This window comes from Curtobacterium sp. Arg-1 (assembly GCF_025643395.1).
Taxonomy (GTDB): Bacteria; Actinomycetota; Actinomycetes; order Actinomycetales; family Microbacteriaceae; genus Curtobacterium; species Curtobacterium poinsettiae.
Genome location: NZ_CP095731.1, coordinates 2,624,804 through 2,680,535 on the forward strand (window position 1 = coordinate 2,624,804; position 55,732 = coordinate 2,680,535).

At 71.5% G+C, this 55,732-nt stretch carries 56 protein-coding genes, 3 tRNA genes, 4 pseudogenes and 1 riboswitch (2 of these 64 cut by a window edge); of the genes and pseudogenes, 20 read left to right on the forward strand and 43 right to left on the reverse strand.

Going from position 1 to position 55,732, the window contains the following annotated elements; all coding sequences use genetic code 11:
* Positions 1-1,066, forward strand: the 3' portion of a protein-coding gene (locus MXD64_RS12350) for an ABC transporter ATP-binding protein (RefSeq protein WP_214518821.1). The gene continues 833 nt to the left of window position 1, outside the view; only the last 1,066 of its 1,899 coding nucleotides appear in the window; the start codon falls outside the window, past its left edge; the stop codon is at positions 1,064-1,066.
* Between the two features lie 101 nt (positions 1,067-1,167).
* Here MXD64_RS12350 and MXD64_RS12355 read toward each other — a convergent pair.
* From MXD64_RS12355 to MXD64_RS12375, 5 genes are all read right to left on the reverse strand, one after another.
* Positions 1,168-1,241, reverse strand: a tRNA-Met gene (locus MXD64_RS12355).
* A 32-nt stretch (positions 1,242-1,273) separates the two neighbouring features.
* Positions 1,274-1,345 (reverse strand) — tRNA-Thr (locus MXD64_RS12360).
* A 93-nt stretch (positions 1,346-1,438) separates the two neighbouring features.
* Positions 1,439-2,599, reverse strand: coding sequence for a M23 family metallopeptidase (locus MXD64_RS12365; RefSeq protein WP_052481950.1), 1,161 nt, complete (start codon positions 2,597-2,599; stop codon positions 1,439-1,441).
* 148 nt (positions 2,600-2,747) lie between these two features.
* Complete coding sequence (locus MXD64_RS12370; protein ID WP_194589778.1) at positions 2,748-3,578, reverse strand: inositol monophosphatase family protein; 831 nt, start codon at positions 3,576-3,578, stop codon at positions 2,748-2,750.
* A 58-nt stretch (positions 3,579-3,636) separates the two neighbouring features.
* Positions 3,637-3,721: transfer RNA gene (locus MXD64_RS12375), tRNA-Tyr, on the reverse strand.
* 137 nt (positions 3,722-3,858) lie between these two features.
* Here MXD64_RS12375 and MXD64_RS12380 point away from each other — a divergent pair.
* Positions 3,859-4,347: a YajQ family cyclic di-GMP-binding protein gene (locus MXD64_RS12380; protein ID WP_017888627.1), complete on the forward strand. Its 489-nt coding sequence runs from the start codon at positions 3,859-3,861 to the stop codon at positions 4,345-4,347.
* Positions 4,348-4,386: 39 nt separating this feature from the next.
* Entirely contained in the window at positions 4,387-5,847 is a 1,461-nt protein-coding gene (gene cls / locus MXD64_RS12385) for a cardiolipin synthase (RefSeq protein ID WP_017888626.1), read from the forward strand.
* 205 nt (positions 5,848-6,052) lie between these two features.
* Here cls and MXD64_RS12390 read toward each other — a convergent pair whose 3' ends face one another.
* The 4 genes from MXD64_RS12390 to MXD64_RS12405 all read right to left on the reverse strand — a co-directional run bounded on the left by MXD64_RS12390 (position 6,053) and on the right by MXD64_RS12405 (position 10,533).
* The gene (locus MXD64_RS12390; protein ID WP_140448996.1) at positions 6,053-7,168 is read right to left on the reverse strand and encodes a heparan-alpha-glucosaminide N-acetyltransferase domain-containing protein; all 1,116 of its coding nucleotides are present in this window, start codon (positions 7,166-7,168) and stop codon (positions 6,053-6,055) included.
* A gap of 5 nt (positions 7,169-7,173) precedes the next feature.
* On the reverse strand, positions 7,174-8,547 hold the full coding sequence (locus tag MXD64_RS12395) for an FAD-dependent oxidoreductase (protein ID WP_159556751.1): 1,374 nt from the start codon (positions 8,545-8,547) through the stop codon (positions 7,174-7,176).
* A gap of 86 nt (positions 8,548-8,633) precedes the next feature.
* Positions 8,634-9,710 carry a polyprenyl synthetase family protein gene (locus tag MXD64_RS12400; protein ID WP_017888623.1) on the reverse strand — a complete coding sequence of 359 codons (1,077 nt, stop codon included), beginning with the start codon at positions 9,708-9,710 and terminating at the stop codon, positions 8,634-8,636.
* Between the two features lie 31 nt (positions 9,711-9,741).
* A complete protein-coding gene (locus MXD64_RS12405; RefSeq protein ID WP_017888622.1) occupies positions 9,742-10,533 on the reverse strand; it encodes a demethylmenaquinone methyltransferase in 792 nt (263 codons plus the stop codon).
* Between the two features lie 86 nt (positions 10,534-10,619).
* On the opposite strand from MXD64_RS12405, the gene MXD64_RS12410 reads away from it, so the two are divergent.
* Complete coding sequence (locus MXD64_RS12410; protein ID WP_071251887.1) at positions 10,620-11,879, forward strand: isochorismate synthase; 1,260 nt, start codon at positions 10,620-10,622, stop codon at positions 11,877-11,879.
* A gap of 58 nt (positions 11,880-11,937) precedes the next feature.
* Here the strand turns inward: MXD64_RS12410 and menD are convergent, their stop codons facing one another.
* The gene (gene menD, locus MXD64_RS12415) at positions 11,938-13,686 is read right to left on the reverse strand and encodes a 2-succinyl-5-enolpyruvyl-6-hydroxy-3-cyclohexene-1-carboxylic-acid synthase (protein ID WP_263137451.1); all 1,749 of its coding nucleotides are present in this window, start codon (positions 13,684-13,686) and stop codon (positions 11,938-11,940) included.
* On the reverse strand, positions 13,679-14,038 hold the full coding sequence (locus MXD64_RS12420; protein ID WP_017888619.1) for a PLDc N-terminal domain-containing protein: 360 nt from the start codon (positions 14,036-14,038) through the stop codon (positions 13,679-13,681). Before MXD64_RS12420 ends, menD begins: the two co-directional genes overlap by 8 nt.
* A 65-nt stretch (positions 14,039-14,103) precedes the next feature.
* On the opposite strand from MXD64_RS12420, the gene MXD64_RS12425 reads away from it, so the two are divergent.
* Positions 14,104-14,439 carry a DUF4229 domain-containing protein gene (locus MXD64_RS12425; protein WP_017888618.1) on the forward strand — a complete coding sequence of 112 codons (336 nt, stop codon included), beginning with the start codon at positions 14,104-14,106 and terminating at the stop codon, positions 14,437-14,439.
* Between the two features lie 37 nt (positions 14,440-14,476).
* Here the strand turns inward: MXD64_RS12425 and MXD64_RS12430 are convergent, their stop codons facing one another.
* From MXD64_RS12430 to MXD64_RS12445, 4 genes are read right to left on the reverse strand one after another with little or no spacing between them, the layout of a single operon-like run.
* Positions 14,477-15,478 (reverse strand): 1,4-dihydroxy-2-naphthoate polyprenyltransferase, encoded by a 1,002-nt coding sequence (locus MXD64_RS12430; protein ID WP_042541197.1) that lies wholly within the window; start codon positions 15,476-15,478, stop codon positions 14,477-14,479.
* A 37-nt stretch (positions 15,479-15,515) separates the two neighbouring features.
* Positions 15,516-16,655, reverse strand: a complete 1,140-nt coding sequence (locus MXD64_RS12435; protein ID WP_194589782.1) for an AMP-binding protein — start codon at positions 16,653-16,655, stop codon at positions 15,516-15,518.
* Positions 16,655-17,584: a 1,4-dihydroxy-2-naphthoyl-CoA synthase gene (locus MXD64_RS12440; protein WP_017888615.1), complete on the reverse strand. Its 930-nt coding sequence runs from the start codon at positions 17,582-17,584 to the stop codon at positions 16,655-16,657. The genes MXD64_RS12435 and MXD64_RS12440 overlap by 1 nt, the downstream gene beginning before the upstream one ends.
* Positions 17,585-17,615: 31 nt before the next feature.
* Positions 17,616-18,155, reverse strand: coding sequence for a hypothetical protein (locus MXD64_RS12445; protein ID WP_263136525.1), 540 nt, complete (start codon positions 18,153-18,155; stop codon positions 17,616-17,618).
* Between the two features lie 119 nt (positions 18,156-18,274).
* Here MXD64_RS12445 and MXD64_RS12450 point away from each other — a divergent pair, with 119 nt between their 5' ends.
* A complete protein-coding gene (locus MXD64_RS12450; protein ID WP_263136526.1) occupies positions 18,275-19,273 on the forward strand; it encodes an o-succinylbenzoate synthase in 999 nt (332 codons plus the stop codon).
* 338 nt (positions 19,274-19,611) lie between these two features.
* Here MXD64_RS12450 and ccsB read toward each other — a convergent pair whose 3' ends face one another.
* The 6 genes and pseudogenes from ccsB to MXD64_RS12480 all read right to left on the reverse strand — a co-directional run bounded on the left by ccsB (position 19,612) and on the right by MXD64_RS12480 (position 25,928).
* A complete protein-coding gene (ccsB, locus tag MXD64_RS12455; protein WP_214584991.1) occupies positions 19,612-20,631 on the reverse strand; it encodes a c-type cytochrome biogenesis protein CcsB in 1,020 nt (339 codons plus the stop codon).
* A gap of 5 nt (positions 20,632-20,636) precedes the next feature.
* On the reverse strand, positions 20,637-22,361 hold the full coding sequence (gene resB, locus MXD64_RS12460) for a cytochrome c biogenesis protein ResB (protein ID WP_231564049.1): 1,725 nt from the start codon (positions 22,359-22,361) through the stop codon (positions 20,637-20,639).
* A complete protein-coding gene (locus MXD64_RS12465) occupies positions 22,345-23,043 on the reverse strand; it encodes a cytochrome c biogenesis CcdA family protein (protein ID WP_042538234.1) in 699 nt (232 codons plus the stop codon). Before MXD64_RS12465 ends, resB begins: the two co-directional genes overlap by 17 nt.
* A 45-nt stretch (positions 23,044-23,088) precedes the next feature.
* Positions 23,089-23,715: a TlpA family protein disulfide reductase gene (locus MXD64_RS12470; protein ID WP_017888588.1), complete on the reverse strand. Its 627-nt coding sequence runs from the start codon at positions 23,713-23,715 to the stop codon at positions 23,089-23,091.
* A pseudogene (locus tag MXD64_RS12475) lies at positions 23,712-24,367 on the reverse strand (histidine phosphatase family protein). Before MXD64_RS12475 ends, MXD64_RS12470 begins: the two are co-directional and overlap by 4 nt.
* A gap of 67 nt (positions 24,368-24,434) precedes the next feature.
* On the reverse strand, positions 24,435-25,928 hold the full coding sequence (locus MXD64_RS12480; protein ID WP_017888586.1) for a SulP family inorganic anion transporter: 1,494 nt from the start codon (positions 25,926-25,928) through the stop codon (positions 24,435-24,437).
* A 42-nt stretch (positions 25,929-25,970) separates the two neighbouring features.
* Here MXD64_RS12480 and MXD64_RS12485 point away from each other — a divergent pair, with 42 nt between their 5' ends.
* A complete protein-coding gene (locus MXD64_RS12485; protein WP_371830321.1) occupies positions 25,971-26,372 on the forward strand; it encodes a MerR family transcriptional regulator in 402 nt (133 codons plus the stop codon).
* On the opposite strand, the gene MXD64_RS12490 is transcribed toward MXD64_RS12485, so the two are convergent.
* Positions 26,349-26,594: a hypothetical protein gene (locus tag MXD64_RS12490; protein ID WP_139179824.1), complete on the reverse strand. Its 246-nt coding sequence runs from the start codon at positions 26,592-26,594 to the stop codon at positions 26,349-26,351. The two genes, MXD64_RS12485 and MXD64_RS12490, sit on opposite strands and share 24 nt — an antisense overlap.
* Positions 26,594-26,932, reverse strand: a complete 339-nt coding sequence (locus MXD64_RS12495) for a hypothetical protein (RefSeq protein ID WP_214562000.1) — start codon at positions 26,930-26,932, stop codon at positions 26,594-26,596. Before MXD64_RS12495 ends, MXD64_RS12490 begins: the two co-directional genes overlap by 1 nt.
* A 171-nt stretch (positions 26,933-27,103) precedes the next feature.
* On the opposite strand from MXD64_RS12495, the gene aspS reads away from it, so the two are divergent.
* Positions 27,104-28,444 (forward strand): aspartate--tRNA(Asn) ligase, encoded by a 1,341-nt coding sequence (gene aspS / locus MXD64_RS12500; protein WP_214584953.1) that lies wholly within the window; start codon positions 27,104-27,106, stop codon positions 28,442-28,444.
* Between the two features lie 109 nt (positions 28,445-28,553).
* Here aspS and MXD64_RS12505 read toward each other — a convergent pair whose 3' ends face one another.
* The 5 genes from MXD64_RS12505 to MXD64_RS12525 all read right to left on the reverse strand — a co-directional run bounded on the left by MXD64_RS12505 (position 28,554) and on the right by MXD64_RS12525 (position 30,261).
* Positions 28,554-28,847 (reverse strand): Dabb family protein, encoded by a 294-nt coding sequence (locus tag MXD64_RS12505; protein WP_017888581.1) that lies wholly within the window; start codon positions 28,845-28,847, stop codon positions 28,554-28,556.
* The gene (locus MXD64_RS12510; RefSeq protein WP_042538082.1) at positions 28,844-29,098 is read right to left on the reverse strand and encodes a glutaredoxin family protein; all 255 of its coding nucleotides are present in this window, start codon (positions 29,096-29,098) and stop codon (positions 28,844-28,846) included. Before MXD64_RS12510 ends, MXD64_RS12505 begins: the two co-directional genes overlap by 4 nt.
* Positions 29,099-29,186: 88 nt before the next feature.
* Positions 29,187-29,285, reverse strand: a complete 99-nt coding sequence (locus MXD64_RS12515; protein ID WP_003792170.1) for a 30S ribosomal protein bS22 — start codon at positions 29,283-29,285, stop codon at positions 29,187-29,189.
* Positions 29,286-29,394: 109 nt separating this feature from the next.
* Positions 29,395-29,589: a helix-turn-helix domain-containing protein gene (locus tag MXD64_RS12520; RefSeq protein ID WP_017888579.1), complete on the reverse strand. Its 195-nt coding sequence runs from the start codon at positions 29,587-29,589 to the stop codon at positions 29,395-29,397.
* A 156-nt stretch (positions 29,590-29,745) separates the two neighbouring features.
* Positions 29,746-30,261: an ArsR/SmtB family transcription factor gene (locus MXD64_RS12525; RefSeq protein ID WP_017888578.1), complete on the reverse strand. Its 516-nt coding sequence runs from the start codon at positions 30,259-30,261 to the stop codon at positions 29,746-29,748.
* 75 nt (positions 30,262-30,336) lie between these two features.
* Here MXD64_RS12525 and MXD64_RS12530 point away from each other — a divergent pair, with 75 nt between their 5' ends.
* Complete coding sequence (locus tag MXD64_RS12530; protein WP_017888577.1) at positions 30,337-31,770, forward strand: TrkH family potassium uptake protein; 1,434 nt, start codon at positions 30,337-30,339, stop codon at positions 31,768-31,770.
* A complete protein-coding gene (locus MXD64_RS12535) occupies positions 31,763-32,458 on the forward strand; it encodes a potassium channel family protein (RefSeq protein WP_017888576.1) in 696 nt (231 codons plus the stop codon). Before MXD64_RS12530 ends, MXD64_RS12535 begins: the two co-directional genes overlap by 8 nt.
* A gap of 102 nt (positions 32,459-32,560) precedes the next feature.
* Here MXD64_RS12535 and proC read toward each other — a convergent pair whose 3' ends face one another.
* Complete coding sequence (gene proC / locus MXD64_RS12540) at positions 32,561-33,391, reverse strand: pyrroline-5-carboxylate reductase (RefSeq protein ID WP_263136527.1); 831 nt, start codon at positions 33,389-33,391, stop codon at positions 32,561-32,563.
* 64 nt (positions 33,392-33,455) lie between these two features.
* Between proC and MXD64_RS12545 the strand changes: the two genes are divergently transcribed.
* Positions 33,456-34,412, forward strand: coding sequence for a cation diffusion facilitator family transporter (locus tag MXD64_RS12545; RefSeq protein ID WP_017888574.1), 957 nt, complete (start codon positions 33,456-33,458; stop codon positions 34,410-34,412).
* Here MXD64_RS12545 and MXD64_RS12550 read toward each other — a convergent pair.
* Positions 34,393-34,827: a nucleoside deaminase gene (locus MXD64_RS12550; RefSeq protein WP_031260478.1), complete on the reverse strand. Its 435-nt coding sequence runs from the start codon at positions 34,825-34,827 to the stop codon at positions 34,393-34,395. The two genes, MXD64_RS12545 and MXD64_RS12550, sit on opposite strands and share 20 nt — an antisense overlap.
* 76 nt (positions 34,828-34,903) lie before the next feature.
* Between MXD64_RS12550 and upp the strand changes: the two genes are divergently transcribed.
* The 5 genes and pseudogenes from upp (at position 34,904) to MXD64_RS12575 (ending at position 40,381) form a co-directional block, all read left to right on the forward strand.
* Positions 34,904-35,539, forward strand: coding sequence for a uracil phosphoribosyltransferase (gene upp, locus MXD64_RS12555; protein ID WP_017888572.1), 636 nt, complete (start codon positions 34,904-34,906; stop codon positions 35,537-35,539).
* Positions 35,540-36,030: 491 nt separating this feature from the next.
* A complete protein-coding gene (locus MXD64_RS12560) occupies positions 36,031-36,798 on the forward strand; it encodes a winged helix-turn-helix domain-containing protein (protein WP_263136528.1) in 768 nt (255 codons plus the stop codon).
* 257 nt (positions 36,799-37,055) lie between these two features.
* Positions 37,056-37,568: a MarR family winged helix-turn-helix transcriptional regulator gene (locus MXD64_RS12565; protein WP_235045702.1), complete on the forward strand. Its 513-nt coding sequence runs from the start codon at positions 37,056-37,058 to the stop codon at positions 37,566-37,568.
* Positions 37,565-38,915: pseudogene (locus MXD64_RS12570) on the forward strand (cryptochrome/photolyase family protein). Before MXD64_RS12565 ends, MXD64_RS12570 begins: the two are co-directional and overlap by 4 nt.
* Entirely contained in the window at positions 38,912-40,381 is a 1,470-nt protein-coding gene (locus tag MXD64_RS12575; RefSeq protein WP_263136529.1) for a serine hydrolase domain-containing protein, read from the forward strand. The pseudogene MXD64_RS12570 and the gene MXD64_RS12575 overlap by 4 nt, the downstream one beginning before the upstream one ends.
* Before the next feature lie 68 nt (positions 40,382-40,449).
* On the opposite strand, the gene MXD64_RS12580 is transcribed toward MXD64_RS12575, so the two are convergent.
* A complete protein-coding gene (locus tag MXD64_RS12580) occupies positions 40,450-41,421 on the reverse strand; it encodes a carbohydrate kinase family protein (protein WP_159556777.1) in 972 nt (323 codons plus the stop codon).
* A gap of 160 nt (positions 41,422-41,581) precedes the next feature.
* Here MXD64_RS12580 and MXD64_RS12585 point away from each other — a divergent pair, with 160 nt between their 5' ends.
* Complete coding sequence (locus MXD64_RS12585; RefSeq protein WP_017888566.1) at positions 41,582-42,163, forward strand: TetR/AcrR family transcriptional regulator; 582 nt, start codon at positions 41,582-41,584, stop codon at positions 42,161-42,163.
* Between the two features lie 155 nt (positions 42,164-42,318).
* Here MXD64_RS12585 and MXD64_RS12590 read toward each other — a convergent pair whose 3' ends face one another.
* The 6 genes and pseudogenes from MXD64_RS12590 to MXD64_RS12610 all read right to left on the reverse strand — a co-directional run bounded on the left by MXD64_RS12590 (position 42,319) and on the right by MXD64_RS12610 (position 48,387).
* Positions 42,319-42,933, reverse strand: a complete 615-nt coding sequence (locus MXD64_RS12590) for a superoxide dismutase (protein WP_017888565.1) — start codon at positions 42,931-42,933, stop codon at positions 42,319-42,321.
* Between the two features lie 44 nt (positions 42,934-42,977).
* Positions 42,978-43,487 carry a flavin reductase family protein gene (locus MXD64_RS12595; RefSeq protein ID WP_042538085.1) on the reverse strand — a complete coding sequence of 170 codons (510 nt, stop codon included), beginning with the start codon at positions 43,485-43,487 and terminating at the stop codon, positions 42,978-42,980.
* 141 nt (positions 43,488-43,628) lie between these two features.
* Positions 43,629-45,152, reverse strand: coding sequence for an MFS transporter (locus MXD64_RS12600; RefSeq protein WP_017888563.1), 1,524 nt, complete (start codon positions 45,150-45,152; stop codon positions 43,629-43,631).
* A gap of 213 nt (positions 45,153-45,365) precedes the next feature.
* A complete protein-coding gene (locus MXD64_RS12605) occupies positions 45,366-45,767 on the reverse strand; it encodes a substrate-binding domain-containing protein (protein ID WP_263136530.1) in 402 nt (133 codons plus the stop codon).
* Positions 45,768-46,255: 488 nt separating this feature from the next.
* Positions 46,256-46,372, reverse strand: a pseudogene (locus MXD64_RS17770) (LacI family DNA-binding transcriptional regulator); the annotation flags it as partial.
* On the reverse strand, positions 46,351-48,387 hold the full coding sequence (locus tag MXD64_RS12610; RefSeq protein WP_263136531.1) for an aldo/keto reductase: 2,037 nt from the start codon (positions 48,385-48,387) through the stop codon (positions 46,351-46,353). The gene MXD64_RS12610 and the pseudogene MXD64_RS17770, both read right to left, overlap by 22 nt.
* 155 nt (positions 48,388-48,542) lie before the next feature.
* Between MXD64_RS12610 and MXD64_RS12615 the strand changes: the two genes are divergently transcribed.
* Entirely contained in the window at positions 48,543-49,091 is a 549-nt protein-coding gene (locus MXD64_RS12615; RefSeq protein WP_017888560.1) for a TetR/AcrR family transcriptional regulator, read from the forward strand.
* 66 nt (positions 49,092-49,157) lie between these two features.
* Complete coding sequence (locus tag MXD64_RS12620; RefSeq protein WP_017888559.1) at positions 49,158-49,328, forward strand: hypothetical protein; 171 nt, start codon at positions 49,158-49,160, stop codon at positions 49,326-49,328.
* 91 nt (positions 49,329-49,419) lie between these two features.
* Here the strand turns inward: MXD64_RS12620 and ribH are convergent, their stop codons facing one another.
* From ribH to MXD64_RS12645, 5 genes and pseudogenes are all read right to left on the reverse strand, one after another.
* A complete protein-coding gene (gene ribH, locus MXD64_RS12625; protein ID WP_017888558.1) occupies positions 49,420-49,899 on the reverse strand; it encodes a 6,7-dimethyl-8-ribityllumazine synthase in 480 nt (159 codons plus the stop codon).
* A gap of 23 nt (positions 49,900-49,922) precedes the next feature.
* Positions 49,923-50,585 (reverse strand): annotated as a pseudogene (gene ribB / locus MXD64_RS12630) (3,4-dihydroxy-2-butanone-4-phosphate synthase); the annotation flags it as partial.
* The gene (locus tag MXD64_RS12635; RefSeq protein WP_042538091.1) at positions 50,585-51,259 is read right to left on the reverse strand and encodes a riboflavin synthase; all 675 of its coding nucleotides are present in this window, start codon (positions 51,257-51,259) and stop codon (positions 50,585-50,587) included. The gene MXD64_RS12635 and the pseudogene ribB, both read right to left, overlap by 1 nt.
* Before the next feature lie 94 nt (positions 51,260-51,353).
* Positions 51,354-51,488, reverse strand: a riboswitch (FMN riboswitch).
* A gap of 251 nt (positions 51,489-51,739) precedes the next feature.
* A complete protein-coding gene (locus MXD64_RS12640; RefSeq protein ID WP_263136532.1) occupies positions 51,740-53,476 on the reverse strand; it encodes a hypothetical protein in 1,737 nt (578 codons plus the stop codon).
* 87 nt (positions 53,477-53,563) lie between these two features.
* Positions 53,564-54,916 (reverse strand): hypothetical protein, encoded by a 1,353-nt coding sequence (locus MXD64_RS12645; RefSeq protein ID WP_263136533.1) that lies wholly within the window; start codon positions 54,914-54,916, stop codon positions 53,564-53,566.
* A gap of 111 nt (positions 54,917-55,027) precedes the next feature.
* Between MXD64_RS12645 and MXD64_RS12650 the strand changes: the two genes are divergently transcribed.
* Entirely contained in the window at positions 55,028-55,459 is a 432-nt protein-coding gene (locus MXD64_RS12650) for a GNAT family N-acetyltransferase (protein ID WP_017888555.1), read from the forward strand.
* Positions 55,460-55,502: 43 nt separating this feature from the next.
* Here MXD64_RS12650 and MXD64_RS12655 read toward each other — a convergent pair whose 3' ends face one another.
* Positions 55,503-55,732, reverse strand: the 3' end of a protein-coding gene (locus MXD64_RS12655; protein WP_263136534.1) for an Lrp/AsnC family transcriptional regulator. 298 nt of this gene lie beyond the right edge of the window; the window shows 230 of its 528 coding nt (coding positions 299-528); its start codon lies beyond the right edge, outside the window; its stop codon occupies positions 55,503-55,505.

Here is a 55,732-nt window from a genome sequence, read left to right on the forward strand (position 1 = left end):
ACTCGCCCTGGCGCTCGTGTACGGGCTCGGCGGCTTCCTCGCGCTCGCCGGGCGGCTGGACACCGGCGAGGTCGTCACCCTGGCGCTCCTGCTCACCCGCCTGTACGCGCCGCTGACCAGCCTGGCGAACGCCCGGGTGGAGATCATGAGCGCCGTGGTCAGCTTCGAGCGCGTCTTCGAGGTCCTGGACCTCGAACCGCTCATCCAGGAGCAGCCGGACGCGGTCACCATCCCCGACGGGCCGGTGTCCGTCGAGTTCGACGACGTCCGGTTCGCCTACCCGTCCGCCGACAAGGTGTCCCTCGCCTCGCTCGAGGAGGTCGCGACGCTCGACACCCGCGGCGGCGAGGAGGTCCTGCACGGGCTGTCCTTCCGGATCGAGCCGGGCCAGACCGTCGCCCTCGTCGGGACGTCGGGTGCGGGCAAGTCCACGGTCGCGCAGTTGCTCTCGCGCCTGTACGACGTCGACAGCGGCACCGTCCGCCTGGCGGGCACGGACGTCCGCGACGTCACCTTCGCCTCGATGCGGCACACCCTCGGCATGGTGACGCAGGACGGCCACCTGTTCCACGAGACCATCCGCTCCAACCTGCGGTTCGCGCGGCCCGAGGCGACCGAGGACGAGGTGTGGGACGCCGTCCGTCGCGCTCGTCTCGAACCGCTCATCCGGTCCCTGCCCGACCAGCTGGACACGATGGTGGGAGAACGCGGCTACCGGCTGTCCGGCGGTGAGCGGCAGCGCATGACCATCGCGCGGCTCCTGCTCGCCCAGCCGCGCGTCGTCATCCTCGACGAGGCGACGGCAGCGCTGGACTCGACGTCCGAGGCCGCCGTGCAGGCCGCACTCGGCGAGGCGCTCGAGGGACGGACCGCGATGGTGATCGCCCACCGACTCTCCACCATCCGCAGCGCGGACCTGATCCTGGTGGTCGAGGACGGCTCGATCGTGGAGCGCGGTACGCACGACGAGCTGCTGGCCACCGGTGGGCGGTACGAGGAGCTGCACCGGACCCAGTTCGCCGCGCAGGAGAACGTCGATACCGACGCGGAAGCAGCGGTGGACTGAGCGGGCAGTCGGGCAGTCGGGCGGCGCAGCAGGGGTCTGCGCCGCCACCAACAGAGAAGGCCCCCTGACCCAGGGGATCCTGGACGAGAGGGCCTTGCGCGTAGCGAGGGCGGGACTTGAACCCGCGACCCCACGATTATGAGTCGTGTGCTCTAACCAACTGAGCTACCCCGCCAGAGATCCGGAGCGGCGTGCGCACCGGGTCGGAGCCCCGAGTCAGGATTGAACTGACGACCCCCTCCTTACCATGGAGGTGCTCTACCACTGAGCTATCGGGGCGATGTGCCGCGAACGGCACCACACGAGGATAGCAGACCTCCGACGCTGCTCCGGAACCGGACGAGACGCCCGGGCGTGCCGCGTCGTGGGCCGCTAGTTCGCGTTGGCCTTGAGCCACGCCAGCGGGTCCACCGGGACTCCGTCGACGTGGACCTCGAGGTGCAGGTGCGGGCCCGTGGAGTTGCCCGTGCTGCCGACGAGACCGAGGATGTCGCCGACCTCGACGTGCTGGCCGGTGACCACCTTGAAGGAGTTGTCCTCCATGTGGCCGTAGACGCTGACGAACTGCTTGCCGTCGACGTCGTGCTCCACCCAGACGTCGTTGCCGAAGCCGCCGTCGTTCGCCTGCACCTTGATCACGGTGCCGGCGGCGATGACACCGATCGGGGTGCCCTCACCCGGTGCGAAGTCGACGCCCATGTGGTTCGTCGAGCAGAACGAGCACCCGGCGACCTGGCGGCCCCCGAAGCCCGAGGTGATCGGGACGCCGGTCAGGAACGGCCACTGGATCGTGCCCGTCGGGTCGTTCGTGAAGCTCGAGGAGTCGACGTTCGCGTACTGCGTGGCATCGGACACCGTGAACTGGTCTCGGGCGGTGGAACCGTCGGCGGCAGCCCCGACCTGCATCGACTGGGTGGCACCACCGGAGGTGGCACGAGCCGCGGTCGACCCGGACTCGGGCACCCAGAGGGCCTGCGCCGGCAGGGAGGTCGAGACGACCAGGCCGGCCGCGAAGAGCAGGGCGCCGACGGCGGTCACGCGCGAGGCCGACCGGCGGAACGACGCGCCCCGCTTCCGGGTCGGCGCTGCGACGGGCGTGCTGGTGGAGGGGATGTGGCGCGTTGCGCGGTCGACCGGGGCCGGGGCCGTCGTGGCTGTCCGGCCGTTGCGGCGGCGCGAGGCGGGGACCTGACCGGCCACGCGGCGGGGCGCAGATGTGGGAGCGACGGGGGCGACGGACTGCGCCTGCACGTCGGGCGAGGTGGGTGCCGGCGGCGTCTGGATGCGCGAGGCCGGGCGCGCGGGCGACGCCGGCGCGAAGTCGATCGGCGACACGGGGGCCGCAGGGGTCCCCGGCGTGGCCGCTCCGATGACGTCGTCGAAGCTCGGACCCGTCGAGTCCTGCGCCGTGGTCGAGCCCTTGGCCGCTGCTCGTTCTGCCTCGATCCGAGCGCGTCGGGTCTGGTGGACGACCGGGGTGGCGGCGTCGACGGAACCGTCGGTGGGAGCGGACGACAGAGGAGTACGGGGCATGCGTGCGGTGGCGATCCTGATCGGAGAAGGGCCCACTCGTTGGTAACGAGCAGATAACGGGACCTGAGCACGCTAGCAGGCGACGTCCCAGGTCGCCAGTCGTGGTCATGTCCACCCAGGACCCCCGGAGGTGGTGCCCGGCGGGTCGTCAGGCCGGCACGGATCCGAGCGCACCGGCCTCGAGCCGACGCACCAGCGCCTCGAGTTCGTCGGCGACGGCGGGGCTCGCGAACAGGAAGGAGCGGGTCCCCCCGGCCTCCCAGATGCGGATGGTCGCGCCGGCCTCCTGTGCCACGAGGGCCCCGCCCGCCATGTCCCACGGGTTGATCCCGCGTTCGTAGTAGGCGTCCACCGTCCCCGCCCCGACCGCGCAGCAGTCGAGCGACGCCGCTCCCCCACGGCGGATGTCCCGCACCTCGCCGATGAGACCGGCGAGCACCGCCACCTGCTCGCGACGACGGTCTGCCGTGTACCCGAACCCGGTGGCGACGAGCGTCTCCGCCAGCGACCCGGGCGCGGCGACGGACAACGGCTCCCCGTCACGCGTCGCGCCCTGTCCGGCGGCCGCGCGGAAGACGGTGCCCGTCGCCGGTGCCACGACGACGCCCGCGATCGGCTCCCAGGTCATCGGGTCGGCCCCGCCGCGGACGACACCGATGCTCACGCCGTACTCGTCGCTGCCGTACAGGTAGTTGACCGTGCCGTCGATCGGGTCCACCACCCACGTGATGCCCGAGGCCCCCGAGGCGGATCCGGACTCCTCGCCGTGGAAAGCGTCGTCGGGACGGGCCTCGGCGATGCGGGCACGGATCAGCGCCTCGACCTCGCGGTCAGCGGCCGTGACCACGTCGACGATGCTCGACTTCCGGTCCGCGACCTCGACCCCCTCGGCGCGGCGCCGTGCGGCCAGCGCCGCGGCGTCACGGGCGATCGACTCGGCGAGGTCGGCGAACTGGGCGGGGGTGAGGTCGGAGGCCATGCACCCATCCTCCCGGAAACACCATCGGCCCCGTCCGCAGTGGACGGGGCCGATCAGATGGTGGCAAGTGAGGGATTCGAACCCCCGAAGGCTACGCCGGCTGATTTACAGTCAGATCCCTTTGGCCGCTTGGGTAACTTGCCATGCGCACCCAGCCGGTGTGATCACCAACCGAAGGCGCGCACAAAAGCATAGCGGATCGCTGACGGTGGTCGTGACCACCGTCAGCCGATCCGCGCGACCGGAACCGGGCCTCCTGTCCGCCGTTAGGCTGTTCCGCATGGCAGACAGTTCCTTCGACGTGGTCAGCAAGGTCGACAAGATGGAGGCGGAGAACGCCCTCAACCAGGCGGCCAAGGAGATCGAGCAGCGGTACGACTTCAAGGGTGCCGACGCCTCGGTCGCGTTCAGCGGTGAGGACGTCCTGATCAAGGCGAACTCGGAAGAGCGCGCCAAGGCGGTCCTCGACGTGCTGCAGAGCAAGGCGATCAAGCGCAACATCAGCCTGAAGAGCCTGGACGCCGGCGACCCGTACCCCTCGGGCAAGGAGTACCGCATCGAGGTCAAGTTCAAGAACGGCATCGAGCAGGACGTGGCGAAGAAGATCGGTGCGTTCCTGCGTGCCAACGCCCCGAAAACCGTGAAGAGCCAGATCCAGGGTGACGAGCTCCGCGTCTCGTCGAAGAGCCGTGACGACCTGCAGAACACGATCCAGCTCCTCAAGGGTGAAGAGTTCGACGTCCCGTTGCAGTTCATCAACTTCCGCTGACCCGCGGCCCCTGCGAACGACACCCGACACCGGCACCCCGTGGAGCACTGGCTCACCGTCGTCATCACCGTCCTGCTCGTCCTGCTGGACCTGGCGATCCGCGTCTTCTCGATCATCTACGTCCCGATCAACCGGAAGCCGCAGACCGCGACGGCGTGGCTGCTCGCGATCTTCCTCATCCCCTACATCGGCTTCATCGTCTTCCTGGTCATCGGGTCGACGAAGCTCCCGCGCGCCCGACGCGAGAAGCAGACCGAGATCAACGCGTACATCCTCGAGCAGACCGAGGGCATCGAGCGGGTCCGCCGTGACCACCCGTGGCCCGCGTGGCTGGAGAGCGTCACACGGCTGAACCGCGAGCTCGGAGCGATGCCGTTGGTCGGGGGCAACTCGGCGGAGCTCTACCCCGACTCCGAGGAGTCCATCGCCGAGATGACCCGGGCGATCGACCAGTCCCGCCGCTTCGTGCACGTCGAGTTCTACATCGCGACGCTCGACGACACCACCCGGCCCTTCTTCGAGGCGCTCGCGCGGGCACAGTCCCGCGGTGTGACCGTGCGGTTCCTGCTCGACCACTGGGCCAGCCGCGGGTACCCGGGGTACAAGGACACCCTGGCGTTCATGGACCAGGCGGGCATCGAGTGGCACCTGATGCTCCCGCTCCTGCCGCTGCAGGGCAAGTTCCAGCGTCCCGACCTCCGCAACCACCGGAAGATCATGGTGCTCGACGGCTCGGTCGCGTTCACCGGCTCGCAGAACCTGATCGACGCCTCCTACGACATCAGGTCCCACGTCGAGAAGGGCATGGTCTACAAGGACCTGTTCGCCCGGTTCGAGGGGCCGGTCGTCGCCGGGCTCAACGCCCTGTTCGTCACCGACTGGTACAGCGAGACCGACGAGCTGCTGCTGCGTGAGAGCGACCCCGTCCAGCGGGCCGACCGCGGCGACGCGCTCGACTGCCAGGTGGTGCCGTCCGGACCGGGGTTCGACGGCGAGAACAACCTGCGCCTGTTCAACGCGCTGCTCTACTCCGCACAGCAGAAGGTGTCGATCACCTCGCCGTACTTCGTGCCCGACGACTCGATGCTCTACGCCATCACCACGACGGCGCAGCGTGGGGTCGAGGTCGAACTGTTCGTCGGCGAGATGGGCGACCACACGATGACCTGGCACGCGCAGCGCTCCTACTACGAGGGACTCCTGCGGGCCGGCGTGAAGATCTGGCTCTACCGCGCGCCGACGATCCTGCACGCCAAGCACTTCACGATCGACGACGAGGTGTCGGTGATCGGCTCGAGCAACATGGACATGCGCTCGTTCAGCCTGAACCTCGAGGTCTCCGTGATGGTGCGCGGTCACCGCTTCGTCGACGCCCTGCGCGAGGTGCAGGAAGCGTACAAGGAGCACAGCTTCGAACTCACGCTCGACGAGTGGGTCGACCGTCCGCGCCGTTCCAAGGTGCTCGACAACGTCGCGCGGCTCACGGCGGCGCTGCAGTAGCCGACGCTGTCGCAGCGTCGCAGCGCGCACCGTGGCGGCGCGCACCGTCGCACCGTCGCACCGTGCGTCGTCCTCCACCCGGTGCGACCTTGACCGCACCGTGCGTCGCGACAGCGGGGCACCCGGCGAGCAAGCCCGCGGTGAACGGACAACCCTGCACCGTGCGGTAAGTGTTCCGTGGCCGGTGCGGGTCCGCCAGGTGCGCTCAGCGCAGCGGGACGAGGGACGCCAGGGCTCCCACCACCCGCTCGAGCGGGCCGCGGCCGAGGAACCGCCGCCACAGCATCGCGAAGACCACCGAGCCGAGGGCGAACCAGCCCCAGGCCTCGGCCGACTCGGGGTACGTCGGCAGCGTCGCGAGGACCACGAGGTGCCCCGAGTACACCGTCAGGGGCATCGACCCGACAGCGGCGAGCGGGAACGCGATCCGCTCGGCGACCCTCCCGCGGCCGTCGAACACGAGCACGCAGAGCGCGATGAGCGCGACCGCGACGCCGGCCGTCCCGAGCACGTCGACGACCGACGACGAGTGGTCACGCGGGGACAGGAACAGCTGGGCGAGCGCCTGGCCGGGGGTCGAGCCCTCGCCCGCGTACGGCACGCCGGGGAACGCCAGGGCCGCGTCGTCCGGCAGCGGGGCGAGGAACGAGCCCGCGACGTACGCGGTGGCGGCGACCAGTGCGCCGGACACGAGGAGCGCGACCTGCCGGCCACGGTCCTCCAGGCCGACCCGGGCGACCGCGAGCCCCACCAGGACGTACGCCAAGAAGGTGACCACGGGGTAGACCAGGCCGAGCTGGACACCGACCATGCCCGCATCCGCGTAGGCGGGGGCGATCGCCAGCGCGGCGACGGGCGACAGCAGCGCGCAGACGGCGGCGATGCCGAGCAGCGCCGCCGGCCGGAGGCGGAGCACCGGGACCACGAGCAGGAACAGCACCCCGTACGTCGGCAGGATCACGTAGACCGGGGTGTCGAGCGCCATCAGCGCGAAGCCGATGACGACCACCACCACCGCACGGATCGCGAGCCGGGCGCGGATCCGTCCGATCGTCGGCGGGCCGGGCGGGTCCGTGCGGCCGCTCGTCAAGCCGATCGAGACACCGGCCAGGACTGCGAACAGGGTCGACGGGCGGCCGTGGGCGACGGCGGTCCAGGTCGCCGGGTCGGTCCACTCGAGCTGCTCCGCGATGCCGCCGACGTGGGCGGCCACCATGCCGAGCAGCGCGATCGCGCGCGCCACGTCGACGCCCTGCAACCGGACCCCCGACGCAGACGCGCCCCGCACCGCGGTGGGCGGGACGGGGCGCGTGTCGGTCACGGCAGTCAGCTCGTCGGTGCGTCGACGCGGCCGAGCGAGACGTCGATCATCTCGTCGCGCGGGACGACTTTGATGCGCTCACGGCCGTCGATCGACCCGAGGGCCTGCTCGTGGGTGTCGAGGTGGTGCCAGCCCTCGAGGTCGGTGTACTCGACACCGCGCTCGCGGAGCAGGGCCGGGATCGCCTCGTCCGAGGGGTCCTCCGGCGTCCACCAGCTCGCCTGGTCGTTGACGATGTGCTGCACGGTCTCCATGGCGTCGGACTTGGTGTGCCCGATGAGCCCGACCGGACCACGCTTGATCCAGCCGGTGGCGTACACACCGGGGATCTGCTGGTTGTCGTCGTCGAGGACCTGGCCCTCGTGGTTCGGGATGACGCCGTGCCGCTCGTCGAACGGGACACCGGGCAGCGGGGAACCGAAGTACCCGACGGCGCGGTAGGCGGCCTGGATCGGGATCTCGCGGATCTCGCCAGTGCCCTCGACGCCGCCCTCGCCGTTCGGACGGGTGCGCTCGTAACGGATGGCGGTCAGCTTGCCCTGCTCGTCGCCGACGAACTCGATCGGCTTCGCGTAGAAGTGCAGGTGGAGCCGACGGCTGGCCTGGCCGACCTCGCGCGTGCGCCACTGCTCGAGGACACGGTTGATGACCATGACCTGCTTGTTCGTCGCGATCGCGGTCTTCGATGCCTCGTCGTGGTCGAAGTCCTCGTCGTAGACGACCATGTCGACGTCGCGGACCTCGCCGAGCTCACGGAGCTCGAGGGGTGTGAACTTCACCTGCGCCGGGCCGCGGCGGCCGAAGACGTGCACGTCCGTGACCGGCGAGGCCTTGAGTCCCTGGTACACGTTCTCTGGGATCTCCGTCGGCAGCAGGTCGTCGGCGTGCTTCGCCAGGATGCGCGACACGTCGAGGGCCACGTTGCCGACGCCGATGACCGCGACGCTCTCGGCCTCGAGCGGCCAGGTGCGCGGGACGTCGGGGTGGCCGTCGAACCAGCTCACGAACTCGGCTGCACCGTACGAGCCGTCGAGGTCGACGCCGGGGATGTCGAGGTCGGCGTCCTTGATCGCACCCGTCGAGAAGACGACGGCGTTGTAGTGCTTCTTGAGGTCGTCGAGGGTGATGTCCTCGCCGTAGCGGACGTTGCCGAACAGCCGGACGACCCCGCGGTCGAGGACGTCGCGCAGGGCGTTGATGATGCCCTTGATCCGCGGGTGGTCGGGGGCGACGCCGTACCGGACCAGGCCGTAGGGCGCCGGGAGCTGCTCGAACAGGTCGATCGACACGTCGTAACCGCGGGCCTCGCGCAGCAGGATGTCCGCGGCGTAGATGCCGGCCGGGCCGGCGCCGACGATGGCGAGTCGGAGGGTGGGCACTGATCGTCTCCAGTTCGTTCGGGTGGGGGTTCCCGGGGGTGCCTCCCGACCGTGCCGCGGTGGGCGTGCCGTGTCGGGAGGGGTGTTCAGCGGCTTCGGTCGACGACGGAGTCCGCGAAGCGGGTGAGCGCCCGTTTCACGATGCCGTCGGGCAGCGGAGCGAGGGCGTCGACGGCTTCGCGGGCCCAGGCGACGGCGACCGCACGGGTCGCTGCGGTGGCCTCGTGCTCACGGAGGGCGGAGACGGCCGACTGGTACGGAGCGGAGTCGACCACGTCGTCGGGGGCGCCGTTGACGTCGCGCTCGATGCGCTCGACCAGGTGCTGTGCCGAGGGGTCCGTCACGGCCATCCGCCGCAGTTGCAGCATCGGCAGGGTGTCGACGCCTGCGCGCAGGTCGTTGCCGGCGATCTTGCCGGTCTTGTCCGTCGCGGGTGCGAGGTCGATGACGTCGTCGACGAGCTGGAAGGCCACACCGACCTTCTCGCCGAACGTGCCGACGGCGTCGAGGTAGGCACGGTCGGCACCGGAGAACATCACACCCGCGCGGGCGGCGGTGGCGATGAGTGAACCGGTCTTGTCGCTGAGCACCTGGATGTAGTGCTCCAGTGGGTCGTCGTGCGACTGCGGACCGGTGGTCTCGTGCAGCTGGCCCATGCAGAGGCGCTGGAACGTCTCGGCCTGCATCCGGATGCCCTCGGTGCCGAGGTCCGCGGTGATCAGGCTGGCGCGGGCGAAGAGCAGGTCGCCGGTCAGGATCGCCACGTTGTTGCCGTAGGTGATCTGCGCGGCGGGGACCCCGCGGCGCACCGGCGCCTCGTCCATGACGTCGTCGTGGTAGAGCGACGCCAAGTGGGTGGTCTCGATGCTCACCGCGGCCTTGACCACCGCGTCGGTCACGCCGTCGCCGAGCTGCGCGATGAGGAGCGTCAGCGTCGGACGGATGCGCTTGCCCCCGGCGGAGAGCAGGTACCGGCTGGTGGTGTCGGCGAGGGTGTCGGTGGAGCGCATGGCGTCCTCGAGCCCCTGCTCGACGAGCTCGAGCCCGTCGTCGACCGCGGAGATGAAGCGACGGTCGGCGGGCGTGGCGAACAACCGCTCGCCGATGCCCAGCGACGCGCGCAGGCTCGGCGCGCGACGTGCGACCGGGACGCTCGGATTCAAGTGCTGCTCCGTCTTCGGGGGTGGTGACCGGTCAGTCGGCGGCCGGGTCGACGCGCGGCTGCTCGCCGGTGTTCTGGTGGTCACGGCGGGCCTTCGCACGCCGTGCCGCGGACTCGCGCACCGTGTCGGCGACGGGCTTGCGGCCACGGTGCAGTGCGACGATACCGGCCGTCAGGTTGCGGTAGGCGACCACCGAGAAGCCGACACCGCGGAGCCACTGGGTCAGCACCTGCTGGTCGGGCCACGCGTCGATGGACTCGGCGAGGTACCGGTAGGCAGCCGGGTTGCTGCTCGAGAGCCGCGCGATGCCCGGGAGCACGCGCTTCAGGTAGGTGCCGTAGCCGAAGCGCAGCAGCGCACGCGGCGGCGTCGAGAACTCACAGATGACGACGCGGCCACCGGGCTTCAGGACGCGGAGCATCTCGGCGAGCGCCTGCTTCGGGTCGTTGACGTTGCGCAGTCCGAACGAGATCGTGACGGCGTCGAACGTGTCGTCGTCGAAGGGCAGCTGCTCGGCGTCGCCCTCGACGAAGGTGATCTCGGGGTGACGCTCACGGCCGACGGCGATCATGCCCGCGGACAGGTCGAGCGCGGTGACCTCGGCGCCCTTCTTGGCGAAGGCCGCCGCGCTGGTGCCCGTGCCCGCGGCGATGTCGAGGACCTTCTCGCCGGGCTGGGGGTCGACCGCGCGGACGGTGGCGACACGCCACAGCGGGGCGTTGCCCGCCGACAGGATGTCGTTCGTGAGGTCGTACTTGGCCGCGACGTCATCGAACATCGCCGCCACCTCGTCCGGGCGCTTGTTCAGGTCCGCTCTGCTCACGTGGTCAATCCTAGAGGTCCCGACCGAGCGTTCACCGGACTCGCAGCCACCCGGGCGGTGCGGGATCGGCGCGTAGCATCGGAGCCGTGACCCGAACCACCACGGCGGCGCCCCCGCTGACGGTCTCGACCCGGATCCTCGACGACCCGGGCACCGTCCTCCGCCACACGCTCCGCGACCGACCCCTCGCCTTCGTCCGGAACGGCGACGGCATCGTCGGCATCGGTGAGGCGCTTCGGTTCACCTTCACCGGCCCCGACCGGATGCGTGACGCGGCCGCGCTCTGGCGCAGTGTCGTCGCGACCGCCGTCGTCGACGACCCCGTCCAGCTGCGCGGCTCGGGGCTCGTCGCCTTCGGGTCGTTCGCGTTCGCCGACGACTCCGCCGACGAGAGCGTGCTCATCGTGCCCCGGGTGGTCCTCGGCCGCCGTCGGGGCAAGGCCTGGCTGACGGCCATCGACACCACGGCCGGCGCGGAGCCCCTGGCCTTCACCCGGACCTCGGTCCCGGTCCCCCGGGTCGGACCGCACGTCTCCGTCGAGCTGCGTCCCGGGCAGATCGACGAAGCCACCTACGCCGCCAACGTGTCCGAGGCCGTCCGCCGCATCGTGGCCGGGAGCGCCCAGAAGGTGGTGCTCGCCCGCGACCTGGTCGGCACGCTGCCGTCGGGGGCCGATCGACGAGCCGTCCTGCTCGACCTCGCCGCCGCCTACCCGCAGTGCGTGACCTTCGCAGTGGACGGGCTGGTCGGTGCCACGCCGGAGACCCTCGCCCGCACCGACGGCACGCGGCTGACCGCGCGGGTGCTCGCCGGCAGCGCCGCACGGGGCACCGACGAGGTCTCCGACCGTGCCGCCGCCGAGGCCCTGGCCAGCAGCGCCAAGGACGTCGAGGAGCACGCCTTCGCGATCGACAGCCTGCTCGCGGCCCTCGCACCGCTCGCCACGGACCTGCGCGCCGACGCCGAACCGTTCCGGCTGCAGCTGCCGAACCTGTGGCACCTGGCGACGGACGTGCAGGCGACGCTGCCGCCCGACACGACCTCGCTCGACGTCGCCGACGCGCTGCACCCGACGGCCGCGGTCGCGGGCACCCCGACCGACGTCGCGGTGCGGCTCGTCGCCGAGCTCGAGGGCGTCGACCGCGGTCGCTACGCCGGGCCGGTCGGCTGGATGAGCGCGACGGGCGACGGTGAGTGGATGCTCGCGCTGCGCAGCGCACGGATCGACGACGACGGCACCGTCCGCGCCTGGGCGGGCGCCGGGATCGTCGCCGGCTCGGAGCCCGAGCGCGAGGTCGCCGAGACGGCCCTGAAGTTCCGACCGATCACCGACGCCCTGGCCTGAAGCACCCCGGGGCCGCGCGGAGACCGGGTCGCAGCGTGGCCGGGGCACCCGTGGCCGGTCAGTCGGCCAGCGGTACTTCGATCACGACGCGCTCGGCGGGGTCCGTCAGCACGCGTTCGAGGTCGCCCCACGTGGCCGCCCGGCGGTACTCCCACCCGAGACCCGTGACGACCCGTTCGACGTCGACGTGCTGCGGGGTCGACATCATCCGGCGCATGTCGGCGTCCGGCGTGGTCTTCGCGACCTCGAGCCCGCGGAAGATGGCGCCACCGTGGTCGTTGCCGACGACGACCTGCACCCGGTGGGTGCGTTCCTCGGTGCCGGTGACGAACGCGCCGAGGTCGTGCAGCAGCGTCAGGTCGCCGAGGAGCACGCGCGTGGTGCCCACCGAGGCGGAGGACTGCTCGAGTGCCGCGGCGATGCCGAGCGCGGTCGAGACGGTGCCGTCGATGCCGGCCAGTCCGCGGTTCGCGTGCACCCGGATCTTCTTGCCGAGCACCCGGGCATCGGCTTCGCGGATGAGCTGCGAGGCGCCGAGGACCAGGCGGTCGTGCGGCCAGGTCACCCCCCAGACGGCGTCGGCGAGCATGGCCCGGTCGACGGGTCGGCGACGGAGCGCGACCTCGTCACGCAGGAACTTGTTCCGCTCGGCGCGGTCGGCGGAGCGCTTGGCGTCGAGGTCCGGGCCGGCGTCGCCGTCCCCCAGGATCCGTCGGCTGGCACCCACCCAGCGGCCGACCCACGCACGGTGCTCCGGGCGGGTGCGGCCCGTCACGCGGACGTCGGACACGAAGGTGGTCGCGGCGTCCGGTCGGGAGGCACGGGCCGGGTCGAAGGGGTCGGCCGCCGGTCCGCGGACGACGATCGTCTCGACCCCGTCGCGCTGCAGGAGCGCGGGGACCTCTCTGCTGAGGGTCGGGTGGCCGAGCACGACGGCGCGGCGGACGGCGCCACCGTGGTCCGCGTCGCGCAGGAGTTCACGGTAGGCCACGACCAGGTTGCGGCCGAAGCGCGCGCCGCTGGAGACCTCGGCGAGGAGCGGCGCCCCGAGTTCCCAGGCGATCCGCTCAGCTTCCTCGCCGGCGTCGTGCCCGGCGATGACGACGGTGGCCGGCTCGTCGTCCGGGGTGAGTTCGGCGACCGGCAGACCGGTGTGGGCGCGGCGGGTGGCGAAGGCGAGGTCGATCTCGTCGTCGGGGACGGCGGTGACGTGCTCCGGGGTGAGCCCGGCGGAGAGCGGCTCACGGAACGCGACGTTGAGCTGTGCGGGCCCCGGCTGCCCGGTGTGCCCGGCTGCGGCGGCGACCGTCTGTCGGGCGAGGGCGCGCAGGGTGTCGCGGACCGAGGCGTCGACGCCGTGCGCCGACGGGGCCTCGACGTCGCGGACGAAGGCGACGGCCTCGCCGAAGATCCCCGGTTGCACCGTGGTCTGGTTGCTCCCGATGCCGCGGAGCTCGTCGGGGCGGTCCGCACTCAGCACGATCATCGGCACGCCCGAGTGGTGCGCCTCGAGCACGGCGGGGTGCAGGTTCGCCACCGCGGTGCCCGACGTGGTCGCGACCGCGGCGGGTCGGTGCGTCTCGACCGCGAGCCCGAGCGCGAAGAACCCGGCGGTCCGTTCGTCCAACCGGACGTGCACGGTCAGTCCGCCGGCACGTTCGAGGGCGACCGCGGCGAGCGCGAGCGCCTGGGACCGGGAACCGGGGCTGACCACGACGTCGGTGACGCCGGCGCGGACGAGTTCCTGCAGGAGCGCGAGCGCGGTGTCGGTCGCCGGGCTGCCCGAGCCGGCGGGGCCGTCAGCGATCGGTGCGGCCGTCGTCGTCGCGCTCGTGGAACTGGTCTTCGAGGTCTCGGAGGGTCGCGTCGTCCTGGTCCTTGTCCGTGAGGGTGTCGCCCGGCTCCGGCGTGGTGCCGAGGAAGTCCGGGTCGTCTTCGGGTCCACGGTACCGGGCGGATGCACCGGGGTCCGTCGCGGGGGTGCGACCGAGCAGGAACCACAGGACGCCGCCCAGCACGGGCAGGATGATCACGAGCAGCAGCCACACACCGCGACGCAGGGAACGGATGCGCTGACGGGGCATCGTGCCGCAGTCGATGGCCGCGTACACCGTGAAGGCAACGGCGGCCACGACGACGATCAACCACAAGCGGACCATGCGGTGAAGTCTAGGTCGCGACCCTGTGATGCCCCTGCCGGTCGGCGCTTCCGTAGACTCACCGTGTGAAAGCGTGGCTCCTGTACACCCTGGCTCGGCTCGGCATCTTCGTGGTGGCGCTCGTGCTCCTCCTGCTCCTGACGCCGCTGAAGTGGTACTGGGCGACGATCATCGCCGCCCTGGTGGGTCTGCTCATCTCGTACATCGCACTGTCCGGACTCCGCACGCAGGTCGCCCTGAGCCTGGCGAACCGCCGCGGCGTCCCCGAGCGCGACGCCGACTCGGACTTCGAGGACGACTTCGTCGACGCCGCCGACTCGGATGCCGCAGCCGCTCCCGTCGTCCGTCCGGTGTCCGACGCGGACCGGCACGAAGCACGCCGGGACGCCGACGCCGACTGACCCCGGGCATGGGGTCGTCAGGTCGGAGCCGGAACGGTTACGGCTGCACGGCCAGGGTGATCCCGAGCACCACGCCGAAGGCGAGCGACGCGAACGACGACAGCTGCAGCGCCGTGATGAGCTCGCGGGGCTTCCGCGACGACACCCCGATCGCCAGGGCCGGCAGCGCCAGCAGCAGCGAGAAGTACGTGAAGCCCGTGCGGAAGTACAGCAGCACGAACCAGAGCAGCACGACGTACGGCAGCATCAGGAACAGGCCGAAGAGCACGCGGGCGACCGGACGGCCGACGACCACGGCGAGTGTCCGCTTGCCCGCCAGCTGGTCCTCGTCGATGTCGCGGATGTTGTTCACCATCAGGACCGCGCAGGCGAAGAACCCGGCGGCCACCGCGGCGGCCCAGCCACTCAGCGTGACCTCGCGGATCTGCACGAACTGCGTACCGAGCACGGCGACGAGTCCGAAGAACACGAACACGAACACCTCGCCGAGGGCGTTGTACCCGTACGGCTTCTTGCCGCCCGTGTAGAACCAGGCGGCGACGATGGCGGCGGCCCCGACGAGCAGCAGCCACCACAGCTGGGTGAGCAGCACGATGACCAGGCCGGCGACGGCTGCCAGGCCGAAGAACGTCAGGGCGACCGTGAGCACCGTCCGGGGCTTGGCCAGCCCGGCACCCGTGAGCCGTGCGGGTCCGACGCGGTACTCGTCGGTGCCGCGGACCCCGTCGGAGTAGTCGTTGCTGTAGTTCACGCCGATCTGCAGGAACAGCGCCACGGCCAGGGCGAGCAGCGCGACGGCGAGGTGGCTGCCCTTCGCCAGGTAGTCGCCGAAGTCCCCGGGCTCACCGCTGTCGACGAACGCGACGGCGGTGCCCAGCACGACCGGGACGACGCCGAGGGTCAGGGTGCGCAGACGCGCGCCGCCGATCCAGTCGCGTGCGGTCGCCTTCCGCTTGGTGCGGGCGGGGGCAGCGGCCTTCGCCGGGTTGCCGGACCGGCCCTGCTTCTGCGTCGAGTTCTTCGTTCGTGCCACGAGCACCGATCTTATTGCCGATGCGGCGCCCGCTGGCTCGCCCCTACGGCCCTGCCGGGTCGACGAGCGCCTGCACGGCCCGCCGGTCGGGTTTGCCGGACGCCAGCATCGGGATCCGGTCCACCAGGACCACGTCGGCCGGCCGGGCGGCACGGCCGAGGGCGGCTCCCACGTGGGCACGCACGGTATCCGGGTCGAGCGGTTGCTCGGTGACGACGACGGGGACCTCGCCCCACTCCCCCGCCGAGCGCCGCACGACGACGGCACTCTGCTGCCCGGGCAGCCCCCGGACGAGCCGTTCGACCGCCCCGAGCTGGACCTTCTCGCCACCGGAGATCACCACGTCGTCGAGGCGTCCGAGCACGCGGACGACCCCGCCGGACAGGGTCGCGGTGTCCCCGGTCCGGTACCACCGCAGCCCGTCCCGCTCGACGAAGGCCGATGCCGTGCGGTCGTCGTCGTCGAGGTACCCCTCGGCGAGCATCGGCCCGGCCAGGTGCAGCTCGTCGTCGACCAGTGCGGTGCGCACGGTGCCGAACGGGACGCCGTCGTACACGCACCCACCGCTCGTCTCGCTCGCGCCGTACGTCGTCACGATCCGGACCCCGGCGTCGTGCGCGCGCTGCCGGAGCGGCGCGGGGGTCGCCTGTCCGCCGACCAGGACCGCGTCGAACCCGGCGAGGGCGCGGGTGGCGTCCGGGTCGTCGAGCACCCGGGCGAGCTGGACCGGCACCAGCGAGGTGTACCGACGGGGCGCGGCCGGACCGGTGACGAGCCGTTCGGCCGCCTCGGTGAACGCGGCGGCCGCGAAGTGCCCGGGTGCCACGACGACGGGCTCGGTGCCGGCGGTGATCGAGCGGGTCAGGACGTTGAGGCCGGCGATGTAGTGCGTCGGCAGCGCGAGCACCCAGCGTCCCGGACCACCGAGCGCCGCGTCGGCCGCCGCCGCACCGGCGAGGAGCGCCTCGGACGACAGCGCCACGCGCTTGCCGGTCCCGGTGGACCCGCTCGTCTCGACCACCAGGGCGACCGCCTGCCGGACCTCGGCCGGAGGTGCCTTCGGCAGCGCCGGAGCCCCCTCGGCGACGGGGAGCAGCGCGGGGCCGCCGGCGAGCGCTGCCTCCAGGGCGCGCAGCACGGCCGACGGGTCCGACGTACCGGTCGCGACCAGCGGACGGGGCATCAGTAGTGCCAGGGGAACGCGGTCCACTCGGGAGCGCGCTTCTCGAGGAACGAGTCGCGACCCTCGACCGCCTCGTCGGTGCCGTACGCCAACCGCGTCGCCTCGCCCGCGAAGACCTGCTGACCGACCATGCCGTCGTCGACGGCGTTGAACGCGTACTTGAGCATCCGGATCGCCGTCGGGGACTTGCCGAGCACGATCTCGCCCCAGCGGATCGCCTCACGCTCGAGGTCCTCGTGGGGGACCACGGCGTTCACCGCACCCATCTCGTAGGCGCGCTGGGCGGAGTACTCCTGCGCGAGGAAGAAGACCTCGCGGGCGAACTTCTGCCCGATCTGCTTGGCGTAGTAGGCGCTGCCGTACCCGCCGTCGAACGAGCCGACGTCGGCGTCGGTCTGCTTGAACCTGCCGTGCTCGGCACTCGCGATGGTGAGGTCGCAGATGGCGTGCAGGGAGTGCCCACCGCCGGCGGCCCAGCCGGGGACGACCGCGATGACGACCTTGGGCATCATCCGGATGAGGCGCTGGACCTCGAGGATGTGGAGCCGCCCCATCGACGCCTGCGCGGCCGCGGGGTCGACGCCCTCGGGCGGTGCACCCTCGTCACCGACGTACTGGTAGCCGCTCCGTCCACGGATGCGCTGGTCGCCGCCGGAGCAGAACGCCCACCCGCCGTCCTTCGGGCTCGGGCCGTTGCCCGTGAGCAGGACGACACCGACACGGGGGTCCTGCCGTGCGTCGTCGAGGGCGCGGTAGAGCTCGTCGACCGTGCGCGGGCGGAAGGCGTTCCGGACCTCCGGACGGTCGAAGGCGACACGGACGATCCCCTTGGAGACGTGCTTGTGGTACGTGATGTCGGTGAACTGCTCCGCGATCGGAGCGGTGGTCCAGACGTCGGGGTCGAACAGGTCGGAGACGGGAGCAGCCATGCCCCCAACGTACCGCCGGGCGTCTGCCGGGTCAGGCGCCCATGTCGGTCAGGAGCTCCGGCGCGACGAACACCATGATCACGATGAGGATCACGGGGTTCGCGAAGAACGCCAGGACGACCCCGATGGCGCCGTACCAGCGGCCGAAGGATCCGACGGCGGCGACGAACCCGAGCACGGCGGCGATGAGCGTCAGGAACACGACGACGAAGCAGATGCCGAACGCGAAGTTCGTGTCACCGCCCATGAACACGGCGAACGCGCTGGCGTCGACCGCAGCGGAGACCACGGCGAGGCCCAGGGCGATCTTGCCGACGACGGGGTTGCGGCGCTTCTTGGAGGCCGCCTGCCGCACGTCGACGGTGTTGCGCTGCATGAGCCGGGCGAAGTCGTCGGACCAGGCTGTCGGACGCGCCGTCGCTCGGGACGGGTTCGCCGCGGGTCGGGCATCCGCGCTCGGACGGGCTGCAGACGCCGGACGGGCTGCCGGACGAGCGCCGGCGCTCGACGGGTCGGCCTGGCGCTGTGCTGCCCGCTGCTGTGCTGCGCGCTGCCGCGGATCCACCGCCACCGAGCCTCCCTCGTTCCGGGTCGTTCCCCTCGCCGACCGGAGCCGACCGATGCATGCTAGTGCCCTGCCCTGGCGGTCCCCTCCGAGGAACCGGCGGGCGACCTGGGTGCGGTGGGAGGATGGCGGACGTGCTCCCCGACCTCGCCGAACTCCTCGCCGACGCGCACGTGGTGGCCCTGCCCATGCGGGTGCGGTTCCGCGGCATCACCACGCGCGAGGCGGTCGTGCTGCGTGGCCCCGCAGGCTGGACGGAGTTCTCGCCGTTCGTCGAGTACGACGACGCCGAGGCAGCGGCATGGCTGCGCGCCACCGTCGACTTCGGGTGGACCGACCACGAGCCGGCCGCCGACTCCGTGCCGGTCAACGCCACCGTCCCGGCGATCGCCGCCGACGACGTCGCCGACCTGCTCGCCCGCTACCCCGGCTGCGCCACCGCGAAGGTCAAGGTCGCGGAGCCCGGCACCACCGTCGACGACGACGTCGCCCGTGTCGCGGCCGTCCGCCGGGTGATGGGGTCCGATGCTTCCGTCCGCGTCGACGCGAACGGGCTGTGGAGCGTCGAGCAGGCAGCCGCGGCACTCGAGCGGCTCGCACCGTTCGACCTGCAGTACGCCGAGCAGCCCTGCGCCACGGTGCCCGAGCTCGCCGAGCTCCGGACGCGGATCGCCGGCCTCGGGGTGCGGATCGCCGCGGACGAGAGCGTCCGGAAGGCGAGCGACCCCCTCGCGGTCGCCCGGGCCGGTGCCGCCGACGTCCTGGTCGTCAAGGCCCAGCCGCTCGGGGGCATCACCGCGGCGGGCGCGGTCATCGCCGACGCCGGGCTGCCGTGCGTCGTCTCGAGTGCGCTCGACACGTCGGTCGGACTCGGGATGGGGGCGTTCCTGGCCGCCGCGGCGATGACCCTGGGGTACGCCGCGGGCCTCGGGACGGCGGCGATGTTCGCCGGGGACGTGACGGCGGAGCCCCTGCTGCCGGTGGACGGCCGCGTGCCGGTGCGTCGGGTGGACGTCGCGGCGGAGATGGTCGAGCGGTACGCCGCGTCGCCGGAACGCACCGCGTGGTGGCGCGAGCGGGTGGCACGTGTGCACACCGTGCTGGCCGCAGCTGCTGCCGAGTAGCTCCGGGCGCGGGACGCCGTCGTCTCCGCAGAACGCCGTCGTCTCCGCAGAACGCCGTCGTCGCCGCAAGACGCCGCCGTCTCCGCAAGACGCCGTCGTCTCCGCAGAACGCCGTCGTCTCCGCAGAACGCCGTCGTCTCCGTTCGGCGCCGCCGAGTCGGCGAGACGCCGCCGGGAACGGCGGCGTCTCGCCGAGGACGCGGCGTCCAGCCGACACGACGGCGTCTTCCTGTCCGTGGACGCGACCGAACGACGGACGGGAGGCGCGGTGCCAGCTGGCACCGTGCCTCCCGTCCGGCCGTGGTCACGACCAGGGCCGCCTCAGCGACCGGTGTGGTTCACAGACCCGAGTAGCTGTGCAGGCCCTTGAAGAAGACGTTCACGACCGAGAAGTTGAACATCACCGCGGCGAAGCCGATCAAGGCCAGCCAGGACGACCGCGCACCGCGCCAGCCGCGGGTCGCACGGGCGTGGATGTAGCCCGCGTAGACGACCCAGATGATGAAGGTCCAGACCTCTTTCGTGTCCCAGCCCCAGTAGCGACCCCAGGCACGCTCGGCCCAGATCGCACCGGCGATCAGGGTGAAGGTCCAGAGGACGAAGCCGACGAGCAGGACGCGGTAGGTCAGGACCTCGAGCCGGTCGGCGTCCGGCAGCGTCGCCATGAAGCGGAGCTTGCCGGAGGCGGTGCGGCCCTGGCGGTACGTCTGCACGAGCTGCGCCACCGCGAGCCCCGCCCCGAGCGCGAAGAACCCGGTGCCGGAGATCGCCACGAAGACGTGGATGACGAGCCAGTACGACTGCAGGGCCGGCTGCAGCGGGACGACGGGGACCCAGTAGTTCACCGTCGCGATGCCGAGCAGGATGATCGTCAGGCCCGTGATGAAGACGCCGAGGAACTTCAGGTTCTGCCAGAACTGCACGAGCAGGAAGATCAGCGTGATCAGCGCCGTGCCCGTCAGCGAGAACTCGAACATGTTGCCCCACGGGACACGGTCGGCCGCGATGCCGCGGAGGACGACCGAGGCGACGTGCAGGACGAGCGCGAGGATCGTCATCGCCATGCCGACACGTTCGAACTTCGTGCTGCGGCCGGACGATCCGCCCGCTGGCGGCGCGGCGACCTGCTCGAGCACGACGGTGCCGCCCCGGACGGTCGCGACGGTCTTCGCCGCGCGTGCGGAAGAAGCGCTCGCCGCACCCGCCGAGCTGTCGTCGGCGCCCGCGTTCTTCGCGGCGGCCGTGACCTCGCCGGAGCGTTTGGCCATGTCGAGGGCGAACGAGATGAACGCGACCACGTACACCGCCATCGCGGAGTACGTGAGCACGACCGAGTAGGTCGCGAGGTTCGTGGTCATGTCGTTCACTGGGGCATCCTAACTCCGAGGTCCGACGTGTGGCGCTGTGCGATGTCCGCGACGGCCCGTTCGAGGTTCGGGTCCTCGCCGCGTGCGAGGCCGGCGTACTCGAGGTCGTACTCGCCGCCCTGCGTGTCCTTGCGCGGGACGACCTTCACCCAGACGCGACGGCGCGGGACGAACAGCGAGGTGAGCAGACCGAGGGTGGAGAGCAGGGCGAACCCGCCCACCCACAGCTGCGACGGGTCGTGGTGCACGTCGAGGGAGACGTACCGCTTGACGCCGTCGAACGTGATCGACCCGGCACCGTCCGGGAGCTTCTTCGTCTGCCCCGGCTTCAGCGCGAGGCTCGCCGTCGATGCGTCGGTGCCGGCGATCTGCTTCAGCCCGCCGGTGTTGAGTGTGTACACGCTCTGCGGCACGCCGTCGTCGAGGCCGAGGTCGCCGGTGTAGACCTGCAGCGTCAGGAGCGGGTTCTCGGTGTCCGGGTACGAGGACGTGTAGGCGCCGCTCGCGTTCTTCACCGCGGTGGGGTAGAAGAACCCGCGGATCCCGAGCTGGTCCGGCTTGGCGTCCGGGGCCTTGATCACGCCGAGCGAGGTGTAGTTCGCGTTCTGCGGCAGGAACGGCACGACGTCCTTGAACGCCACGTTGCCGTCGCCGTCGCGCACCGTGACCTGCATCGCGTAGCCGTTGCCGAGCAGGTAGACGTTGGTGCCACCCACGTGCAGCGGGTCGTTCACGCCGAGACGGCTGGTCTTCGGCTCGCCGCCCTTCTCGGTGCTCGTGACGGTGGCCGAGTAGTCGAGCGCCTGACCGAGGGCGTCGAGGTTCCGCTCCTCGTACTTCGTCACGAACTTGTCGAGGGTCAGGTTGTAGCCCTTGAGGTCGGTCTGCTGGAACCAGCGCCCGGGGTTGAACGAGTCGTACGAGCCGAGCACGTTGGAGAACGTCTGGCCCTCGACCAGCAGACGCTGACCGGTGAAGCCGAAGCCACCGCCGACACCGACCGCCAGGAGCACCCCGACGAGGGCCGAGTGGAACACCAGGTTGCCGGTCTCGCGCAGGTAGCCGCGCTCCGCGCTCACCGAGTCGCCGAACCGCTCGACGCGGTACCCGGACCGCTTCAGGATCGCCATCGCGCGCGTCACCGCGTGCTCGGCGGACGGGAGGCCCGTGGCCGGGTCGATCCCGGTGGTGCCGTCGATCATCGCGTCCGGTTGCACCGCCACGGTGCGGAATCCCGCCAGTCGCGTCAGACGCGCGGGCGTCTTCGGCGGACGGGTGCGCAGGGCCTGCCAGTGGTGCTTCGTGCGGGGCACGATGCAGCCGATGAGCGAGACGAAGAGCAGCAGGTAGATCGCCGAGAACCACACCGAGGTGTAGGTGTCGAAGACCTGGAGCTTGTCGAGGACCGGGAAGAGCTGCGGGTGGTCCGCCTTGTACTGCACGACGCCGTTCGGGTCGGCGGTGCGCTGCGGCACGAGCGAACCCGGGATCGCCGCGAGGGCCAGCAGCATGAGCAGGAACAGCGCCGTGCGCATGCTCGTCAGCTGCCGCCAGAAGAACCGGAGGTACCCGACGAAGCCGAGCTTCGGCTGGTTGACGCCGCCGTCGGTGGGGCCGGAGCCGTCGACGTGGTCGGACGGTCGCTGCGGGTCCGAAGCGGTGTCGGCTCCGTCGCCTGCACCCGTCGGGATGTGCTCGTTCGGGTCAGACCGCGGGGACAAAGCTCTGGATCACCGCCCCGACGCTCGACATGACGGCCGACCAGATTCCGGTGACCATGAGCAGACCGATGACGATCAGGATCGCTCCTCCGATGATGTTGACGGTGCGCATGTGACGCTTCACCGCCGAGATGGCTCCCGTGGCCCAGCCGGCGCCGAGCGCGACGAGGACGAACGGGATGCCGAGCCCGAGGCAGTACGCCACACCGAGCCACATGCCCTGCCAGGCACTGCCCGACTGCACGCTGAGCAGGTTGATGGCCGCGAGGGTCGGGCCGAGGCACGGCGTCCAGCCGAGGCCGAACACGATGCCGAGCAGCGGTGCGCCCAGCAGCCCCGTCGCGGGGGTCCAGCTGGGCTTGATGGTGCGCTGCAGGAACGTGAACCGTCCGACGAACACCAGGCCCATCGCGATGACGACGACCCCGAGGACCTGCGTGATGAGGTCACGCCAGCGGACGAGCCAGAAGCCGAGTGCCCCGAACACCGTCGTGTACGCCACGAACACCGCGGTGAACCCGACGATGAACAGCAGCACACCGAGCACCACACGACCCCGACGCTGCCCGCCCTCGGCGACACCGCCGACGTACCCGAGGTACCCCGGCACGAGCGGCAGCACGCACGGGGACAGGAACGACACGAGCCCGGCGAGCGCCGCCACGGGCAGCGCCACGGCCATCTGGCCGCTCAGGATCGCGTCGGCGAAGGGGTTGGAGGCCACGGGTCAGGAGGCCTTGCCTGCGTCGAGCTCGTCGCTGACCAGGGTCTTCAGGATGCCCGTGCCGTCGACCGCACCGAGGACGCGGGCAGCGACGCGCCCCTTGGTGTCGAGGACGATCGTCGCAGGCACCGCGTTCGGCGCGATCTGCCCGGACATCGCGAGCTGCATCGTGCCCGTGCGCTGGTCGAGGACGGTCGGGTACTGCACGTCGAAGGTGCGCTCGAAGGCGGCCGCGGTCGCTGCTTCGTCGCGGACGTTGACGCCGATGAACGCGACGTCGTCCGAGTCGGCGTACTCGTCGTGCACCTCGTTGAGGTACTTCGCCTCGGCACGGCAGGGCGGGCAGCTGGCGTACCAGAAGTTCAGGACGACGACCTTGCCCCGGAGGTCCTTCGACGAGACGGTGTCGCCGTTCGAGTCCTCGGCCCGGAAGGTCACCGGGTCGGTGCGGTCCTTCGCGGAGACCTCGGTCACCGCGCCGTCACCGGAGATGTAGTTCTGGGTCGTGCCGTTGCCGTACTGCTTCGCGAGGTCGCTGTTGTCCGTCGAGCACCCCGCCAGGGCGAGGGCGGCCACGACGACCGTCGCCGCGATCGTCGCGATGCGCTTCCTGCTGGTCGTGGTCTTCACACTGCTCCTTCGTCGACGGCGGTCGCGCGCAGTTCCTGCGCGGGGTCCGCGTACCCGACCTCGGTGAACCGACCGCTCGACGTGGCGGGCACACGCTCGACGGTGGTGATGCTCGACAGGTCGCAGCGACGCTTGCGCGGGTCGTGCCACAGGGGCTCCCCCGCGAGCTTCCGGTGGACCATCCAGATCGGCAGCTGGTGGCTGACCAGGACGACGTCGCCCTCGTCGACGCTCTCCCACGCCGTGGTCATCGCCGCGAGCATGCGGTTCGCGATCGACTCGTACGCCTCGCCCCAGCTGGGGCGCAGGGGGTTCGCGATCCACGGCCACTCCGCCGGACGGCCGAGCGAGCGCTTCGTGAACCCGGGGGCTGCCCCTCGTAGCGGTTGGTCGGCTCGATCAGCCGCTCGTCGAGCGTCACGTCGAGCCCGTAGGCCGCCGACCAGGGCGCGGCGGACTCCTGCGTGCGCTGCAGCGGGGACGCGACGACCCGACGGACGTCGATGCCGGCGTCCTTCCAGGCGGTCGCTGCGGCCTCGGCCATCTGCGCGCCGAGGTCACTCAGCCCGAAGCCCGGGAGCCGGCCGTAGAGGACGCGGCCCGGGTTGTGCACCTCTCCGTGCCGGACGAGGTGGAGACGGGTCGCGGGCATGGGTTCCAGTGTAGGTCGCCCGCGGTTCCCACCGCCCCCTCAGGAGATTCACCGGATGCGGAAGCACTCAGCCGCCGAGCTCTCCGGACAGCCGTCCGTGCAGCGCGATCGACCCCGTGTTGAGGTTCACCACCTCGACCGTCGAGCCGTGCTTGGCGAACCGCTGTTCGACCCCGTCGAGCGCCGCGACCGTGGACGCGTCGAACACGTGGGCGTCGGCCATGTCGATGATGATGTGCTCCGGGTCCTCTGCGTAGGAGAACCGCGTGACGAGGTCGTTCGACGAGGCGAAGAACAGCGCCCCGCGGACCCGGTACCGCACGGTGCGGTCGTCGACCGGCTCGCGCACCACGGTCACCACGTGCGCCACCCGTCGGGCGAAGACCAGGGCCGCCACGACCACACCGACGAGCACCCCGGTGGCGAGGTTCTCGGTCACGACGACCACCACGACGGTGATGAGCATGACCGCGGTCTCACCGAGCGGCATCCGCCGCAGGGTGCGCGGCCGGATGCTGTGCCAGTCGAAGGTCGCGACGCAGACCATGAGCATGACCGCCGTCAGGGCCGCCATCGGGATCTGGGCGACGAGGTCGTGGAGCACGATCGTCAGGACGAGCACCGAGACGCCGGCAGTGAAGGTCGAGATGCGCGTCCGGGCGCCCGCGGTCTTCACGTTGATCACCGTCTGGCCGATCATCGCGCACCCACCGGTCCCCCCGAAGAACGCCGACGCGATGTTCGCGACGCCCTGGCCCCACGACTCGCGCCACTTGCTCGACCCGGTCTCGGTGATGGAGTCGACGAGCTGCGCGGTGAGCAGCGTCTCGATCAGGCCGACGATCGCGACGCCGAACGCGTAGGGCGCGATGATCTGCAGGGTCTCGAAGCTGAACGGCGTCACGATGCCGTTGAAGCCGGGGAGTGCCGTCGGCAGTGCGCCCTCGTCGCCGACCGTCGGCACGGCCACGCTGAACACCATCGTGATGCCGGTGATGACGACCACCGCGATGAGCGGCGCGGGGATCGCCTTCGTCAGGAACGGGAACCCGACGATGATCGCGATGCCGAGTGCCGTCAGCGGCCAGACGATGAACGGGACGTCGTCGCCGAGCAGGTTCGGCAGCTGGGCGGTGAAGATGAGGATGGCCAGGGCGTTCACGAACGCGACGTTGACGCTGCGCGGGATGAAGCGCATCAGCCGCGCCACCCCGAGGAACCCGAGCAGGAGCTGGAACACCCCGCCCAGGACGATCGCGGGCACCAGGTACTCGATCCCGTGCTGTCGGACGAGCGGCGCGATGACGAGCGCCACCGAACCGGCGGCGGCGGACACCATGGCGGGTCGACCGCCCACGATCGAGATCACGATCGCGATGATGACGCTCGAGAAGAGGCCGACCGCGGGATCGACGCCGGCGACGACGGAGAACGAGATCGCCTCGGGGATGAGGGCCAGCGCGGTGACGATGCCGGCCAGGACCTCCCGGGTGAGCATGCGGGGCGAGCGGAGGGCGGCGAGGACGCTCGGGGCCGTCGGCGCGTGTGTGATCACGGACATCGTTCGGAACTCTACCTTCACGTGAGGGTAGAGTCGCGCTCCGTGAGCACCAGCGACGTCCCCGACACGATGCACATCGGCGAACTCGCCGACCGCGCCGGCATGTCCCTGCGCACGATCCGGCACTACGACGAGGTCGGGCTGCTCGTGCCGAGCGGCCGCACCACCGGCGGGTTCCGGGTGTACACCGCGCAGGACCTGGAACGACTGCTCGTGATCCGCCGGATGAAGCCGCTCGGGTTCACGCTCGACGAGATGGCCGAGCTGCTCCGTGTGGTCGACGCCCTCGCGGCGAAGGACCCCGAGGACGAACCCGCGCTGGCTGCACGTCTCGATGCGTACCTGGACGACGCCCGCACCCGCCACGCGAAGCTCGTCGAGCGCGCCGGCATGGCCGAGGAGTTCATCGGCACGCTCGGGTCACTCCGCGCTTCGCTCCCCTGACGTCGCGCCGTCTTCGGCGAGCACCCTGGCACGCATGCGCTGCCGCTCGAGTTCGAGCTTCAGCTCCCCTTCTTCGACATGGAGCTGCCAGTCGATCGCCCCGCGTTGCGCCCAGTCCCACGGGCTCTCGCCCGGCGCAGGACCGATGTACGGCCGCTCCACGGGAACCGTGTCCTCCTTCCGCACCAGCTCTCGCCAGGCACGGCGCAGACGAGTCGTCATCACTGTCTCCTCTTCTCGATGAACAGTTCCGCCAACACCCTTGCAGCGGGTTCTTCTCCGGCGGGGACTTTCTGCATGTCGTACATCGCCTGCGCCAGATTCCGGCCGATCTCGCGACGCCCGACCTCGGCCGCGGTGATCAGGTCGAACACCACGGTCAACCGCGCCCAGTAGCGGTCCCGTTGCTCCCGCCCGACGTCCCGCCGCCACCGGATGACCGCCCACAGCCCACCGACGAACGCCGCGAGCAGTGTGAACGCCGCAGTGCACAGCGCCACCACCACCACCGCGACCGCCGCAGGCGGCCAGGTCGCGAGCTCCCCCGTCCCCGTCCCCACCCGGTCCCCCTCTCGTCCCGCGACCCGGCCACGTCGACAACGCTAGGGAGTCCTCGCACGCCGCCACGGGCCTCCCGGCCATCGGTGGAGAACGCCGGACGCGGGCGGCCCTGTTGAGGGAGGAGCGCTGCCGCCCACGCCCCCGGACGCAGGCGGTTAGACTCGACCACCGTGATCGAACGCACCCGCATCGCCGACCTGGCAGCCCTCCCCGACGGTCCCGTCTCCGTGGCCGGATGGGTCGAGACCGTCCGAGACCAGAAGAAGGTGCAGTTCGTCGTGCTGCGCGACGAGACCGGCGCCGTCCAGCTCGTGAACCCGGCGACGCGCGAGGCCGAGGACGGCGACGACGCCGCACAGTCCGCGCTCGCGACCACCAACGAGATCTCCGGCCTGGCGCACGGCACCTTCGTGCACGTCACCGGCACGCTGAAGCACGACGAGCGCGTGAAGCTCGGCGGGCTCGAGGTCAAGATCGGTGCGCTGCAGGTGGTGAGCGCCGCGATCCCGGAGACCCCGATCGCCGACGACTCGTCGCTCGACAAGCGTCTCGACTGGCGCTTCCTCGACCTGCGCAACCGCAAGCAGAACCTGATCTTCCGCATCCAGACGACGCTCGAGCACGCGTTCCGCACGTACTGGGTCGACCGCGACTACATCGAGATCCACACCCCGAAGCTGATGGCGTCGGCGTCCGAGTCGCGCGCCGAACTGTTCCAGCTCGAGTACTTCGAGACCACCGCCTACCTGGCCCAGTCGCCGCAGAACTTCAAGCAGATGGCGCAGCCGGCCGGCTTCGGTGCCGTGTTCGAGATCGCCGACGCCTTCCGCGCCGACCCCTCGTTCACGAGCCGTCACGCCACCGAGTTCACCAGCGTCGACGCCGAGTTCTCGTGGATCGAGTCCCACGAGGACGTCATGGCGATGCACGAAGCGGTCCTGGTCGCCGGCATCACCGCCGTCCAGGAGAAGTACGGCAAGGACATCGAAGAGGTCTTCGGCTTCGAGCTGCAGGTCCCCGCGACGCCGTTCCCCCGCGTGACCCTGGCCGACGCGCGCAAGATCGTCGCCGACAGCGGCTACGACGTCGTCCGCGCCGACGGCGACCTGGACCCCGAGGGCGAGCGCCGCGTCGCCGCCTGGGCGAAGGAGCACCACGGCTCCGAGTTCGTCTTCGTCACGGAGTACGACGCCTCGATCCGGCCGTACTACCACATGCGGAAGCCCGGCGACCCGTCGGTCACCAACAGCTACGACCTCATCTTCAACGGCGCCGAGATCTCCACGGGTGCCCAGCGCGAGCACCGTGTCGACGTGCTCGAGGCGCAGGCCGTCGAGAAGGGTCTCGACCCGGAGGAGCTCGGCTGGTACCTCGACTTCTTCCGCTACGGCGTCCCGCCGCACGGCGGCTTCGGCATGGGCCTCGCGCGCGTGCTGATGCTCATGCTCGGTGAGCCGTCGATCCGCGAGGTCACGTACCTGTTCCGTGGCCCGACGCGCCTGACCCCGTAGTCACCAGCGAGTGAGCAGAAGAGGTCGCCTCCGGAAATCGGAGGCGACCTCTTCTGCTCACTGGACGCACGCAACGCACGCAGCGCCGGGGCGGGACGGGAGGCCCGGCTCAGCTCTGCCAGTCGATGGCGGCCCGCGCGGTGACCAGGTCGCGGATCTCGGCTGCCGCGGCCTGGTGCGCCGGATGCACCTGGTACTCGTCGAGTCCGGCGAGGTCGTCGAAGGTGGCGACGACCGCGACGTCGCTGTTCTTCTCCGGGTAGGCGACGTTCTCGACGACCTCGAGCGAACGGATCGACCCGATGGTGCCGGTGAGGCCGGTCAGGAGCTCACGGATCCGGGCGATGGACGCGGCGCGGTCGAGGTCCTCGCGCAGGGTCCAGGCGACGACGTGGGAGATCATGCGGGGGAACCGGCCTTCTCGAGGGCACGTGCGAGCCGGTCGGCGTCGACGTGCCAGTTGCTGTGGACGCGCCCGTCGATGAGCACCACGGGGATGTCCTCCGCGTACTCCTGGCGGAGGGCGTCGTCGTCGAGGATCGAGCGTTCCTGCAGGGTGACCCCCGGGTGGTCGGCGACGACGCGTTCGACCACGGGCCGGGCGTCGTCGCACAGGTGGCATCCGGGCTTCGTCAGGAACGTCACTGCGGGCATGGTCCCAGCGTAGCCCGGGAACGCAAAAGCCCCGGCGAACCGGGGCTTCTCGTGCAGGTCCTTCGACCTGCGCAGACCTGTTGAGGATCTACTTCTTGTTGCGTCGCTGGTGACGCGTCTTGCGAAGGAGCTTGCGGTGCTTCTTCTTCGCCATGCGCTTACGACGCTTCTTGATGACAGAACCCATGTGGACCTCGCTCGGACTGATGCTGATGTACGGACACCGGGCCGAAGAGACCGCGGAAAATCAACCTGCCCGAGTCTACCGGCTGCCCGCTGTGATGTCGAACGCGCGCTCAGCCGACGTCCGCCACACCACCGCGCAGCACGTCGGCGACGGCTGACTCGGGGACGCGGAAGGAGCGGCCGAAGCGGATCGCGGGGAGCTCCCCGGCGTGCACCATCCGGTAGACGGTCATCTTCGAGACGCGCATCATCTCGGCGACCTCAGCGACGGTGAGGAAGCGCACATCGTCGAAACTGCCGGTCATGGTCCGCCTTCGGGGCTCGCACGCGCTGCGCACGCCAGTGGTGTGACCTGTGTGGTCAGTGGCAACTGTAGAGGCGCGTGCGACCCGGTGTCCAGGATCAGTCCGAGCAGCGCGCACCGACCCTCGCCAGGTGCTCGCCGGCGGGTGTGACGGGACTCAGTCCTCGTCGCCCCGACGGGTGAAGCGCTTGCGGCTGCGGTCGACGACGCGCTCCCAGCCCTGCTGCGCGCCGGAGATCGCGGCGGTCGCCCGGTACGACGCCTCCGCCATGACGCGACCGAGTTCGGTGCCGACCTCCACCGTCGCCTTGCCGGCCGCACCGTTCCGGCGGATCGACACGGGCTGGCCGTCCGGCGTCCACGCCGTGGTGGCCGGGGTGCCGTCGGCGTCGACCGCCCCCGTGAACGGCAGGACCCATTCCTCCAGGCGCACGAGCGGCTCCGGGTCGAGTCGGTAGTAGCGGTGCTGCCCTTCTTCACGGCTGGTGACGAGACCGATGTCACGCAGGACACGCAGGTGCTTCGACACCGTGGGCTGGCTGACCCCGAGGCGTTCGACGAGCTGGCCGACGCTGAGCTCCCCGCCGGTGACGTCTGAACCGTAGGCGGACAGCAGGGTGCCGAGCAGCTCGCGCCGGGTCGGGTCCGCCACGACGGAGAAGATGTCGGCCATGGTGGCAAGGCTAGCCGGGGCACCACGGATGTACCATGACGAACCGTCCCGGCCCATGTCCTCGGAGGCATACGCATGCTCGACCGAACCGAGCCGATCCCGCACCACGTGGGTGTCGGCCGACGACGGGCGAGCCGGATCGCGACGGTGCTCCGCTCGTCACCGTCCCGGCTGGCGATCGTCGTGTTCATCGCGCTGATCTTCCTGTTCACGGTGCTCTTCATGACGCCGTGGGCCACGGCGGACCGCAGCAGCACCCACTTCGCGGACGCCCTGTTCACCGCCGCGTCGGTGGTCTGCGTCACGGGGTTGTCCACGGTCGACATGGCGACGCACTGGTCGGTGTTCGGCAAGGTCCTGGTGGTCATCGGCACCCAGATCGGCGCCGTCGGCGTGCTGACCTTCGCGTCGATCCTCGGCTTGTTCGTCACCCGCAAGCTCGGCCTGCGCGCCAAGCTGATGGCAGCTGGCGACTCGAACCCGCTCCGCACCCACCACGGCGCCGTGCCCGAGGGCCAGGCCGTCCGGCTCGGCGAGGTCGGCACCCTGCTCGCGACCGTGGCGGTGAGCACGCTGTCGATCGAGATCGTCCTCGGGCTGCTGCTCCTGCCGTCGGTGCTCATCGCCGGCATCCCGTTCTGGACCGCGGTCGGCGACTCCTTCTACTACGCGGCCATGGCCTTCACGAACACCGGGTTCTCGCCCAACGCCGACGGCCTGGACCCGTTCGCCCACGACTACTGGTTCCTGTCGCTCCTGATGGTGGGGGTCGTGGCGGGGTCCATCGGGTTCCCGGTGATCCGTGCCCTGACGAAGCAGTTGCGCACCCCGCGCCGCTGGCCGATCCACGTCAAGCTCACCCTGGCGACGAGCGCGGTCCTGCTCCTCGGCGGCGCGGCCGTCTACATCGCGCTCGAGGCGTCGAACCCGACGACCTTCGGCGAGGAAGGCGCCGGGCGCACCGCGTTCCAGGCACTCTTCCTGTCGACCATGACCCGGTCGGGTGGCTTCTCGCTCGTCGACTTCGACCAGCTCAACGGCTCGAGCCTGCTCGTCACCGACATGCTCATGTTCATCGGCGGCGGGTCCGCCTCGACCGCCGGTGGCATCAAGGTCACGACCCTCGCGGTGCTGTTCCTGGCCGCCGTCGCCGAGGCCCGCGGTCGTCAGAGCATGGAGGCCTTCGGCCGCCGGATCCCGAGCGACGTCCTGCGGGTCGCGGTGGCCATCGTGCTCTGGGGCGCGACGATCGTGGCGGTCGCGACGGTGGTGCTCCTGCAGATCACCGACGACTCGCTCGACCGCGTGCTCTTCGAGGTGATCTCGGCGTTCTCGACCAGTGGCCTGTCCTCCGGTGTGTCCGCGGACCTGCCCGAACCGGGCAAGTACGTCCTCGCCGCCACCATGTTCCTCGGCCGGGTCGGTACAGTGACCATCGCCGCTGCCCTGGCCGCCAGCCAGAGCCGGCAACTGTTCCGCCGTCCCGAGGAGAGGCCGATCGTTGGCTGACCGCACCCGTTCGTCGCACCAGCACGGTGCCATCAGTCACGACGCTCCCGTCCTGGTCATCGGGCTCGGTCGCTTCGGTGCCGCCACCGCCGGCCAGCTCGAACGCCAGGACCGCGAGGTGCTGGTCGTCGACACCGACGCCGGGCTGGTGCAGAAGTGGTCCGACCGGGTCACCCACGCGGTGCAGGCGGACGCCACCGACATCGACGCGCTCCGCCAGATCGGCGCACAGGACTTCGCCATCGCCGTCGTCGGCACCGGCAGTGACCTGGAGTCGAGCGTCCTGATCACGGCGAACCTGGTCGACCTCGGCGTCCCGCAGATCTGGGCGAAGGCCATCAGCCGGTCGCACGGCACGATCTTGTCCCGCATCGGCGCGAACCACGTCGTCTACCCGGAGCGTGAGGCCGGCGAGCGCACGGCGCACCTGGTCTCCGGCCGGATGCTCGACTTCATCGAGTTCGACGACGACTTCGCCGTGGTCAAGATGTTCCCGCCGCGCGCGGTCCGCGGCAAGGACCTCGCCACGACGGTCATCCGGACCCGCTTCGGCCTGACGGTGCTCGGCATCAAGCCGCCCGGCAGCCCGTTCGTGCCGGCGACGCCGGACAGTGTCATCGGCGAGGACGACGTCATCATCGTCTCGGGTTCGGAGAGCGACCTGGAGCGCTTCGCCGCGTACGAATAGCGCGGCCCGCTCAGCGGTGCCGCGCCAGCGGCACGCGGGCCGCGCCGACCGAGCCTGCGAGGGAGGGGCAGCGTCCGCACCGCACCCCGGCGCTGCGCTGCGCTACGACGCGGCGATCTCCTCGGCACGTGCGATCGCGGCGCGCGACGCGCGCAGCAGCGTGTCCGCCAGGTCGGCGTCCTGCAGCACCGCGACGGCACGCTCCGTCGTGCCCTTCGGGCTGGTGACCGCACGGCGCAGGTCGGCGGGCTCGCGGCCGGAGCGCTCGAGCAACTCGACGGCGCCCCGGACCGTGCCCTGCACCATCGTCGCCGCCTGTTCGTGGCTGAACCCGAGCTCCTCGGCGGCACGCTGCCACTGTTCGACCAGCAGGAAGACGTAGGCGGGTCCGGAGCCGGACACCGCGGACAGTGCGTCGAGCTGCGACTCGGGCACCTCGATGACCTGGCCCGAGGCGGTGAACACCGACGACGCAAGCGCGACGGCCTCGGCGTCGGCCGAGGTACCCGCGCTGATGCCGGTGACGCCGTGGCCGACGCCGATCGGGGTGTTCGGCAGGGCACGGACGACCCGGACACCGGCGGGCACCCGTGCCTCCATGCTCGCGGTGGTGGTGCCGACGGCGACGCTGACCAGGACGGCGCCGGGCTCCAGGGCACCGGCGACCTCGTCGAGCAGGTCCGCGATCATGTACGGCTTCACGCCGACCACGACGAGGGCGGCTCCGCGGACCGCCGCCCGGTTGGCGTCCGGGTCGGTGTCGCTCGCCGTGGCGTCGAGACCGTGCTCACGGTGGGCCGCTGCGGATGCCTCGGACTTGGTGGTCAGGGTCACGGTGGCCGGGTCGAGTCCCGCGGCGAGCAGGCCGTCGAGGACCGCGCCGGACATGGAACCGACCCCGAGCAGGGCGGTGCGGGGCAGGTCGATCGTCATGCTCCCGACCCTACCGACGCCACCCGCCTAGGATCGTGTCGCAGACCACGAGAAGGGGACAGCTGTGAGCGCTTCCGGAGGCACGAAGGCGATCTTCGCCGCACTCGGTGCCAACATCGGCATCGCGATCGTGAAGTTCATCGCGGCGGCGATCAGCGGCTCCGCGTCGATGCTGGCCGAGGGTGTGCACTCCCTGGCCGACTCGGCGAACCAGCTCCTGCTGCTGCTCGGTGGCCGCAAGGCCCGACGCGCCGCGGATCAAGAGCACCCCTTCGGCTACGGCCGTGAACGCTACGTGTACGCGTTCGTCGTCTCGATCATCCTGTTCTCGGTCGGCGGTGTGTTCTCGCTCTACGAGGGCATCGAGAAGCTCGCCCACCCGCACCCGCTCGAGAACTGGTGGCTGCCCCTCGTCGTGCTCGTCATCGCCATCGGGCTCGAGGGCTTCTCGCTCCGCACCGCCCTGAAGGAAGCCCGGCCGCAGAAGGGCTCGCAGAGCTGGGTGCAGTTCGTCCGCCGCGCGAAGGCCCCGGAGCTGCCCGTCGTGATGCTCGAGGACACCGCTGCCCTGTTCGGCCTGGTGTTCGCCCTGTTCGGCGTCGGCCTGACCGCGATCACCGGCAACGGGGTGTTCGACGCGATCGGCACCATGCTCATCGCGGCGCTGCTCATCGCCGTCGCAGTGGTGCTCGGCATCGAGACGAAGAGCCTGCTCGTCGGCGAGGGCGCCACAGCCGCCGACGTCGAGCGCATCAAGCAGGCGGTGCTCGACGGCCCCGAGGTCGACGCGATCATCCACCTGAAGACCCTGTACCTCGGGCCGGACGAGCTCATGGTCGGCGTGAAGGTCGCCGTCGACGGGGACCGCCGGCTCGGTGACGTCGCCGCGGGGATCGACACCGTCGAGCAGCGGGTCCGGAGCGCCGTGCCGATCGCCCGGGTGATCTACGTCGAGCCGGACGTCCTGCGCACCGGTCCGCAGCCGCCGACCGAGGCGATCGTCATCCTCGCCGCGGACTGAAGAAGTCGTCGAGCAACTCGGCACAGGCGGCCTCGAGCACGCCCCCGATGACCTCGGAGCGGTGCGGCAGCCGGCGGTCCCTGGCGATGTCGTAGACGCTGCCGCTGGCACCGGCCTTCGGGTCCCACGCGCCGAACACGACCCGGGGCACCCGCGCGGCCATGACCGCGCCGGCGCACATCGGGCACGGTTCGAGCGTCACCACGAGCGTGTGCTGCTCGAGGTGCCAGTCCCCCGTCACCGCCGCGGCGGCACGCAGTGCGAGGACCTCGGCATGGGCGGTCGGGTCCTGCCGCGCCTCGCGCTCGTTCCGGCCGGTGGCGACCACGGCCCCGTCGCGGTCGAGCACCACGGCGCCGACCGGCACGTCGTCGGTCTCCAGGCACCGTCGAGCCTCGTCGAGCGCGCGCTCCATCGCCGGGACGAACGGGCGGGCTGCGGGCTCCTCCACGGGACCTCCTGACGGTCGACGGCACGCTAGGCTCGACCCTATGCGAGTCCACGTCGCCGACCACCCGCTCATCACCCACAAGCTCTCGGTGCTCCGCGACCGTACGACGCCCTCTCCCACGTTCCGCGCCCTGACCGAGGAGCTCGTCACGCTCCTCGCGTACGAGGCCACGCGGGGCGTCCGGGTCACGGCGACGCCGATCGACACACCGGTCGCGCACACCATGGGCGTCGCGATCGCCAAGCCGCGCCCGCTCGTCGTCCCGATCCTCCGTGCCGGACTCGGCATGCTCGAGGGCATGGTCAAGCTCGTCCCGACGGCCGAGGTCGGCTTCCTCGGCATGGCCCGCAACGAGGAGACCCTCGAGCCGCAGACCTACGCCGAGCGCCTGCCCGACGACCTGACCGGGCGCCAGTGCTTCGTGCTCGACCCGATGCTCGCCACCGGTGGCACCCTGGCTGCTGCGATCGACTTCCTCTTCGCCCGCGGTGCGCAGGAGGTCACGTGCGTGTGCATCCTCGGCGCGCCAGAGGGCCTCGCGATGGTCGAGCAGGCCGTCGGCGACCGCAACGTCTCGATCGTCCTCGGCGCGCTGGACGAGAAGCTCGACGAGAACGGCTACATCGTCCCGGGTCTCGGCGACGCCGGCGACCGGCTCTACGGCCTGGCCGAGTAGCGACCACCCCACGGACAGGAGGCGCGGTGCCGGTCGGCACCGCGCCTCCTGTCGTCCGTGCGGTCGCGCTCACCGCACCGTCCGTGCGGACGGTTGACACCGCGTTGGTATACCGCAGATACTCGTCACATGACTGCAACCGTGTCCACCCGCGTCCTCTCCGAGGCGTGCTCCTCCGCAGGGGCAGTGGGGACCGTCGGCACGATGATGCCGACCATGTCGGTCATGCGTTGTCGAATGTGTGCCTGATCGGCACCCGTTCCAGCCGGATCCCCCGCGACACCACCCCCGTCGCGCGAGCGTGATCCCCGGGTGACGGACACCGTCGGCGACGCGCACCACGTCACGAGGTCTGTCTCCCGTTCCCCCGGGTCGGCCCCGGTCCGCAGCAGGACCGCAGGGCACATCGGCGTACCGCCGTACCCGGGATGACGCATTCGACACCGGCCGCCGCCCACCCGCGCACCGGCCACACCGCCCGGAGAACCACCATGTCGCTCACCATCGCCCAGCCCCGCACCGCGCTCCGCTCAGTACCGACCCCGACCGACCTCGGCACCGTGACGCCGATCCGCCCGCGACCCGTCTCCCCGGCGGCGAGCGGACCGGCCACCGCGCCGACGAGCCCGGTGGTCGCGCCGCAGCGGAACCGCGCCCTGCCGGAGGGCACCGAGGCTCGCGGCTTCGCCCTGTACGTCGGCATCGACGAAGCCAAGGCCGCGGCCGCCGGCACGACCCTGGCCGCGGTCGTCGAGCAGCTCAAGGCACTCACCGCCCAGCTCGTCCCGTCGTCCGAGACCTACGCGGCCGTCGCCGTCGCCGCCGAGCACTCCGGTGGCCGCGACGTCGACGTCGTCCGCCTCGCACTGCAGGACCGCTCCGCGGTGGCCGCCCGCAAGCAGGCCGAGAAGCCCGAACCCGAGGAGACGGGCGTCGTCATCGACATCTCCCGGAAGCGCGTGACCCTCGACGGTGAAGCCGCGCCCCTGACCTACAAGGAGTTCGAGCTCCTGCAGTTCCTGGTCCTCCGCGAGGGCCAGACCGTCGACCGCTCCGCGATCATCGAGGGCCTGTGGTCCGACGGCGAGGACGAGACCCCGAACGAGCGCACCATCGACGTGCACGTCCGTCGCCTCCGCTCCAAGCTCGGCGCCTTCGAGGAGATCGTCCGGACCGTGCGCGGCGTCGGCTACCGCTTCGACCGGCACGCGGACGTCGCAGTGTGGTACGCGTCGACCCCGTCACCCGACCTCTTCTGAAACGCTCCGACTGCTCTTGGTGAACTCGCAGCGAACCGGGCCCGGAGAGGCTGGCGCCCCGTTACCGCTTCGTTATACAGTCGGTGGTGCAGACGGTGTTTGCTGTGGCACCGCCTGCGGAATGTGATTGCAGGAAACTCTTGGTGCAAGGGAGAGGGCCGGTCGCCGACAGGTGGCCGGCCCTCGTGCATGTCGCCCGGCTCCTGTCGGAGCCCGTCGGTAGTGTGGTCAGTCCGACGACCGGAGGGAACGCGAACGTGAGCGAGACACGCCGCAGTGAGAAGGCGACCGCCGTGGCCGCCTGGGAAGCGCTGTTCCGCGCCCAGGTCGCCGTGATGCGGAGTCTCAACGCGGACTTCCCCGGCGACGAGATCTCGTTCAACGAGTACGACGTGTGCTTCAACCTGTCGACCCAGCCCGGTCGACGCTGCCGGATGCGCGACCTCACCGGGCACCTGCTGCTCACCCAGCCGAGCGTCAGCCGTCTGGTCGACCGACTGCTCGCCCGCGGCATCGTCGAGAAGCAGCCGGACCCCACCGATGCCCGCGGCGTGATCGTGGCGCTGACCCCGCACGGCTTCGACGTCTACCGGCAGGTCGCCGTGCAGCACGCGGCGAGCATCGCCCAGCAGGTGGGCGCCGGCCTGTCCGACCCCGAGCTCCGCACCCTCACCGAACTCTGCACCAAGCTCCGGCTGGCAGTCGGCACGGCACCGGGCCGGCGGTCGACGCCACGAGCGGTCACCACGCTGGATTCGGCGACGGTGTGACCGGCGCGATCGTCTGGCTCCGTGACGACCTGCGGCTGTCCGACAATCCGGCGCTCCGTGCGGCGATCGACCACGGCGGCGACGTCACCGTGGTGGTCGTCCTCGACGAGCAGTCCCCCGGACTCCGTCCGATCGGTGCGGCGAGCCGCTGGTGGCTGCACCACTCCCTGACCGCGCTCGACGCCGACCTGCGCGAGCGGGGTTCCCGGCTGGTCCTGCGACGCGGTGCCGCGGCGCAGACCATCGACCAGCTCGTCGCCGAGACGGGCGCGGACGCCGTGTACTGGAACCGTCGGTACGGCGCCGTCGAGCGCGACATCGACGCCGGGATCAAGGCCGCACTGCACGATCGCGGCATCGAGGCGCACAGCTTCGCCGCGAACCTGCTCTGGGAACCGTGGACGGTGCTCACCGGCCAGGGCGAGCCGTACAAGGTGTTCACGCCGTTCTGGAACGCCGTCCAGGCACTGCCCGAGCCACGGCACCCCCTGCCGGACCCGGACGACCTGCCCGCTGCGGCCGACGTCACCGGTGACGCACTGTCCGACTGGGCGCTGCTGCCGACGGAGCCCGACTGGGCCGGTGGGCTCCGCGACGCCTGGACCCCGGGCGAGCACGGCGCCCGGCAGCAGCTCGAGCACTTCGTCGAGCACGCGCTCGAGGACTACGACCAGCGGGACGAGCCCGCGATGGAGGCCACGAGCAGCCTCTCCCCGTTCCTGCGGTGGGGCGAGATCAGCCCGTACCAGGTGTGGCACCGTCTGCACGAGCGGCTCGAGCCCGCGCAGCGCCAGAACGCCTCGGCGTTCCTCCGGCAGCTGGCGTGGCGTGAGTTCAACTGGAACGAGTAGCTTCCACTGCGACGACATCACCACCGTCAACGTCCGTCGGAACTTCGACGCGTTCCCCTGGCGTGACCCCGAGGAAGCCGAGCTCGAGCGCTGGCGACAGGGCCTGACCGGCTTCGACCTGGTCGACGCCGGCATGCGCGAGCTCTGGCACAGCGGTGCGATGCACAACCGGGTGCGGCTGGCCGCCGGGAGCTTCCTGGTGAAGAACCTGCTCGTCGACTGGCGCGTCGGGGAGCAGTGGTTCTGGGACACGCTGGTCGACGCCGACCCCGCGAACAACGCGGCGAACTGGCAGTGGGTCGCGGGTTCCGGCTTCGACGCCGCACCGTACTTCCGTGTCTTCAACCCCGATCGGCAGCTCGAGCGGTTCGACCCGCACCGCGAGTACGTCCACCGCTGGGTCCCCGCCGACGAGCTGCGCCCCGAGCCGATGGTCGACCTGAAGGCGTCACGCCAGCGGGCGTTGGACGCCTACGAGCGGATGCGCCGCTCGTGAAGGATGCGCCGCTCGCGAACGATGCGCACCCCGCGGTGGCTGCGGTCGTCGACCAGGTCGACGAGCTGTTCCGCGCTCGTGTCGAACAGGGCATCGCGCCGAGCAGTGTGTGGGGCGTGTTCGACCGTTCCGGGCTCGTCGCCTCCGGCGGGCACGGCGACCGCGGTGACGGTCAGCGGCCGGACGCGGACACCGTGTACCGCATCGCCTCGTGCACCAAGAGCGTCACGGCCGCGACCCTGCTGACGCTCGTCGCCCGGGGTGCGCTCGACCTCGACGCCCCGATCAGCGACTTCGTTCCGGCCTTCGACGCCGTCGCCCTGCCGGCCCCGGACTCTCCCGTCCCCACGGTGCGGATGCTGCTGACGATGTCGGCCGGGTTCCCCACCGACGATCCCTGGGCTGACCGCCAGGAGTCCATCTCGGACGCCGAGCTCGACCAGGTCCTGCGTGCTGGCCTGCTGTTCGACTCGCTGCCCGGCACCCGTTTCGCGTACTCGAACCTGGGGTACGCACTGCTCGGCCGGGTCGTCGCCGTCGTGACGGGGCAGCCCTTCACCCAGGCCGCCAGCGAGATCGTGCTGCGTCCCCTCGGACTGGCCGACACGGTGTTCCGCGCCGACGAGTCCAGCGGGTTCGTGGTCACCGGTGTCCGCGGGCACGAGGGCGACTGGGAACCCCTGCCGATGACCGGGCCCGGCGCGTTCTCGTCGATCGGTGGACTGTTCTCGACCGTGCGCGACCTGGCTCGCTGGGCGACCCACCTCGGCTCTGGCTTCTCCGGCGCGCCCGAACCCGGTCCGGTCTCCCCCGCCGACCGCCGGCTCATGCAGCAGGCGATGCGGGTCGTCCCCCCGTCGGTCGTCCCGGGTTCGCCCCGCGCAACCGCGTACGGCTTCGGGCTGTTCGTCGAGCAGGACGACCGCTTCGGCGAACTCGTGTCCCACTCCGGCGGCTACCCGGGCTTCTCCGCCCACATGCGGTGGTCCGTGCGCGACGGCCTCGGGGTCGTCGCGTTCGAGAACGCCACCCAGGCCAAGGTCTCCGCTGCCGCGCAGCAGGCGCACGACCTCGTGCTCGGGGCGGCGCTGACGACGGACGCACCCGCGGCGACCGGACCGAGCACCGGGGCGGCGGTGACCAGCCGCGCGACGCGAGCCGCGCAGGCCGCGGTGATGCGCCTCCTGGCCGACTGGCGCGACGACCTGGCGGACGCGATCTGCACGCCCAACGTGGCGATGGACGTGCCCTACGACCGTCGACGGCGCGCGGTCGCCCAGGCCGTGTCCGAGGTCGGCGCCGACCTCGCTGCGACACCGGTGGCCGAGTCCTCTTCCGCACCGTCGCACCTGCGCTGGTGGATGCCCGGCGCGTGCGGGCGGCTGCGCGTCGAGATCCGGCTCGCACCAGTGGGTGCCGGACTCGTCCAGACCCTGAACGTGGTCGCCGAGCCGTCGGAGCGCTGACCCGCAGGCAGCAGCACCGCCGGTCAGATCACGCAGATCACGCAGATCACCCAGGTCGCTCAGGTCGCTCAGACCGGCGGCCGACCGCCCACGAAACCGAGTGCCCGAGCGGCGACCCGGGTGCCCTCGCGTGCCGCCGCACCGACCCGCACCGGGTCGGTCGCCCAGGCGCGGACGAACCCGGCGACGAAGGCGTCCCCGGCGCCGATGGTGTCGACGACGGTCGCGGGCGTCGCAGGGACCCGTTGGACGCTCCGCCCCCGGCGCCCGATCAGTGCGCCGTCCGCCCCCGCCGTGACGACGACCAGCGGGACGTGCTCGGTCAGCCGGCGCACCGCGGCGTCGAGGTCGTCCCCTCCGCCGAGGGCGAGCGCCTCCTGCTGGTCGGGGAAGAGCACGTCGACGCCCCGCAGCGCCTGGAGGAACCGGTCCGCGCCGACGGTCTCGATCACCGCGACCGACGAGGGGTCCACCGCGACGCGCGCCGGCCCTGTCCGGGCACACGCGACGAGTGCGGCGAGCCGGTCGACCCCGCCGCCGAGCATGGCGGCACCCGTCAGGTGCACGATGTCAGCACGTGCGACCAACGAGGGCGGGACGTCGGCCGCGCTGATCTTCCCGCTCGCAGCCGGATCGGACATCGCGGTGCGGCCGTGGTCGTTGCGGACGGAGACGACGACGCCGGTGGACGTCATCGCGTCGTAGCGCAGGTGGGCTCGGACCCCGGCGTCCTCGAGCGCACGCTCGTGCCGGTAGACGTCGTCGACCCCGACCCGGGCGACGACGTCGACCTCGGCCCCGAGCCAGCCGAGCCAGGTGGCCGTGTTGCCGCCGGCCCCGGTCGGACGGTGGCGGATCTGCGCTGCCGGGTCGTGCACCCCGATCCGGTGCGCGGTGGTGTGCACGAGGACGCCGTCCAGGACGTCGCCGACGACCAGGAAGCGTTTTCCGGCGCCACGGCGACGGCCCGCGACCACCCGTCCAGCGGGGGTCCCCTCGGGCCGTGACGGCGGCAGAGCGCGCTCGAACGGCATGGACATCCGCAACAGTGTACTTGGAAACGAGTATTTCTCCGTTTCTATCGGTGGAAACGGAGGGTGCACCAAGGATATGCCTCCTGTCAGGTCCGCTCCCGAAACTGATATACCGATGCTAGTATGTGAACGGTCGCGCGACCACCGCCACGACGACGGAGATGCCATGCCCAGGAAGCCCGACCCGACCCGCAAACCCGCGATCCTCGAGAAGGTGGTCGACCACTTCGTCGAGACCAAGATCGAGGACGTCACGGTCCGGGGCCTCGGCCGTGTGCTCGGGACGAGCGCCTACCCCGTCGTGTACCACTTCGGCTCGCGGGACGCCCTGATCGACTCCGTCGTCGAGCACCTCGCGGCCAACCGCCCGGCGACGGCGCTCGATCCGGCATCCGATGTGGATGCCCTCGCCGATCACCTGGTCGCGACCTTCGGCGGACTCGACGACCCGCACCGCGCGTTGGCCGCACGACTCACCTTCGAACTCGGATCGGTCGAGTCCCTCGACGGGCGCGACCGACAGCGCCGTGCGCACCGCTGCCACGTCGCGGCCATCCGGGCGTGGTGCCGCGAACACGGTGCCGACCCCGTCCTCGCCGAACGAGCTGCCCAACGCACGGTGATGGCAGCACGCGGAGCCCAGTGGAGCGCGCTGGTCGACCGTGCACAGACCGACGTCGACGCCGCACTGCGTCGCATCGCCCACGACCTCGCCGCCGGTGCGCCCGGCCGCGACGCCGTGCGCTGAGCCCGCGTGGCGGCGTCCCCACGACCAACCGATCGCGTCCCCGGCAGTCGCGCCCGGCCCGGAGCGCCCCGGGACCACGAACGGGAGGCACGGTGCCAGCTGGCACCGTGCCTCCCGTTCGTCAGGTCGTCACCGTGGCGACCCGCCGACGCGGATCAGAGCGTGACGAACCGCTGCGACTTCGCGTTCTCGAAACGAGCGGCGACGTTCTCCCAGTCGACGATGTTCCAGACGGCCTTGACGTAGTCCGCCTTGACGTTGAGGTAGTCGAGGTAGAAGGCGTGCTCCCACATGTCGAGCATGAAGATCGGGACGAGACCGAACGGGATGTTGCCCTGCTGGTCGAAGAGCTGGAACGTGGTGAGCTTCTGGCCCACGGTGTCCCAGGCCAGCACGGACCAGCCGGAGCCCTGGATGCCGTTCGCGACGGCGGCGAACTGCGCCTGGAACTGCTCGAACGAACCGAAGAACTCGTCGATCGCCGCGGCGAGCTCGCCCTCGGGGACCTTCGTGTCCGGACCGAGGTTGGTCCAGAAGATCGAGTGGTTCACGTGACCACCGAGGTGGAACGCGAGGTCCTTCTCGAGCTTGTTGATCGCACCGAAGTTGCCCGACTCACGGGCCTCACCGAGCTGCTGCAGCGCGGTGTTGGCACCGGTGACGTAGGCCTGGTGGTGCTTGTCGTGGTGCAGCTGCATGATCTTGCCGCTGATGTGCGGCTCGAGCGCGGCGTAGTCGTACGGCAGTTCCGGCAGGGTGTACTCAGCCATGTGAGGTCCTTTCGATCAGTGGGTTGTGGACGCGGCTCCGCGGCTCACGAGAGCCGGGAACGATCGGTGAGGGAGTGGAATTCCCGGTTGTGGTAGACCAGCGGCTCGCCACGGTCGGCGCCGACGATGATGTCGAGCACCTCGGCGACGACGACGGTCGAGCTGCCGATCGGGGTCGTCGACAGCGGTCGGCAGCGGAGGGCACTCGCCGCACTCGGCAGGTAGCGGTCGCCGGACGGCAGGGTGCCCCAGATCGGGTCGTCGGCCGCCGGGCTGCCCGTCGAGGCGAAGCGCTTGGCCAGTGCGACCCCGAGGGAGTCGACCAGGTGCACGACGAAGATCGGCGCACCGAGGACGACCCCGGCCGAGCCGGAGTTGGTGGAGAGCGAGAAGACGAGGACGGGTGGGTCGACGGCGACGCTCGCGACGCTCGAGGCGGTGAGGCCGGTCGGTCCGTCCGGGCCTTCGGCCGTGATGACGGCGACGCCGGCAGGGTGCCCGCGGAACGCGGACTTGTACGCGTCGGCGATGGTGGCCGGTGCTTCGTCGGGCATGGTGATCGTGGTCGTTCCTTCGGGAGGGGCTGCCGTCACTCGGCGGCTGTCACCCAACGTATGACCTGAACCCTGGTTGAGGTCAACGATTCACAGGTTCGGGGACGGCCGGGCGCGCCGTGGCGACGACTCCGCGCCCGCTCAGCGGCGCTTGAGCATGACGAGCGCACCCGCTGCCGCCACGACCATGAGCACCGCCGCGACGCCCGCGGTGATCGTCACGCCGGAGTCGAACGCCGCCCGTGCCGACTCGAGCAGTGCCTGCCCGGCGCCACCACCGAGCTGACCGGCCGCGGCGACCGCGCCACCGAGGGTCTCCTGTGCCGCGACGTGTGCCGACGAGGACAACCCGTCGGGCACCACGACGTGCGCCCGGTAGGTCGTCGCCAGGATCGTGCCGAGGACCGCGGTGCCGAGCACGGCGCCGATCTCGTACGCCGTCTCGGACATCGCCGATGCCGCACCGGCCTTGTCCGCCGGGGCCGTCGAGATGATGAGGTCGTTCGTCACCGTCTCGGACGCCCCGATGCCGATGCCGAGCAGCACGAACGCGAACGCCAGGGCCGCGATGGACGCGTGGTGTCCGAGGACCGCGACGAGGGCGTACGCCGCCGCCGAGAACAGCAGCGCCACCGACACGACCCACCGCGGTGCGACCCGGGCGACGACCGGCACGACCGCGAGCCCGGCGACGATGGTCAGCACCGACCCCGGGATGAGCACGACGCCGGACGCGAACGGATCGAGCCCGGCCACGAGCTGCAGGTGCTGGGCGATGAAGAACAGGAACCCGGTGAGCGAGAACATCGCCGCCAGGTTCATCAGCACGCTGCCGGTGAAGGCCGTGCTGCGGAACAGCCGCAGGTCGAGCATCGGCGTGCGGGACCGCAGCTGCCGGCGGACGAACGCGATGCCGCAGACGACACCGACGGCGAGCATGGCGATCGCGAGCCCCCGCTCCTCGGGGTGCACGACGGACTTGATGGCCCAGGCGATCGGTGCGAGGGCTCCGAGGGACAGGAACATGCTCGGCAGGTCGACCGGTCCGGGCAGCGGGTCGCGGGACTCCGGCACGCAGAACGGCACACCGACGAGCATGAGCACGAGGATCGGCACCGCGACCAGGAACACGCTGCCCCAGTGGAAGTGCGCGAGCAGGGCGCCACCGACGAGCGGGCCGAGCGCGTTGCCGGCGGCGAACATCGTCGACCAGACGGCGAGCGCCATCCGCCGCTCCCCCGCGTCGACGAACACGTTGCGGATGATCGACAGCGTGGCGGGCATGAGCATCGCGCCGAAGACCCCCATCGCGATCCGTGCCGCGACGAGCATCCAGGCGTCGGTCGCGAAGGCCGCGGCCACCGAGAACAGGGCGAAGCCGGTCGCGCCGATCACCAGGATCCGTCTGCGGCCGATCCGGTCGCCGATGCTGCCCATGACGACGAGCAGTCCGGCGAGCACGAGCGGGTACGCGTCCACGATCCAGAGCTGCGTGGTGGCGTCCGGGTTCAGCGCGCGGCTGATCGACGGCAGCGCGAAGCTCAGGATGGTGTTGTCCACCGAGATGAGCAGCACCGGCAACATGAGCACGGCGAGCGCCAGGAACCGTCGGGCGCGGCTCCCGGTGACGCGGGTGGCGACGGGGCTGGTGAGCAGTGCGGACACGGCGGACTCCTGGGACTTCGAGCCGGACCAGGTCGACGGCGGGTGGTACGTGGGGCAGACGAGACGGGACGCGGGATGGACACGCGCCCCGTCAGGACCCCGTTAGTGTACCGTCCGGACGGTTTTGGTTGCAAGTGCAACCGACGACGGCCGGGAGGCCCGTGGCGGTCGTGCCGTCTGCCGTCGGGCCGTCCTCTGGTCGCGTTCTCGGACCTACGCCGATTCGCGGAGCAGCAACCGGTGTCGCACCGTGCGCTCCACGGCCGCGCCGGAGCGCGGCAGCTCGCCCGCGAGCATGCCGAGCGCGAGGTCGAGGGCCTGGCCGGCGACCTCGTCCAGGTCGACGGCCAGCGTGGTGAGTGTCGGCGCGACGAGCGTCCCGAGCGGCAGGCCGTCGACACCGACCACGCGGACGTCACCGGGGACGTCGACGCCGGCACGACGGCACGCCGACAGCACGCCGAGGGCCAGCACGTCGTTGAACGCCAGGACCGCGTCCACACGGCGGTGCTCGGCGAGGATCCGCTCGGTCTGCTCGGCACCGGCCTCGGCGGTGGGCACGGACGCGATGACGAGGTCGGGCAGGTACCCGCGGTGCCGCAGCGCCGCGACCATGCGCTCCCCCGCTGGCTCGGCACACCGTCGGCGGCGGCGTCGAGCACGACGGGGTGCTTCACCCCGGTGTCGACGAGGTGGTCGGCGAGGTCCTCGATCGCGGCGGTCGGGTCGATCCGGACCGCGGCGCGGGTCACCGGGCCCGAGGGGTCGAGCTCGACGACGGGGACCGAGCCGAGCCGTTCGATCCACTCCGGCGCCCGGGACCCGAGGTAGCCGATCACGACGTCGGTCTGCGCGCCGAGGGACTCCACCATCCGGTCCGAGTCGCTCGCGAGCCCGACGTCCGCGAGCATGACGTTCCACCCGCGAGCGGCGGCCAGGCCGAGCACCGCCGACGCGAGCGCGGGGGCGTAGGGGTTCCGCAGGTCGTTGACGACGAGTCCGAGCTGGTGGTCGCCGCCGGTGACGAGCCCGCGGCCGAACCGCGACGGCCGGTAGTCGAGCGACGCCGCGGCCTGGAGCACGCGGTCCTTGGTCGCCGCGCTGATGCCGGACATGCCGTTCATCGCGCGGGTGACGGTCTGCCGGGACACCCCGGCGGCCGCGGCGACGTCGATGATCGTCGCGCGGCCGCCCGGGGTCAGGCGCGGAGGTCCAGCCATGCCACCTGTTCCGGGGTGAGGTCGACGGAGAGGCCGGTCATGGACGACCGGGCCTCCGCGATCGTACGGGGTCCGAAGAGCGGGAACGTCGGGAACGGCTGGTGGAGCACGTACGCCAGGGCGATCGCCGTCGCCGGGGCGCCGAACTGCTCCCCGAGTTCGCGTGCACGCCGGAGCCGCTCGAAGTTGTCGTCCGAGTAGTAGCAGCGGACGAGCTCGGCGTCACTGGTGTCCTCGGGCGTCGCGCGGCCGGTGAAGAAGCCGCGGGCCTGCGACGACCACGGCAGCAGCGGGACCTGGCGCTCCTCGAGCCAGGCCTTCGACGCGGCGTCGGTCGCGTGCTCGCAGCCGTCCCACGGCACGTCGTACGCCTCGGCGAGGCCGAAGTGGTTGCTCAGGACCTCGAACCCGTGCTTCCCGTTGGCCCGGGCGTAGGCGTTCGCCTCGTCGAAGCGTGCGGGGGTCCAGTTCGAGCCGCCGTAGACGCGGATGCGGCCGGCACGACGGTGCTCGTCGAGCACGTCGACGAACTCCCCCACCGGGATGTCCGGGTTGTCCCGGTGCATCATGTAGATGTCCGCGTAGTCGGTGCCCTGTCGGTCCAGGCTCTCGAGCAGCTGCCGGGTGATCGACTCCGGGTCGCAGTGCGGGGTGTGGGCCCCCTTCGTGATGACGACCACGTCCTCGCGGATCCCCCGGTTCTGGATCCACTTGCCGAGCCGCCCCTCGAGCACCCCGCCGCCGTAGATGTACCCGGTGTCGAAGACGTTGCCGCCCTGCTCGACGAACAGGTCGAAGATCGCGCTGGCGTGGGCCAGGTCGGGCTGGTTGTCGACACCCATCACCAGGCGGGACATCCGCTTGCCGACACCCGGCACCTCGCCGTACCGCATCGGGTTGCCGTCCTGCACTGCGAGCGGTCGGCCGGACACCGTCGGGATGTCGGCGGACTCGGCCTCGAACGGGTAGCGCAGGCCGATCGCCGCGCGCCACCGGTCGAGCGTGCGCGCGGTGGCGAGGGTCTCGTCGATGGTCATCTGCGCTGCCTCGACCGCACCGGCACGCAGGGCGTCGGTGGTGGCGTCGGCCTCTCGGGCGTAGGGGTGCTCTCCCGCGAAAGAAAGCGAACGAGGGGGTTCGTCGACCGTGCGGATCTCGATCGTGGGGTCGTCGCCGAGCGTCCAGGGGTCGGTGAGGACGATGCGGCCGCGCGTGCCGTACACCGACACCGCGTTGTCGTCCTGCACGGAGACGCCGGTGCGGACCGCCGCCGTGATCCCACCCTTGTAGGTGAGCTGCGCCACCGTCCACTCGTCGACGCCGGTCGGTCCGAGCGTGCCGGTGGCGGTGAGGTCCACGGGCTCGGCGACCGCGACCCCGGTGGCGGCCTGCACGATCGCCGCGGCCATCGTCACCGGGTAGCCGCCGACGTCGAGGATCCCGCCGCCGGCGGTGTCGACGTCGAACAGCCGCCCCGTGCGCTCCCCCGTCCGGAACGCGAACGAGGCGTCGATGTGGGTCACGTCGCCGATCACGCCGTCGCGGACCAGGTCGACCAGCGCAGCGGTCTGCGGGTGGAAGCGGTACATGAACGCCTCGACGAGCGGCAGGCCGGCCTGGCGAGCGGCATCGGTCAGCGCCATCGCGGTGCCGTGGTTCACGGCGAGGGGCTTCTCGCACAGCACGGCCTTGCCGGCCTGGAGTGCGGCGAGCACGAGCCGGGCGTGCCCGGTGTGCACGGTCGACACGTAGACGGCGTCGACGCGCGGGTCGGCGAGGACCTCGTCGTAGGTGCCGGCGGTCACGTCGGCGAACCCGTACCCGGCAGCCTCGTCGGCGAAGACCTGTGCGCGTTCGGTCGAGGAACTGCCGGCCGCCACCAGGACGCCCCCGCTGGCGGGCAGCTGCGAGAGGAAGCGTCGGGCGATGCCGCCGGGGCCGAGGACGGCCCACCCGGGGCGGTCCGTGGTGGTCGGGGTCGGGGTGGTGGCGGTGTTCGCCGTCTGCGCTGACATGCGGATCCTTGTCGTCTCGTGAACCTTCACGGTCGCTCCGACCGTAGCCCCTGCGGGCGCGATCAGCAACGGGCACACGGCACTTCGTGAGCGTTCACGGCGACTGCGGCCGTGCTGGCGTCCGCGCCCCCGGGAACTGCTCCTAGACTCTCGGCATGGCCAGTGCCCGCGACCGTGTCCTCGACAGCTTCGTCGCCATCGTGTGCGAAGAGGGCGAGCGCCCCGCCACCCTCGACGCCGTCGCCGCGCGCGCCGGTGTCTCGAAGGGTGGGCTGCTCTACCACTTCGGCTCGAAGGCCGCCCTGGTCGAGGGGCTCTGCGAACGGCTGTCGGACCTGTCCGCGATCGACGTCGAGCGCATGCAGGACGCCGAGGACGGCGCCGCGCGCTACTTCGTCCGCAACTGCCTGTTCGTCGGCAGCGAGCTCGACCTCGCCCTGCTCGCCGCGAGCCGCCTGCAGCAGGCCGGCTACGAAGAGGCGGGTCGCACCCTCGACGACACCGAGAACGCCTGGCTCACGACACTCGTCGACGCCCTGGGTGACGAGCCGACCGCGCAGGCTGTCAAGCTCCTCGGCGACGGGCTGTACCACCAGGCCTCACTCGGGGCCGCGAGCGAGGTCCGACCGAAGCGCGGCAGCGTCGACATGGAGACCCTGCTCGCCGTCGTCGACCGGCTGATCGCGACCCGACCCGGCGCGTGAACCGGCACACCCCCTGCTGGGGATAGACTGGGGAACGATCCACTCGTCGACACCCGGAGGTATCCCGTGGGCCGCGTCATCGCCGCTGTTTTCTCGATCCTGCTGCTGCTGGTGTCGATGTACCTGTTCGGGTTCGCCTTCCAGGTCGAGTCGGGCCAGGCCTTCGTCTTCATGGCGGGTGTGCTCCTGATGAGCCTCTCCTTCTTCCTGCCGATCCACGTGTTCGGCAAGCGCTAGCGGGCGCAGCCGCTCGACGAGCGCAGACAGAACGGCCCCGCACCTCACCGGTGCGGGGCCGTTCTGCGTGGAGCGTCAGGCCGAGAGCGGCTCAGGCCAGGACGCGCAGCGACCGCAACGTCACCGCGGTGCTGATCGCGGCGTGGGCGGCCTCGGCGCCCTTGTCCTCCTTGGAGCCGGGCAGCCCCGCACGGTCGAGGCCCTGCTGCTCGTCGTCCAGGGTGAGCACACCGAACCCGACGGGCTTGCCGGTGTCGATCGCGACCTGCGTCAGCCCGGTCGTCGCGGCGCCCGAGACGTACTCGAAGTGCGGGGTGCCACCGCGGATGATGACGCCGAGCGCGACCGCGGCGTCGAAACCGGCGCCGAGCGCGGTCTTCGCGACCACGGGCAGCTCGAAGCTGCCGGGGACGGGGATGACGTCGGCCGTCGCCCCGAGCCGCTCGACCTCGCGCTGCGCCCCGGCCAGCAGTCCCGCAGCGATCGTGTCGTGCCACTGTCCGGCGATGATGGCCACCCGGATCCCGGTGCCGTCGACCTGGTCGCGGTCCGCCGCGCCTGCTCCGCTCATCGTGTCGTTCCTTCCGTGGGCGCGGCAGTCGCTGCCGCCGCCCGGTCTGCCGCGTCCAGCCACTCGGCGAGCGCAGCGATGGTGATGACGGGCACGCCTTCGCGCGCCCCGAGTGCGACGAGCGCCGGCAGTCGCATCATGCTGCCGTCCTCGTCGACGATCTCGCAGATCGCCGCAGCGGGACGGAGTCCGGCCGCGGTGACGAGCTCGATCGCTGCTTCGGTGTGCCCGGCGCGCTCGCGGACCCCACCCGGTCGGGCGCGCAGGGGCACCACGTGGCCGGGTCGGTGCAGGTCGTCGCGCACCGAGTCCGGGTCGGCGAGGACCCGCAGGGTGCGGGCGCGGTCGTGGGCGCTGATGCCCGTGGTCACACCGACGGCCGCATCGACGGTGACCGTGTAGGCCGTACCGCGGACGTCCTCGTTGTGCGCCACCATCGGCGGCAGGTCGAGCGCGTCGGCGATCTCGGTGCTGACCGGCGCGCAGATGAACCCGGACGAGTGCGCGACGGTCCAGGCGATCCACTCCGGCGACGCGAGCTCGGCGGACAGGATGACGTCGCCCTCGTTCTCACGGTCCTCGTCGTCGACGACGATGACGGGGCGGCCCGCCGCGATCGACGCGATCGCGGTCTCGATGCTCGACGAGCCGAGCGCCTGCGGGACGGTGCCGGCCTCGGCGACCATCACCGGGCCTCCGATCCGGCGGTCTCGAGCGGCTGCGCGGCGGTCTCGAGGGACTGCGCCGCGGCGTCGAGCCGCAGCATGCGGCGGACGTGCCGGGCCAGCACGTCGGTCTCGACGTTCACCCGGTCACCCGGCACACGGAGCCCGAGCGTCGTGGCCTCGAGCGTCTCGGGGATCAGGCTCACCTCGAACCAGGCGGCGTCGGGGTGGGTGTCCTCTGGGGAGACGGCGCTGACCGTGAGCGAGACGCCGTCGAGCGCGACGGAGCCCTTGTCGACCACGAGCGGGCTGAGCGCCGGCGCGAGCGAGAACCGCACGCGCCGCCAGCCGTCGCCGTCGGAGGTCTCGAGCACCGTGGCGGTGCCGTCGATGTGGCCCTGCACGATGTGTCCGCCCAGGCGGTCGCCGACCGACGCAGCGCGCTCGAGGTTCAGGCGGTCCCCCACCCGGAGTGTGCCGTGGGCGCTCATGTCGAGGGTCTGCTTCATGACGAAGGCGGTGAAGGTCTCGGGGGTCTGTTCGACGACGGTCAGGCAGACACCGCTCGTGGCGATCGAGTCGCCGTGCCGGGCGTCCTGCACGACGACGGGGCCGTGCACGGTGAGCGCGACGGAGTCGCCCTGCTGCTCGACGGCGGTGACGGTGCCGAGTTCCTCGATGATGCCGGTGAACACTGGTGTCCTCTCAACGGGACTCCGGGGGCGTTCGACGATCGTCGGCATCGACGGACGGGTCGCACCCCACGGGTCGTGGGGTCGTCCTGTCCGCCCAGCGCGCCTCCCATCCGGACTTTCACCGTCGGTCCCGGATTTCCACCGGGTCAACATCTGGCGGGTTCGCACCCGTCGTCAGTTCGTGGACTGTCACCACCGGCTCGGATTTCCACCGACCCCGGAGCGCTTGCGTAGTCGGAACGATACCCCAGGCCGCTGACGGCCGCGCTCTGCTCGTGAGCGCCGTCGTAACCGGGCGTCTCCCCCGGACGGGTCCTGCGTCCGCGGTGTCCGTCGTCCAGACCGCGACGATCCACGAGTCGATCGACGAGCGGTCCGTCGGAACATGCACACGCATCCGATGCGCCGACGTGACCGGAGGTCTCCCCGGGCACGGTGACGAGGGGCGCCACGGTGTGACGCCCCTCGATCACCCGGCGGTCAGTGCCGGCGACGGAGCACGAGCGTGCCGACTCCGGCGAGGAGCAGCAGGAGCGCGAACCCTGCCGGCAGGACCGGCGAGCCGGCTCCCGTGTACGCGAGCTCCGGCTGGCCGTCACCGGCCGCGGCGGCTGCCGCGACGGTCCCGGCGCTGGTCCGGACCCCGCTGGTGGCGGCGGTCGTGGTGGTCGCCACGCCCGCTGTGGAGGCCCGGGTCGGCTCGACGACGTCTACCACAGCCACGGGGATGGTCACGGTGCCGGGCTCGGTGCCGGGCTCGGGGTCCGTCCCGGTGGGGACGGTTCCCGGGTCGGTCCCGGGGTCGGTGCCGGGATCGGTCCCGGGGTCGGTGCCGGGATCCGTGCCGGGGTCGGTTCCGGGGTCCGTGCCCGGGTCGGTCCCGGGGTCAGTACCCGGGTCGGTGCCGGGGTCCGTGCCGGTGCCGGTGCCCGGGGTGGTGCTGGCGCCGTCACCGACGATGCCGATCCCGTTGCCACCGATGGTGACCGGCAGGCTGATCACGGGGGTCACCTGCGTGCCGGAGAGCAGACCGCCGTCACCGGAGGTCGTGCCGCCGGTCGTCGGTGTCGTGGAGCCGGTACCGGTGGCCGGAGCCGTCGTGCCGGTGCTCGTGCCGTCACCGAGGACGCCGATCCCGTTGCCACCGATGGTGACCGGGACGGCGACGACCGGGCTGACCTGCGTGCCCGACGCTGTGCCGTCCGAACCCGAGGTCGAACCACCGGCGGCCGGAGCGGTCCCGGTGCCCGTGGTCGTGCCTGCGGCCGGAGCCGTGTTCGTCGAGGTACCCGTCCCGAGCAGTCCGATGCCGTTGTCCGCCACCGTGACCGGGATCGAGACCACCGGGGACACCTGCGTGCCCGAGGCCGTCCCGTCCGAACCCGAGGTCGAACCACCGGCCGCCGCGGCGGTCCCGGTGCCCGTGCTCGTGCCTGCGGCCGGAGCCGTGCTCGTCGAGCTGCCGTCACCGAGGACGCCGATGCCGTTGCCACCGATCGTCACCGGGACGTCGACCAGACCGGTCACCTGGGTGCCGGAGAGCAGTCCGTCGGTGCCCGAGGTGGTCGGCGCTGCCGGGGCCTCGGCGGCCGGAGCCGTCGGGGTCGTCGGTGCCGTTGCCTCGGGGGCGGTCGATGTCGACGTGCCGTCACCCAGGACGCCGATGCCGTTGCCGGACACCGTCACCGGGGCCGTCACGGTCGGGGCGACCTGGGTGCCGGAGGCGGTGCCGTCCTCCCCCGAGGTGCTCGGAGCGGGAGCCGCCGGGGCCGGAGCGGGAGCCGCCGGCGCCGGGGCCGGAGCCGGAGCAGCCGCGGGGGCAGCCGCGGGGGCGCTCGTCGAGACCGCGTCGCCGCCGACGGCCACGGCGTTGCCGCCGACCGTCACCGGTGCTGCGACGTCCGGCACCACCTGCGTGCCGGAGAGCGTGCCGTCCTCGCCCGAGGTGCTCGGGGACACGGCGGCGGGCGCCGGAGCAGCCGCCGGGGCCGGGGCAGCCCCGGCCGAGCCGGTCACGGTGGACACCGCGTCACCGAGCACGCCGATCGCGTTGCCGCCGAGGGACACCGGAGCGTCCACGGAGGGCGCCACCTGGGTGCCCGAGACGGTGCCGTCGGCACCCGAGGTCGTGGCCGCGTTCGCCGCAGCCGTGCCGCCGAGCGTGAGCCCGCCGACGAAGAGGGCGAACCAGAGCCCTCTGGAGACGTACTTGTTCATGGTCGTGCTCCCTGATCGAGATCGTCACCGACCGCGGACGCAGCCGGGATGTGTGCGTGCCTGCCGTGCCGGGCAGGCGCACCGATCTCAGTCAGGGGCGACGTCGTGCTCGCCGACGACCGATGCGGGGACCGCGTCGTCGGAGAGCGTGCCGCGAGACCCCGCGGCGAGGGAGACGATGTCGTCGGTCGTACCGACGATGCCGACGGCAGCTGCGCCGCCGGAGTTCGTGGAGGCGCTGCCACCGAGCACGCCGGCGTCGGTGCCGTCGAACGGGACCCCGTGGCCCTCGCCGTCCTCGGGGACGAGCAGCGCGTGTCCGCCGAGGGTCGCGTCCTGCACATCGACGGCCGTGACGACCGGACCGACCGTGGCCGTCGTGGCGGCTACGTCGACCGGCACCGACGGCCGGAGTCCGGCTGCGCGGTCGCCCACCGCACCGGCGGCGACGACACGCGCCGATGCGGGTGCGGTGGGCACCGTGGCGCCCTGCGTGGCGACGGTTCCGGGCCGGACGGGTGCGTTCGCGACCGGCGCCGACGGGACGGGCCCGGCGGGCGGGTTCGAGCCGCCGCCCACCGGGAGTGCTGGGACGTCGACGACGGGATCCGTGCCTCCTGGCAGGGCGCCGCCCACGGACGGGACGACGCCCTCGACCACGGCAGGGACGGTGCCGACGGTCGTGCCGACCGAGCCGAGCGTGTCGTCGACCAGGCCCGTGACCGGACCGGTGACGGTGCCGAGGGTGTCGTCGCCGAGGACCGTCCCGACCACCGGGACGCTGCCGACCACGTCGTCGACGGTGTCGACGACGGCGGTCACGGGGCGCACGCCGGTGACGTGTTCCACGGTGCCCGTGACGGGGCGCAGGACGTTCGCGACGGCGTCGGTGACCGGACGGGAGGCGGTGCTCACGTGGTCGACGACCTGTCGCACCGGGCGCGTGGCCGGGTCGGCCGCGGGGGCGGTCGTGGTCGTGGTCGGCTGGGCAGCCGGGGCAGCCGGGGCGGCAGGCGCCGGAGCGGGGCTCGACGGGGCCGGGGCGGCAGGCGCGGGAGCGGCGGGAGCAGGGGCGGCGGGGACCGCGGCAGGCACCGGGGCTGCGGGAGCGGGCGCCGATGCTGCCGGTGCCGGTGCCGGGGCTGCGGGAGCAGGTGCCGGTGCCGCGGGTGCCGGCACGACGGCCTTGCGGACGGGGTCCGTCACGCCGCCGACGACCTTGCCGACCTCGCCGGTCACCCCCTGCACGGTGCCACCGACGCCCTCGATCACGTTGCCGACGAGTCCGCGCTGCTCGGCAGCAGGCGGGGCCGTCGTGGCGGCGGATGCCGGGCGCGCGCCGAGCAGCAGGGACAGCAGCACGAGGGCAGCGAGGGTCCCGACGCCCAGCAGGACGATGCGGAGTGCGGCGCGCCAGGGTGCGCGCAACGGGTTGTCCATGCGCTCACCTCCTGATCTCGGCTGCGCACGTAGAGTGGTTGACCGGCAATGTACGCCGATCCGGTCCGGAACACACCCTGTTTCGGAAGAAATACTCAGGAAGGGCCGTCCGTGGTCTCGATCTTCAACGCTCCGACCCGCAACCTGGACATCGTCACGCTGCACGAGATCCTGCGGCTCCGGCAGGATGTCTTCGTCGTCGAGCAGGAGGCCGCGTACGGCGACATCGACGGCCGCGACCTCGAGCCGGGGACGGTGCAGTTCTGGGCCGGCAACGGCTCGGTGGACGCGACCCTGCGTCTGCTCCGCGAGCCCGACGGCACCGAGCGCATCGGCCGGGTCGCCACCGCGCAGCATGCCCGCGGGCAGGGACTCGCCGGGCAGCTCATGGAGGCGGCGATCGCCGAGTCGCGCTCGCCGAGCATCGCCCTCGGCGCCCAGTCCCACCTGGAGCAGTGGTACGGCCGCTTCGGATTCGTGCGTTCCGGGGACGAGTACCTCGAGGACCGCATCCCGCACATCCCGATGACGCGGAAGCGCTGACCCGGAGCTACTGCCCCGGGGCCCCTGACGCGGGGTTCGTGTCTCAGGCCCGCCAGCGCCGCAGTTCGTCGAACGAGCGGCCCTGGGTGGCGCGGTCGGCGACGAGGCGTTCGAACACGATGTTCGTCTGTGTCGTCGCCACCGAGGGGTCACCGCTGAGCTCGTCGGCGACGAAGTCCCGGAGCTGCTCGGTCGACTCGCACGCGATGTGCACGAGGAAGTCCTTGTCCCCGGCCAGGAACGACACGTCCTGCACGACCGGCACCCGCAGCA

Coding starts and splice junctions, on each gene's coding strand:
- MXD64_RS12505 (WP_017888581.1), bottom strand. CDS start 28,847: ATGATCTCCCACGTCGTCGCCTGGACCCTGCGCGAGGACCTCGACCGC.
- MXD64_RS12580 (WP_159556777.1), bottom strand. CDS start 41,421: ATGTCCATGCCGTTCGAGCGCGCTCTGCCGCCGTCACGGCCCGAGGGG.
- MXD64_RS12380 (WP_017888627.1), top strand. CDS start 3,859: ATGGCAGACAGTTCCTTCGACGTGGTCAGCAAGGTCGACAAGATGGAG.
- MXD64_RS12590 (WP_017888565.1), bottom strand. CDS start 42,933: ATGGCTGAGTACACCCTGCCGGAACTGCCGTACGACTACGCCGCGCTC.
- MXD64_RS12550 (WP_031260478.1), bottom strand. CDS start 34,827: ATGGAGCGCGCGCTCGACGAGGCTCGACGGTGCCTGGAGACCGACGAC.
- MXD64_RS12420 (WP_017888619.1), bottom strand. CDS start 14,038: ATGGTCCGCTTGTGGTTGATCGTCGTCGTGGCCGCCGTTGCCTTCACG.
- MXD64_RS12520 (WP_017888579.1), bottom strand. CDS start 29,589: ATGACCGGCAGTTTCGACGATGTGCGCTTCCTCACCGTCGCTGAGGTC.
- MXD64_RS12480 (WP_017888586.1), bottom strand. CDS start 25,928: ATGTCCGTGATCACACACGCGCCGACGGCCCCGAGCGTCCTCGCCGCC.
- proC (WP_263136527.1), bottom strand. CDS start 33,391: ATGACGATCGACCTGCCCCGCACCGCCCTGCTCGGGGTCGGTTCCATG.
- MXD64_RS12370 (WP_194589778.1), bottom strand. CDS start 3,578: ATGGCCTCCGACCTCACCCCCGCCCAGTTCGCCGACCTCGCCGAGTCG.
- MXD64_RS12560 (WP_263136528.1), top strand. CDS start 36,031: ATGTCGCTCACCATCGCCCAGCCCCGCACCGCGCTCCGCTCAGTACCG.
- ccsB (WP_214584991.1), bottom strand. CDS start 20,631: ATGACCACGAACCTCGCGACCTACTCGGTCGTGCTCACGTACTCCGCG.
- MXD64_RS12615 (WP_017888560.1), top strand. CDS start 48,543: ATGGCCAGTGCCCGCGACCGTGTCCTCGACAGCTTCGTCGCCATCGTG.
- MXD64_RS12605 (WP_263136530.1), bottom strand. CDS start 45,767: ATGGTCGCGGCGCTGCGGCACCGCGGGTACCTGCCCGACCTCGTCATC.
- MXD64_RS12440 (WP_017888615.1), bottom strand. CDS start 17,584: ATGGCTGCTCCCGTCTCCGACCTGTTCGACCCCGACGTCTGGACCACC.
- MXD64_RS12465 (WP_042538234.1), bottom strand. CDS start 23,043: ATGGCCGTGGCGCTGCCCGTGGCGGCGCTCGCCGGGCTCGTGTCGTTC.
- MXD64_RS12585 (WP_017888566.1), top strand. CDS start 41,582: ATGCCCAGGAAGCCCGACCCGACCCGCAAACCCGCGATCCTCGAGAAG.
- upp (WP_017888572.1), top strand. CDS start 34,904: ATGCGAGTCCACGTCGCCGACCACCCGCTCATCACCCACAAGCTCTCG.
- MXD64_RS12530 (WP_017888577.1), top strand. CDS start 30,337: ATGCTCGACCGAACCGAGCCGATCCCGCACCACGTGGGTGTCGGCCGA.
- MXD64_RS12435 (WP_194589782.1), bottom strand. CDS start 16,655: ATGCCCCGTCCGCTGGTCGCGACCGGTACGTCGGACCCGTCGGCCGTG.
- MXD64_RS12640 (WP_263136532.1), bottom strand. CDS start 53,476: ATGAACAAGTACGTCTCCAGAGGGCTCTGGTTCGCCCTCTTCGTCGGC.
- MXD64_RS12510 (WP_042538082.1), bottom strand. CDS start 29,098: ATGCCCGCAGTGACGTTCCTGACGAAGCCCGGATGCCACCTGTGCGAC.
- MXD64_RS12490 (WP_139179824.1), bottom strand. CDS start 26,594: ATGACGACTCGTCTGCGCCGTGCCTGGCGAGAGCTGGTGCGGAAGGAG.
- MXD64_RS12365 (WP_052481950.1), bottom strand. CDS start 2,599: ATGCCCCGTACTCCTCTGTCGTCCGCTCCCACCGACGGTTCCGTCGAC.
- MXD64_RS12515 (WP_003792170.1), bottom strand. CDS start 29,285: ATGGGTTCTGTCATCAAGAAGCGTCGTAAGCGCATGGCGAAGAAGAAG.
- MXD64_RS12645 (WP_263136533.1), bottom strand. CDS start 54,916: ATGGACAACCCGTTGCGCGCACCCTGGCGCGCCGCACTCCGCATCGTC.
- ribH (WP_017888558.1), bottom strand. CDS start 49,899: ATGAGCGGAGCAGGCGCGGCGGACCGCGACCAGGTCGACGGCACCGGG.
- MXD64_RS12450 (WP_263136526.1), top strand. CDS start 18,275: ATGGCGGACGTGCTCCCCGACCTCGCCGAACTCCTCGCCGACGCGCAC.
- MXD64_RS12610 (WP_263136531.1), bottom strand. CDS start 48,387: ATGTCAGCGCAGACGGCGAACACCGCCACCACCCCGACCCCGACCACC.
- MXD64_RS12525 (WP_017888578.1), bottom strand. CDS start 30,261: ATGGCCGACATCTTCTCCGTCGTGGCGGACCCGACCCGGCGCGAGCTG.
- MXD64_RS12595 (WP_042538085.1), bottom strand. CDS start 43,487: ATGCCCGACGAAGCACCGGCCACCATCGCCGACGCGTACAAGTCCGCG.